Genomic DNA, 42,779 nt, shown 5'->3' with positions numbered 1-42,779 from the left:
GACCATGCGGGCATCCAAGTCTTTGACCACCGCCAGTGCATCGTCGTGCTGGGTTTTCAGTTCGGCAATGCGCTGGTTCAGGGCATCTTCGCTGAGCAGTTTTTTCTCCTGCAGGAGACACAAGGTCTGCGACCAGCGTTTGAGGTTGAATTTTTTCGCCCAACGCTCATAGCCGATGCCCTTGCCTGCAGCAACGTTCGCCTGAATGTCAACCAGTTTCCTGATCTTATCCGGCTTCTGTTCGCTGCTGGGCTGGATGGTGACGGCAAGCTGGATGTTCTGGGAGAGGGCGGTCAGCACCTGCTCCTTTTCCAGCTTCTTGCTCAGTTTCTTGGCTGTGATGAACTTTGTCCGGTCGGGCGGGCAGTAGCTCAACCGGCCTCGGCTCTCCTTCACGGCGATGCCGTGTTCCTGCATGAGCAATGCAGAAAATTCCTCGAAGGTGGTGGTCTTGTTCAGCACAGCGTAGATCTGCTTTCGCAGCTTGTCCAGCTCGGTCTGGTAGACGGTCTGGGTGGGCTGCTGCCCTTCGGCGGCAAGTTTGGCGTTGGCATGGTCGAGGCGGCGTTGTCCGCGCCGCTGCGCCCAATACTCGCGCTCCGAAACATGGTCGCCTTGGGCTTCCAGCAGATTGATCTGGTTCAGGTCGGCTTGCTCGCACATCTCCATGACAGCGACACGGAGGTGCCGGAGCATGGCAGAGGTGCAGCGGTGCTTCTTGCCCGCTTCCCAGTCGCACGGCTTGTCCATGAAAGGCTGCCGTTCCACGGTGCAGACGCGCAAGCTGCCGATGACGATGTGGACGTGGATGTTCCCTGCACTGTTGTGACCGTCCGGGTGGGTGCAGACGATGGCGGGATGACCGGGGAAGTTGTCCTTGCAGAACTGCAAGCCAAGGGCTTGCGCCCGCTCCATGGTCAGGCCGTTCTCTACTGCGTCCTTCGGGTCGAAGCTGATGATATAATGGTGGGTCTTCACGTCCTCCCGCCCGCCGTTCTTGCCGTACTTGCGATTGGCGATCAGGCAGGCCATAGCAAACGAAGATTCGCCGCACTCAAGAGTGTCGAGCAGGTACGAATCCCGCAGCTTGGGTCTGCCCTTCTCGTCCAGAATGGGCAGACCAGTGTACTCGTTGTGCTGAAAGGTGAGATAGCTTTCGGCGGCGGCATAGTTAGAGTTCTTCGAGCTTAAATGCTTGATGGTTGCCATACAGTTCACCAACCGTTTCTTCGGCTTTCAGCCGAAAGTTCGTGAGTGCGGACAGTTCCTCCAGAATTTGCGCCCGGAGCTGCTCGGTGTCTTTGCCGCCGGAGTTGAAGTGCCGTGCAAGCTGGTTGAGGTTGCTTCCCACCTTGCTGCACTGAGCAGACAAGGCGGCAAGCGCCGCCAGTGCATCCTCGCCGCCCTGCGCCACCACAACGGTGTGCTTGACGTTCACACCGTACAGGACGCGGCGGATGAGTTCGGATTGGGTGAGGTGGAGTTCTTTGCAGGCGTATGCGATCCGCAGTTTTTCTTCTGCGGTCACCCTGACTTTGATGATGTGTGTCTTTCGTTTTCGCGGCGTGTCATTGCGGTTCTTCTTTGCGTATACGTTCGGACTTTTCATTTCAGCCATATTCGACCTCCTGTGAAAATGATAAATGCCCGCTCCGGGATGGAGAGGGCTATGTAATGCGACACGCCGCATTCGCACCAACGGTGCGAAGCTAGAGCAGGGTTTGGGGAAGGCACTCCCCAACAAGTGGCAGACCATGTGGACAGCAATTTTTCAAGTATTGAAAATTTGTGGCCACAGGTCGATACTTGCTTTCGCCCTTTCCGTGCAACACTGAAAATTTCAGAAGTCGAACCGCAATGCACGTTGAAAATTTTGCAGAGCAAAACGTGTGAAAAGGCAAAGCCCCTGCTCATGGTCACCGTTCACACCGAACGCAGTTCCTGCCCCTGTTTTGCAGCGGCGTTGTCCGGCTCGCCCACAGAAAGTGTGAGGTCATGGCGCAGTATCTCGTTCAGACGGCTTATGTAAGATTCAAGGTACAGTATGAAGAAAGCCGGGCGCAGTGCGGACACTACAACCTGCTTCTTTCAAGCATCAGAATAACACTTTGCGGTTGTGCGGTCAACAACTAAAAACAAATTTTGGAAGATTGAACAACTACATAAGATTTTATTTGTGAAAAAGAAAAATACCGCCCACGCAGCGCAGCGATGATTTTGTCGGATGAAGTAAGCGGCAAAATAGATCGGGTGTGTTGCGGGGCGGTAAAAATCTTCATGGGGAATAAATCCTCGCCGCTCTGTACTTTTCTACAAAATTGGTGGGATTTGCGATAAAGGGTATCACGGATTGCGGCGAGCGTCAAGATGGTTTTGCAAGTTTTATTGCAGTAAAGCGGTGATAGTAAGACTTATACAAATCAAAACACCGCCCGATTCTGGTGAAGGAGAACCAGAATTGAACGGTGCAAATGGAAGAAGGAGAAAAGCGTAGAAAATCAGACGATGCAATCTGGGAGCAGCGCATGGAGCTGTGTCAGCAGTTCTTCGCAGGAATCGGAATAAATCACAAGGGTAAGCGGATTGCTCAGGTCGAGACTGTAAATGCCAAGCAGGGATTTGGCATCAATGGTATATCGCCCGGAGACTAAGTCCATCTCATAGGGATATTTGGACAGCAAATCTACAAAGTCCTTGACCTGATCGACCTGCCGCATTCTGATCTGTAATTTTGTCATAGGGTATCCTTTCTTTTACATCAGTGGGATAGAGGCAATGCAGTTCTGAATTTCCACCATGGAGGGCATTGCAGGGATTGCGCCGCCCTTTGTCGTGGTCAGACTGCCCGCTGCATTGCCGAAGCGGACGATTTCTTCAAGCTCAAATGCAGGGAGGGTACGCAAATCCTCCGCAGCTTTTCTCCGCAGCTGGTAGTGAATTGCGCCCATGAAAGCATCGCCTGCACCCGTCGTGTCCACGGTAGGCACATCATAGGTGGGAAGATGCCCTGCGCCCACAGCGTTCCGGTAATAAGCACCCTTTGCACCCAGCGATACCAGCACAAGAGATGGCCCCATTTCGAGCAGGGCTTGTGAGCCGCGGGCAAGGTCGCTTTCGTTTGTGATAAGCTGCATTTCTTCCTCGGAAACTTTCAGAAGATCCGCCAGCTTGACACCTTCCTGCATCTGGACAACGGCATCTGCCGGGTGCTCCCACAGAAGCGGACGGTAATTGGGGTCAAAGCTGACCAGCTTGCCCTGCTGCCGTGCATACCGCGCAGCTTCCAACGTGGCGGTGCGGCTCGGGTCGGAGGTCAGAGAGACAGAGCCGAAATGGAAGATGGCAGCATCGTCAATCAGATTCCTGTTGACTTCTGCCGAAGTCAGCATCACATCGGCACCGGGGTTCCGGTAAAAGGTAAAGGAGCGGTCTCCCTTGCTGTCAAGCTGTACGAAGGCAAGGGTCGTGGGAATCTTTTCGTCAATCACCAGACCGGACACATCAATGCTGCTTTCCACAAGGGTCTGGCGGAGAAAATCGCCAAATCCGTCTTTGCCGACTTTTCCGATGAATGCTGTTTTGCCGCCCAGACGGGCATTCATGGCAAGGACATTGGCGGGTGCACCGCCGGGATTCCGGGCAAACAATTCGATGCCCTGTGCATTGGTTCCGTTCGGGGTAAAGTCGATCAGGCTTTCTCCCAAAGCTACAACATCAAACATGGTATCACCTCAACCCGTTTTTTTAGCGTTCAGTTCGGACATAATCTGGTTATACGAACGCTTACTGATTCGGTAGAAGAACAGGACAATCGCTGTTATCAGCCACAGCACACCGGGAAGCAGCGAGAATGCATAGTGCATCGCATTCTGCACGGCAGCATTCTGCACCTGATTGGGGGCAAAACTCAATGCACTCAGCACACCAGCCAGCGCAGAGGTGCCAATCGCCATGCCCAGTTTGTTCCCCAGTGAAACGAATGCGTACTGGAAACCATCGTTGCGGACACCGGTTTTCCACTCGCCATACTCCACGCAGTCGGGAACGATGGCGTAGATGGCGGTATTGAATCCGCAGAAGAAGAACTGGGACAGTGCAGCGAATGTATAGAACGGAATGGGAGAAGAAACTGCACTGAAGAAATAGAGCGCAATCAGGGAAACGCCGGTTCCGGCAGCGAAAAGGGAAGCGGTGTGCCCTTTGTTTCCCAGCTTTTCAAACACGAAGGGGAATGCCGCAGCACCCAGAATGGAGGGAACGATCAGGATCATCGAGTAGATGGTAAACAGATTCTCGTTGCCTTCCACATATTTGAAGTAATAGAGCAGGTCGGCATTGCGGCCATACAGCGTTACACCGAACAGGAACTGACCCGCCAGTGCAATCAGGTAGGGCTTGTTCTGAAGCGCTGCATCCAACTGCTTTTTCAGTGAGACTTTTTTCCGCTCCGGGGGCTGGACGACCTCTTTGGTTTTGGCAAAACAGAACCAGTGACAGAGGGTGAAGATACCGCCGTAAAGGACGGTCACCAGAAGATATCCCCGTGCTGCATTATCACCGCCAAAAGCAGAGATCAAAGGCAGGGTGATGATGTTGATGATATTGATGGCGATCATGGCACAGACGGAGCGAGAGGTGTTGATTTTCGCACGCTCCTCGATGTTCTGGGTCAGGGTGCCGCAGAGCGTACCATAAGGGATGTTCACGCAAGTATAGCCCAGAACCAGTACACAGTAAGTAATGTACATATACAGGCTCTTAGCACTGTCTGACCATGTGGGGTGCGCCCAGAACGTCAGCACGAGCACCACAGCAGTTGCCGGTGCGCCGAACAGCAGCCATGGACGGTAGCGTCCCCAGCGGGAACGGGTACGGTCGCTCAGCGAACCGATCACGGGGTCATTGATGGCATCCCAGAAGCGGGAGACCAGCATCAGGAGGGACACTGCCGCCATGCTGATGCCGCAGACATCGGTGTAAAAAATCATCAAGAAGTTGCCAACGAACATCCAGCTGAAGTTGCAGCCCACATCGCCCATGCCGTAAGCGATTTTACTGATCAGAGGGATTTTGATGTTCGTATCCTGCTGTTTCGGCTCTGCTGTGTAACTCATACGACGCGCTCCTTTCTCCTCTTGACGCGATGCTTATAATTTCTGGCAGAACTCTATTCTCTCTTTATTCGGGCCTTCGACCATGAAAAAGCGAACACCGTTTTCCCAGAACGGCAGTGACTGGATGCTGGAATGCAGCAGGTGCATCCCTGCCTCTTTTGCCGCAGCAAAGGCGGCTTCGATATCGGTCGTTGCCAGAGCTACATGGTCGATTGCTCCGTCCTTTTCCGCCGCACGATGGTTTTCATAGGTTTCGATCATCAGATCGCCAAGCTGAAGAAACGCAACGCGCTCCCCGGCGGCTTTGTTCACCGTTTCCAGCGCAGAAACAAACCCCAGCTTCTTGTAAAATGCAATGGTCTTGTCGAGATCATTTGTTGGGATGCCAATGTGCGCCACACCGGTCAGAACCTGCGGAAAGCTCATACCTTCGTTTCCTCCGCAATCTTCACCACTGCTTTGACGATGTTGGCCTTGTCCGAAATGCTCTTGTCCATGGCATTCTGGATGTCGTCAAAGTCAAAGATGTTGGTCACAATGCCCTTCAGATTGATTTTGCCGGAAGCAACGGCATCGATCGCCATGGGGTAAATGTGGCGATAACGGAACACGGTCTTGAAGGTCAGTTCCTTGTCCAGTGCAAGGCTCATAGGCAGGGTCATCTCGCCGGATTTGGAGTAACCAACCAGAACGATGTTTGCGCCCTTCTGCGCCATCTCAATGGCCTGGCGGGTAGTGATTTCTGTACCAGCAGTCTCGATAACGAGGTCGCAGCCCAGACCATCGGTCAGGTCGAGAATCGTCTGGACAGCATCCTTTTCGCGGCTGTTGATCACACCGTCTGCACCCAGTTCAAGAGCCTTATCCAGACGCTTCTGCATGATATCTACAACGTAAACACGGGAAACACCCTCGGCTTTCAGCGCCATCATGGAGACCAGACCAATGCAGCCTGCACCCATGACCACCGCAGTCTGACCGGCATGAGCACCGCCCTGATTGGCGGCGTGGAAACCAACGGCCAGAGGCTCGATCAGCGCACCTTCCATGGTGCTTACGTTGTCCGGCAGCTTGAAGCAGAGGTTTGCTTCATGTGCCACATACTCCTGAAAAACACCGTCTACCGGCGGGGTAGCGAAGAACACGACATCCGGGCAGAGGTTGTATTTGCCCTCGCGGCAGAACTTGCAGTGACCGCAGGTCTTGCCCGGCTCCAGCGCAACGCGGTCGCCGACTTTCAGATGCTTGACAGCACTGCCAACTTCCACGACTGTGCCGCCCGGCTCGTGGCCCAGCACGAACGGTGGCTTGACCACATAATTGCCGATCGCACCCGTTTCATAGTAGTGCATATCGCTGCCGCAGATGCCAACGTATTCCAGCTTGACAAGAACCTCGTCCTCTTTGGGTGTGGGGATCGGGCGGGTGGTGTAGCCCATCTTGCCGATGCCGTTCATGACTGCAACTTTCATTGTGCCTTTCATAAGATGACCTCCGTTTTTATTTGTTTATTAACTTTTATAAAGTGTTTATGAATGTGACTACAAATTAACACACCGCACAACCAAAGTCAAGCCCTTTTTCGCGGATTCGGAAAACTGCACAAGGAAAAAGCGGCGGAATTGTGCAAAAAATCGAGGACGGCAGGTGCCGTCCTCGATGGGAAGGTTTATAGGTTCTGAATAAAGGCTTCGATATGGAGCAGAGCGGCTCCCAGCGCAGAGGCTTCCAGCCTATAGCGGCTGAACTTCAGGTAGGAACTGTCCGGCTCAAACGTATTACGCTCGACCAGCATTTCCCGGAGCGGTTCGCCAAACTCTGCCAGAAAGCCGCCAACGTAGCCGCCAACAATTACATCACAGTCGAAGGTCATGCGCAGATTATTGACTGCTACAGCAAGGTAAGAAAGGTATTCATTCCATGCCGTTTGCAAAGCTGCATTGCCGGAGCGCAACCCGTCAAAGAATAGTGCAAGATTTCCGTCGGTCAGCTGGGAGAGGACTTTTGCAGAGCAATAGGCATCCAGACAGCCTTTTTTTCCGCAGTAGCAGGGGCGGCCATCGGGAACGAGCGTGTTGTGCCCGAACTCTCCGGCACGAAGATGGTCGCCGCCATAGAGCGCTCCACCGGTCAGAATCGCACCGCCGACACTGTTGCTCAGAGAAAGGTAGACAAGGCTGCGGGGAGATTCGAGGTCGCGCACTTCAGCAAGTCCGGCAGCGTTCGCGTCGTTGATGAACCGGCAGGAGAACGGGATGTAACGGCTGAATTCTTCGGTAGGAACATTCCGCAGACCCAAGGCATGAGAGTAAACCAATGTCTGCCCCTCTTTGTCCAGAATACCGGGCAGCGAAATGCCGACGCCCAAGATTTTTTCGACCGGGCAGCCCTCTTTTTCAATCAGCCCCTGCACGATTCCGGCAAGCATTTCCGCATAGGTGTCCGACCGCTCATAAAGACGCTTTTTACGCTCATAGTGGAGAAGGTTACCGGACAGATCGACCAGAACTGCTCCGACATGATTCTGGGTGATCTCCAGTCCGACCGCAAGTCTGGCATTCCGCACGGGAGCAAATGCTCTCGCCTTGCGCCCACCGGTAGATTCAAAGGTGCCGACCTCCTGCACCAGTCCCATCGCCATCAGTTCTTTGACATTCTGCAATACGGTCGGCCAGCTGTTGTTGACTTTTGCCGCAAGCTCCGGCTGCGAGATTCGGTCGCAGGAAAAAATGCTGCGAATCGTTCGGATGCGGTTGATTTTTTTAACATCACGGTTATTTGCGCCGCTGCCGGTCATGGGCTTACTCACCTCCAAGAGCAGATTCAACATTTGAAAGAAGATTTATAAAGCTCTTTCTTATTATAGAGAATCTGGAAAGATTCTGCAAGGGAAACATTTACAAAAAAGCGTTAGCCGAAAAGAGCGAGTTGCTTATGGATAAGAAGCGATGCTACCAGCTTATGGCAAACCATAGGTCGGTGGGCATCGTGTTCTTTATAGGGACTTAATCTTCCAGCCTGCCGTGGTCGCATCCCAGCGAGAGATAGTGCTCCATCTCTCCTCCCAGCACAAGCTGTGCGTACTCCAGCGGCCTGTTGCACAGCAGCCAGTCCAGCTCTGCCCGCTGTGCGGGGGTGCTGCCGTACTCGTCCTCCACGGCGATGCAGTCGATGGCAAGAGTGGTGCCATCCTCGAACCGAGCTTCCACCCGGTTGGTGTCCATATTGAAGCGGCAGGAAAGTAGTTTGTTCATGGTGAACCTCATTTCTATATCAAACGGTGTCTGTTCGGATGTCCTAAACCCTGCCATAGAACCGATATGTCATGTAAGATTGTTGTTTGGATAAAACTGGAAGATTTTGCACAATAAATACCGTTGAGATCCAGCTTTTGAGACTGTGCGAAACAGCCTGTTTTGCCGGGCTGATTTTGGCTCTGCACACTTTTGCACATTTTCTGCACATCGCAAGGATGGATAACAGGTGCAAAGACGTGCAAGCAATGCAAAGAATGCGATAGAATAACAACGGTAAAATAACGGCAATTCGATCAAAATGACGTTTTGCCGTCAAATGATGAAATGGACAAAATGTGCCATTCGGTTTCTACGAATCAGTAGGCCGGGGGTTCGAGTCCCTTCCATCGCACCAAACCATGAAAATCCGAACCTTTTCTCGATAGGAGAAGGGCTCGGATTTTTTGTTTTCTTCGGAAACGAGAACAATGGCTCTTCCCTTACGGCTGTGTGTCCAAAACCTTATCAGAAGAAAGACCGTATCACGAAGGTCACAACAGTAAGAGTGCCGTAAGGCAGAAGGGACGCAAGATTATGAAGTACGATGCAAGAGCCTGTCAGTTTAACATGGGCACCGGCTGTGTGGAGCTGCTGCTCCGGGATGGGCGCAAAATTTCCATCAACTGCACCGGTGTCGAGGATGCACTGGATGTTACCATGGCGCAGAGGTCTGAACTGGACTACCTCATCTACAATGACCCGCTGGCGTATGCAGAGCTAATTTTGAACGGTGAGCCAGAGGAGTATCTGAGAAATGCGGCTGGAAGTCACGGATTAGAGGACTGAACGCAAAAACAGGGTGCGCCCTGCCGGACGCACCCTGCAAAAATCCACACACGATAAGTAAGGCAGGGAGTTCCCCGACGGGAACTTCCTGTTTTTCTTTGGTTGCGATATGAGCCTGTTCCGCCTGCCATGCAGCAAATTCCCGTTGACCTTCCTCGCTGTTCCAGCAGGCAAGGATCGCCGGATAGAATGCCCGTGCCAGTCGTTCGATGGCTTCATCGGGGTAAGGGGAAATATTTGTGGACTTTTTCTTTTTGTTCAAACGCACACTCCTTTGGATTTCTGTTGACAGCATACAATGTGCCTGTTGTTATGCTGTCTGCTCATCCTCTGCGAGCGCAGATTCCAGCGAAGCAAGGTACTCCTTGTGCTTGTGGATGATTTCGAGAATGACTTCTCGCTGTGCTGTGTCTGGCATAGTTCTCAGAAGATAGTCAAACTCTGTGCGGAAACGTGTTGTAACGTGTTCCAGTGCGACATAATCATGCCGCACTTCTTCCGGGTAAGCATCGCTGTCGTAAACCGATTCGATTTTCTGAAACGGCAATACAGGTGCCTTTCCCGGTTCCCGGATGATGCCATCGGCATCCGGTTTCGGTTCAACTTTCAGTTCCGGGTGCAGGATTTCCTGCAAGGTCTGTGCGCGGGCATCATAGTTGGCTCGTGCAAGGCGGTGCATATCAGCCTTGCTGACTTTTACCTGTTTGTTCAGAATCTTCTCCCGCATACCGGGAATCAGGGATTCAGCAATTTCAACACCTTTCATGTACTTCGATGCGCGAAGTACAGTTGCCTTGCTTACACCATTTTCCTCTGCGATTCGTTCGCAGGTTTTCATGGCTTCACCGGAGTTATCAGTTTGAGAACTCCGGTGAAATCGGCCATTTTCATCATGCGATTCTTTGCGGGCTTCGCCATGAGAGGATTTTTCCGCTTCATATTGCTTCCCGATGAGGAACAGCTTCTGCTCCGGGGTGAGGTTGCGCCGCCCCAACTGATTCTTGCAGATCCATGCGAGGACTTCTTCTCTGCTTTCAAATCGGAGCGGCATGGTGGAAAAGCAAATCTCCGGGTGCTTCTGGAGAATTGCATAACGATTGTGGCCGTCAACGAGGGTGTTGTTCCAGACGATCAAAGGAGAGAGCAGCTTGCCTTCCTTGAGGATGTTTTCTTCAAGCTGCTTGTACTCATCGTCCGTCAGCGGCGGGATCTGATTCTGGAACTCCGGGTCGATTTTCAGATTGATCATACGCACAACTCCTTATCTCTCGTGATGTTGCGTCCGTTCGTCCTCCCGGAAGAACAGGGCAACATTCTGTTTTGCATCTTTCAGCTTGAGCAGTTCGATCTTGGCTTCCTTGTACTGCTCATAGAACTGGGCCTTTTCGGAAGCAAGAGCGCAGTATTCCGCTTCCAGCTTGTTCGGACTTGGCAGTTTAGTGATGTTGTTTGCCTTGAGATAGGCTGCTGCTGTCCGGTATGCTGTCAGCTCTGCACGATGCTGTTCTTCAAAGGTTGCGGGGGATTTGGCAGCGTTCCGTTTCTGCGCGAGCGGTCGGTACTGCTTGTAGGAAGCAGCATAACGGCGCAGTGTTTGGTTGTTTGCCATGCGGGTTTCGAGGTCTTTCACTACGGCCAGCGATTCATGGAACTTGGTGTCAAGCTCTGCAATTCTCTGGTCGAGTGCGTCCTCGTTGAGCAGACCTTTCTCCTGCAAAAGAATCAAGGTCTGCGCCATGGCTTTGAGGTTGTGCTTCTTCGCCCAACGCTCATAGCCGATGCCCTTGCCCTGCTTCAGTTTTGCCTGAATGTCCACCAGCTTCTTGATTCGGTCGGGTTTTTCCTCAAGATTGCTGTGGAGGATAATGGGCTGGCTCTTGGCATTTTCTTTCAAGGTGGCAAGCACGAGTTCTTTCTCAAACTTGTCACCGAGGCTGTGCGCCCGGATAAACTTCTTTCTTCCGGCTGGCAGGTAGCTGAGCCGCCCACGGCTTTTCTTGACCGTGATGCCGTACTGCTGCAAGAGCCTGTCCGAGAAATCTTCAAAGCTCGCTGCATTGTCCAGCACATCCGAGATCTGTTTCCGCAAAGTCTCCTTTGCGGTTTCAAACTCCGTTTGTGTAGGCTGCTGTCCGGCGGCAAGCAGGGCAGCGTTTTCACGGTCGAGTTTCATTTGACTGCGCCGTTTCATCCAGTATTCACGCTCGCTCACACGCTTTTTCGAGCTGAGCAGGTCGATCTGGTACAGCTTGGCATCCTGACACATTTCCATGACTGCGACACGCAGGTGCCGCATGGTCTGGGCTGTGCTGGAATGCTTCATGCCCTCACGCCAGTCACGGGGCTTTTGCATATAGGGCTTGCGCTCCACTTCTCGTGTCCGGACGCTGCCGATCACGATGTGGACATGGATATTTCCCGAATGGTTGTGTCCGTCCGGGTGGGTGCAGACGATAGCAGGATGACCGGGAAAGTTCTCTTTGCAGAAGTTCAGGCCGAGGGCCTGTGCCTTTTCCATCGTCAGCCCATTTTCGGCTGCATCCCGCGGGTCGAAGCTGATGATATACTGGTGACTCTTGATGTCATCCGGGTGGTTGTTCTTGTCGTACTTCCGGTTTGCCAGCAGGCAGGCCATTGCAAACGAGGCTTCGCCGCATTCAAGGGTGTCCAGAATGTACGATTCCCGCAGCTTGGGTCTGCTCTGTTCATCCAGAATTTTCTTGCCGGAAAATTCATCGTGCTGGTAAACCAGATAGGTCTCAGCGGCAGAGTAGTCCGAATTTTTAGAGGCGATATGCTTCAGCGTTGCCATACAGTTTACCCAGAACTTTCTCGGCGTTGAGCCGGAAGGCAGTCAGGTCTGCAAGTTCGTCCAGAAGTTTCGCCCGGAGCTGTTCGGTGTCTGCTCCGCCGGAGTTGAAGTGTCGTGCGAGTTGGTTCAGGTTGCCGCCCACCCTGCTGCACTGGGCAAGCAGAGTGGAAACGGCAGTCAGGGTTTCTTCTCCGCCGCCGGCAACGACAACGGTGCGCTCGATCTTCGCATTGTGCAGCGCACGGCGGATGAGGGTGGACAGGGAGAGATGAAGGAGTTTTGCTGTGCATTGGAGTTCCATCTTTTCAGTTTCCGTCACACGGAACTTGATGATGTGCGTTTTGTTGTTCGGCGTGTCGTGGCGGTGGGTCGTGCTGGGTTTCGTTTTGACATTCGTTTTGTTCATTGAACCTCCTGTCGTTTCGCTAGCTCCTCGGTGGAGCTATGTAAGCACGACACGCCGTTCTTTCGCACCGCAAGGTGCGAATATGAGCAGGGTTTGGGGCAGGTACGCCCCAACAAGATCACATCAAAACTCGCAAGAGTTGCAGATGTGAAGTCCCGGTGGAGCACAACATTTTCAAGAATTGAAAATTTGTGGCCACGGGACGGTTCTTGCTCTCCACCGCTGCGCTCAAAACGCATTTCCGAAAGTTGTTTCCGAATTGTTAAGACGCAAAAATAAGTAGAGAGTTCCGCTGCTCGTGTATGTTGATCGCCGTTTGCTCCGAACGAAGTTCCTGCCCCTGTTTTGCAGCGGCGTTGGCCGAAAAGCCGGTATCACGCTCGGACGGCTCATGAAATTCTCAAGGTACGGCTTCCCCAAAAAGAAAATACCGCCCACGCAGTACAGGCGAAGGATTTTGTCGGGTGAAACAGACGGCAAAATGATCGGGTGTGTTGCGGGGCGGTAAATCTTCGCAGGAAATAAAACCGCACAGAATCGTTTCTTTACAGAAATCGCTGTGGATTTGTTGGGAATGATAACATAAGTATTGATGTGTGTCAACACTTCAGGATAATGAATACATCAGATGAATGAAACACACAAAGTACAAGCAAAAGCAAAGCAATGTTTTAGGAGAATGTTTTAATTTTCGCAGTTCAGGCGGACTTGGACGGTAAACACACCGTCTTTCTTTTTCGTATAGAAGTCACCATGGTTCTCCTGAACGATACGATTTATATTTTTTAGTCCGTAACCGTGATACTCTCCGATGCGGATTCCGCGAGAAGTATCACTGTATGGGTTTTCCAGCCGATAGAAGAGGCTTCGATACTGCTTGCGCAGCTGTAGATGAATGATTCTCTGTTCCGCTGGCAGGTCGCAACAGGCTTCGATGGCATTGTCAAATGTGTTTCCGATAATGATGCTCAAAGACAACGATGAGATCGTCAGGACTTCAGGAATCGTCACATCCAGTTTGACGTTGATGTTATTCCTTTCCGCAATTCGTAAGTAATAATTCAAAAGAGCATCAACAACAGGATTTCCGACAGCAGAAATATTTGTGGAACGCTCGAAAACATTCGTGGCGGCCTGTGCGATCTTGTGAAGTTCTTCGGTATCACCGTGTTCTGCAACTGCCTGCATCGCCAGAATGTATTTCTTCACATCATGCTGTAGAGAACGGACTTCTTCCTGACGTTCTTTGAGCTGCTGGTAGTATTCCATTTGAAGGTTGTACTGCTGCTCATTGAACTTGACTTTGAATTTTTCTAGCTCATTTTCCCGGAGAGCTTCCACATAGAACACGATCAGGATGTTTATAAGGAGAAGCACCGCCATAAGACCGACCATATAATCCGGGAAATACTCATCCGCAGCATGATACTGTGCCACATAACAGACAGCAATACTTGCGATTTGAATCGCAATGATCGGCAGCAGCCATAGGATACGCAGAGCATTTCCTTTTCGGCTGAAAAAATGTGAGATCAGGACTACGAGTGGAATTTGAATCAGGTTTGAAAAAACAACATAGACCAACCGTGCTGCCCCAGCCTGCATTAGAATGTCGGTATCCGGGATACGCAGCCCAATCAGAAGCATTGCAAGCACTTCCACCAAAGCAATCAGTGTGAAGAAAGCTCCGCTTGCAAAAACCGCCTGCCACGGTCGAACCTCATAGAACAGCAATGCAAGGAAAAATCCGCCAACTAAAAGATAGATCGTGCGCTGCGTCACCCAATCCGGGAATAAACTCAAAGCACACTGCCCAGCAATCAAGAGTGCAACATAGGCATAGAACCACCTTGAGACGGGCTCCTTTTTTGGAAACAGCCGACCGATAAAAAGCAGCAACAGGGCAATGTTGGCAAAGCTCCCTGCAAACTCAACGAAATAATAAAGCATCATCTTCCCAAATAAGCGTTGAAGATCTGATTGAACTCCTGACGCTTCCTCCTGCTGATCGGCAGCTGATGTCCGCTGGAAAGAAAAACAGCGGTTCCCGTAGCGTAAACAATGTGTTCCATGTTGACGAGATAACTTTTGTGTGGTGACACAAAGCACCGTTTGGGAAGCTGCTCCAAGGCTTCAGGAATGCTCATTCGCAATGTAAGGTCTTGCTCCTTGCAGTGAATCAGAACTTTATGTCCGTGGCTTTCCAGAAAGTAAATGTCCGATGTTTCCAAGGACATGGTAACACCATCGTATTCGATCGTGAAATGTTTGGAGTTCAGTTCCTGAAGGACGGCATCCATTGCCGCAGCGAACAGCGTCTGATCCAAAGGTTTGACAAGGTAGCGGAATGCAATGCCATATCCCTGCACAGCGTACTCATGCCGCTTCGTGACAAATACCACCAAAGGATGCTTCTCCATCTGAATCAAAGACTGCGCCAGCTGAAAACCGTTGGATGGCATCTCGATATCGAGAAGAAGCAGATCAAAGGATTTCTTCTGCATTTGCAATTCGCTCAGAAGTTCGTTTCCATCCATGTAAGTTTCAATGTCAAAGCAGCCTTGCACATCGTACTGCTGGACGCTTTGAACAATGCCATCAAGGTCTGATTTCTCATCATCGCAGACTGCAACGTGGTACTTCAGCATTTCGACAACCTCCACAAAATAATGTCCTGCTACTATTATAGACTGTGCAAAGGCTCCTTACAAGTAGCCTGACCTACCACTTTTGTCACCAGAACGACCAGTTTTGCCAAACCTCTTGATTTTGCTGAAATTTATGATACAGTGAAGCAAAAATCAGAAGATAAGGTGGCGCAACTGCAATGTGGGAACGCACGCTGTCTCAAAAATCAGTCCGTCTTTTCTGCGAGCAAAAAGTGATAGATGAAGCAAAGGCGGATGCGTATGTCTATGGGTACGAGTTGCTCATATCATCTGTTGTGAGCGTTCTGCTTGTTGTTTTAATCGCTGTTGTGTGTGGTGATGTGCGGTACGCACTTTCATTTTTGATTGGGTTTATCCCACAGCGAATCTACATTGGCGGATACCATGCAACATCGCACACCAGATGCTATTTGGCATTCTCCGGACTGGCACTTATCTGCATTTTGCTAAGTAAGGCAATCGCAGCAAATCACCTTTTCCGTATCCTGACAACAGTAGCTCTTTTGGGCATCTCTATCTTTCTCTCACCTATCGAAGCAAAGAATAAGCCTTTAAGTGAAAAGAAGCGGTCAAGTTACAAGATGGTCGCATCTGTTCTTTCGTCAATAGATTTCCTGCTTGCCATTTTTAATGTGCTTCCGTATACACGTCATGTAGTTTGCTACTATCTCTCCAAATGGGTATTGATTGTATTCTCAACAATTCCTTTGGTTCAACAAAAATTTAATGCCAACTTTTGTAGATAGGGAGGTGATAACATGAAAAAAAACAAATGGGTGCTGCTTCTTATCGCTTTTGTTGCATTTTTGGTATTGGTTTATTTTATTGGTGCTTGCCTTAATGCAACGGCAGAGGCATTGACAATTATTTCGCTCTGCATCGGCATACTGGTCATTTATTTAGTCGTAAAAGCAATCAAATCAAAATAAGGAAAGGAAAATGTGATCATGAGTACAAGAAAATTCATCAAAAAACTTACGGCGAGTCTGCTTTTTATTGCGGTTGTAATGTCGTTTGGCGTTCAGTCTGCCTTCGCTGAATCGAATTCACCGAAAGCTACCGTTAAGAACAATGTTGTTACTTTTAGCAATCTCGATCAACTGAAGGCAAACGAGAAGCTCGCAATTGCGGTAGTTGACAGTAATGGTGATCCAGCAACTATTACTATCGAGTCAGTGGACAATTCAATTTCTCGTGTAGCGAAATCGTCGAATTCTTGGAAGGTTTCGTATAAGGGAGTGGTGATTCATGCATATTTTTATATGACAGTGACGAATAACAAAGTCACAAATGCATGGGACTATTCGATTACAACTTTGGGTTCCACATATAGTGATGCAAGTTTGACGTATAACTCCAGTTCGGCAAAACTCACCTTTACCAGTAACGCTTATAATGGTATTGCTTCTCATACTTGCTGGCTGAAGGGAACTCCTCGCGGAACAAACAATGAAGTCGATGTAACGTATTCTATGTAATGTGGAGGACAATATGAAACAGAATTCACAAAAACTGATTTTTTTCCTGAGTAAAATTACATGTGCTTTTGCAATGGCGATTGCAGTCTTAAGTGTGAATAGCACCTGCTGCTTTACAGCGTATCAGCCGGATGTCCCTGAATCGCTTGATCGCAACTAAACTCATATGATAGACATTATATCAAAAACGATGTGAGGTGATAGAATATGAAAGATGTATCTCGAAGAGAATTCTTGAAAACTTTATGTTTAGGCATAACAGTAGCCGCTTTACAAAATTTGCCAATGACAACGGCTTTTGCAGACAGTGCAATCAGTAAAACAAAAATTATTTCTAAAAGCGACCGTGAAAATTTGGTGGCTACTGTTGCAAGAACTGTGCAAGTGTCCTACAAAATAGATAAAAATACGATCATTGAAGTAACTCGCTTTACTGATATTGATGGACAAAATGTTACCTTGAACCGGAGCGTTAAAGAAGATGGTACAGGTGAACTTGTCTATACGAAAGCCCAAAAAACGAAAAAAAGCAAATTGACCAATCAAAGCTATGATGTCTTTTTGAAATTAGCAACTTCAAAATCTATGCCTCAAACAAGGGGAGCCACTGTTGGAAGTGATGTTACAGGATCACAGTATAAGCATATATTTGTATCAAATCTCAGCTATACAATTGACAATACGGCGATTGCGCAAATTGAGATTGGTGGAGTTGAAACTGCAGCAAGCCTTTTAATTACTGGGTTGCACTTGCCGGGAAGCACTGCTGTTACGGTTGGATCCTTTTTGGTTAGTGTGGTTCTAGCTACTTCTCCATCGAAAGTTGTTATAAATCAATCGCTGTATGAAGTCCATTTCGCATATGATAATAGCTACTATACCCATTGCTATCATGATATTTTGTATTCGTATGATTCCGGTGGACACCTTATGGATACTACAAAATCGTACCATCAAGCTGTGGGAGGCTAAGAATGAAAAAAGGCAAAAGCAACTTTTTTCTTATTGCTCCTTTTGCCCTTTGGGGCTGCATTTCAGTATGGACTAGTAATCTTGTCCGATTGACAGATAAAAGCGCAGTACCTTATGCTTGGGCTTCTTTGTTTTTCTCATATGGAATCGTAGCAGTGCATTATATCCAAGTGGCAGTATCCTCCAAAGGCTGTAACAATGCCGAAAACGAAAAAATTGCATGGGTTCAGCTTGGGCTTTCAACTTTGTTCTTGATAGTAGCTGTTGTTCTAGCTATTCAATGAAGGAAAGCAAAGTAATCACCCAAAGCAGTGTAAGGTCACAATATTTTCTATTCCAGCAGTATTCTAGTAGTTTCAGCATTTGTATGGTTCACATTTATTTGCCGAGGAGTATACACCTGAAGGGGAAAATTTAATGAAGGTGATTCCAATGGAGCTTTAGTGTATTGAGTGAAGAAAAAAAATAAATTAGGAGGCAGTATACCATGACTAACAAAATCAAACGGCTGATTTCCATTCTATTGGTCACGGTTTTATTTCTCCTGACCATTCAGCCAGCATTTGCAACTGGAAATAAGAGAAAGATCGATGATTATTCGATAGAAGAACTTCTCAATCTTTCTGTGCAAGAACAAGAGAATCTCGGATTTTATGTTTTGGCCGAGGTTCCAATGCGCATTCCTGTTTCTAATACAGACGGCTCAAGAGTTGTATCGTATATTGATGGAACATGGAGAGTTCTTTATACAAAGGCCAATGGATTGGGCTTTTATATGAGTGGAACTACCGTCGGTATTGGCCCGGATTTAATAAAAAATGTTTCAGGAACGGATTACTACACGAGCTATTCCGATAACATCGAACGAAGCTGCCCATTTTCAACGACAGCACTAGTTCCAGAACAAAGTATATATAATACAACCTATACATATGACTTCTATGATGTTGGAACTTATCTTGATTGCAGCGTTGGGTGTTATTTTGGAGTGGTTGGCTCAAGCAAACCAATCTATTGGAGTGCAACTACACAAGTTACCATCCCGAAATTATGATTTTGACCAGCTATGGATGAAATTGTTTTTGAACCCAGTGATGTCAATATGTTAGCAGCTTTAGGCATCGTCGAAAGTGTAAAGTTGTTTCCGTTTATGTTATCAATGGGAGAACTTCAATATGCTTGCGATTCAGAATATCGTTGCAAACAATTCGTGAATTGCCTTTCAGAATATTATCCTGACAGCCAAATTGAAGCTAGACAACTGTGGTCGAAATATCATGGTACAGCGAATGCGGTTCAATGTGATATGATAAATCATAAGCCACTGCGTGTTTGGGTCAGGAGTTCTGCCGATTGTTGGTGCGGCATTTATTATATTTGTTACTATGCAGCAAAGTATGGTACAAATAGAATTTTGCTTGCATCCAGAGAAGGTCTGAAAGAATTTATGGAAGGGAAAACCGATAAGATCTCACAAAAGTATTTGACGGAAGAAACTATTACTGAGTATGCCAAAAGATGGGGAAAGCTATTAAACGAAAACACCTCCATGCGTATTTGGCATGCGAACGATGTTAAAAGCGTTAACATAGATTATTTCGACCAGAGAATTATTAGTTTAGTATCGAGAATTCCTATTTCGGTTGGTGAACTTACCGCAGACGTATTAAAAGCGATTTCTGCTCCGGTAAGTGACTGGTATGTCATGAAACGCATAGAAGCACTTTTGAAAAAGGGTGTTCTTCAAGTCGTTATTCCAAACAAAATCTTTTATAATACCATCGTCCAGCTAAACGAAGAATAAAGGAATCCGAGCAAGTCGGCCCAACAGTCACCTCATTTCAACGAGAGGGGTGGCTGTTGGGTCAATTGTTCAAAAAGAAAAACTGAAGATAATAAAAAGTCTTGATTTCTCCATCAAAACATGGTATATACATTATACGAAACAGTGCTTTGAAAGAACGCTCCACCGTTCAATGACGTGTAAAGAGAGGTGCTTGCCATGACCGCTGTGATCTACGCCCGCTATTCCAGTGATAACCAGCGCGAAGAATCCATCGAAGGCCAGATTCGTGAATGCACGGCCTATGCCGAAAAGAATGACATCACTATCGTCAAGCACTACATTGACCGCGCCATCTCTGCCAAGACGGATAATCGCCCTCAATTCCAACAGATGATAAAGGACAGCGACAAGAAGCTGTTTGATATTGTTCTGGTCTGGAAACTTGACCGCTTTGCCCGGAATCGCTACGACAGTGCCCGGTATAAGACCCAGCTGAAGAAGAACGGTGTCAAGCTCATGTCGGCTACGGAGATCATCTCCGAGGGGCCAGAGGGTATCATTCTGGAATCGGTTCTGGAGGGCTATGCAGAATACTACTCTGCCGACCTTGCCGAAAAGGTTGTCCGTGGACAGACAGAGAACATCCTGAAAGGCCGCTGCAACGGTGGTCGTGGAACGTTTGGATATACGCTGGATTCCGAGCGGAAATTTCACATCGACCCGCTTGCCTCCCCTTTCGTGCTGGAATCGTTCACGAAGTATCGGGATGGCCTCACGATGAAAGAGATTCGGGACTGGCTGAATGAAAACGGCATCAAGAACCCGGTCGGAGGCGAATTTACTTACAACAGCGTGGAGCACATGCTCAAAAACCGGCGTTATATCGGAGAACTGAAATTCCGGGATGTGGTCGTGCCGGATGCGATTCCGCCCATCGTGCCGCTGGAACTGTTCGATGATGTGCAGGAAAAGATTGCCAAAAACAAGAAAGCCCCTGCCCGAAGAAAGGCAGAGGACGATTACCTGCTGACAACCAAGCTGCACTGTGGTTGCTGCGGTGCGCTGATGTTTGGCGAAAGCGGCACAAGCCGGACGGGAGAAGTCCACCGCTACTATAAATGTGCCACGGCCAAAAAGAAGAAGGGCTGCAAGAAGAAAACTGTCCGTAAACAGTGGCTGGAAGATCTTGTGGTTAACCAGACCATGCAGCTTGTAAAAGACGATGCCGCTATGGAGTCCATCATCGCCAAGGTGATGGAACTGCAAAACAAGGAAAACACCAACATTCCTCTTTATGAAAAGCAGCTCCGGGATGCGGAATCGGGTATCCAGAATATGCTGAATGCGATTCAGGCTGGAATCCTGACCAGTTCCACCAAGGAGCGGTTGGAGCAACTGGAAGAAACCAAGCGTGAGCTTGAAGCCCGCATTGCAGAAGAAAAGCTGGCAAAGCCCAAGGTCACGGAGGAGTTCATTCGCTTTTGGCTGCTGCGGTTCCGTAAACTCAACATGAATCAGAAAGACCAGCGGCAGGCACTGGTGGACACGTTCATCAATTCGATTTACCTGTACGATGATAAGGTTTTGATAACCTTCAACTATAAAGAAGGGACACAGACCGTGACTTTTGGAGAAGCGACGGAAGTTGCATCCGAGGGAAATGGTTCGGATTTGGATTGCATTCCTGCACCAAGAAAAACCAGTACACATTGTGTACTGGTTTTTCTTTTTTGTTCGCGCGATGGAAGGGGCTCGAACAGGGCGGCGGCGCATAGCGCCGCAAGCAATCAGCCCAGTGGGCTGTTGCTTAGCCCGCGGGTTCCAACGCGTAGGAATGTCTACCGTGGAAGCTGTAGATCGAAAGATTTCATGGCTTTTTTGTTTTGTAAGCCATGGGTGCACGGTTTTTGCACGGTCGGTGTTATCCATGTCCGATGATGTAGGGCGCTGTATTGCATTGCAATCAGTGCCCTTTTTTGCATCAGGTGAGCAGAGCCAGGCGCAGCTTTTCCTTCATTTCCGGGTCGGCATCCTTCAGCAATTCCAAAAGAGCCGTCATGGAGGCTGATCATTTGCCCTGCGCCTTATAGGAGAAACGCTGCTGCGGTGGCGGGTCTCCTGCACGGAGCGGAGCAGCTTAAATGAAAAACAGACCAAACCTATTTGTATCGGTTTGGTCTGTTTTGTCATAAATTCAGAACGGAGAAAGATTCTGAAAAAGTGGGATTTGTCGGTAAAGATGAAAATCAGAAAGGGCGAAATCTGCCGCAGAGACGTCCTGACGGATGGAGCTGCCGGTATAGCCCAGCACGGTACAGCCGGCGGCTTTTCCGGCACGGATGCCTGTGGGAGAGTCTTCGATGACCAGACAATCGCCGGGGGCAAGCCCCAGAAGCTGCGCTGCCCGCAGATAAGGTTCCGGATCGGGCTTGCGCCGAGTGACCATGTCGCCACAGACCACCACATCGAACTGTGAGACCAGATGTAAGCGGTCGAGCGCGGTCAGAATGAGCTGTGACCGGGTAGAGGAGACTACGCCGGTGAGAATACCCTGTGCACGAAGCGCAGAGAGAAACTCCCGCAGACCGGGCTGCGTGTGCAGGTCGGCACCGTTTTCGTAGTAGTTGCCGCGGCGTGTGCGTTCGGCCTGTAGCTGCTCCAGAGTGACCGGCGTTTCTGCCCGCTTCAGCAGTGCCTCAAGCAGAGAAGAATCATTGATGCCCACCAGTGCGCTTCGATCCTCTTCGGTCAGCCGGACCCCGAAATGCGCAAGAGCAGAGGCAAGATAGTCGGCGTTCCGTTCCTCGGTATCGGCGATCACGCCGTCAAAGTCAAAGAGGACGCATCGGATCGGCATAAAAAGCTCCTTTTCACTCTGCGAGGATCTTGCGTGCACGCTCCTGAATGTCGGCGATCTGAGCAGCGGTCAGGTCGGCAAGGTCACTGTTTTCCATAGAGCAGTTGGAATCCTGCACATAGATCACCTTGGTGTCTTTCTGCGTGATGGAGTAGAACCAGCACTCGGCGGGAACATTGTATACCTTGCCCTGCTGCATGGGGGTCAGCTCGATATTCTTGAAGCTGCCGCCCTCGCGCTCGGCGGTGATGAGGATTGCCTTACCAGCGGCAAGGATGAACTGCTCGTCGGTGGAGTGATGGATCTCCAGATGAGCAATGCCGGCAATGTCGTTGTCGGGCTTCCAGTTCTTGATGCAAACCAGCCATTTGGGATTCTTATAAACGCAGAGGATGCCTTCCGCATTGTTTTCATACTGATCAGGTTTCATGATAATGCCTCCTGTTTTATTTTACAGTTCGGTGCGGCCCACGATGGGGGTTCCGTAGCCGAAGGCGCCTTCCTTGGCGCACATTTTTGCAGCAAATGCTGCGCCGATCTGCATGGCTTCCTGCAGATGCGCGACATTTTCTTCTTCGGTGCCTTCCAGCAGAGCGCCGCTCTTGGAAGACTTCAGCAGCGAGCAGAGGAAAGCGGCAAAGTAGGAGTCGCCGGCGCCCATGGTATCAATGACGTCATCTGCGTGCACGGCGGAGGCGTAGTAGGTCTTGCCGTTGTACAGCACATAGGAGCCGTCCTCACCGATGGTGCCCAGCACGATGGAAACGCCGTGGTCGGCGGCCTTCTGCATCTCGCGGGCGCGGTCCTCGGCACTCAGGTGTGCACAGGACAGGATGGCCACGGTGACATAGGGGCAGACCTTTTCCAGATAGGCGTCGGTCCATCGGGTAGAAAAGTCATAGGCGATGGGCACGCCGGCCGTGTGCAGGAAGGGAAGATCCTCTTCGATATAGCTGTTGAGGTTGGTGTAGATCAGGTTGAAGCCCTTGATGTACTCCAGATCTTCCTGCGTGAAGTCGAAGCTGTGCTCCTTGGCGACGCCGCCCTTGTTGGAGCCAAGAAAGACACGGTCGTTGCCCTTGAGCGTGACCATGGCAAAGCCGTTTTCGCCCTCAAAATGGCGGCAGTGACTGGTGTCGATGCCCAGCTCGTGCAGGATCTTCTGGTTGTAGGCGGCGACCTCATCGCTGCCAAACTTGCCCAGATAAGCGGAAGGTACACCGTTTGCTGCGGCATAGGCGCAGGTGTTGACGCACTGGCCGCCGGGGTACATCTTCCCACGGGAAAGGTATTTGTCGCACACATTATCGCCGATGGCGATGATCTTGACTGCGCTCATCGTATCAGATCCTTTCCGTCTATATCAGTATGCGACCTTCCACATATAGCGGCGGGTGGTCAGCGGATGCTGGCGGGTCTCAGCGAGAGCGTGATTGTAGATGGGATAGACATTGTTGAACAGAGAGTGGTTGAAGTAGTCCACGACAGCGGGATCGATGACCGACAGGCCCAGCTCCTTGGCGTCCAGCACCTCGATGCGCTTTGCATAGGTGTGCAGGAACTTGAGGCAGCGCTCGTCCAGCTCACGGGTAGAACCCTCGGACACCTGAATGACGAAGGGGGTGTTGGCGTCGGTGACCTCGAAGGGGCCATGGAAGAACTCACCGGTGTGGATGGTGCCGGAGTGGATCCACTGCATCTCCATGAAGATGCAGATGCTCTCCATGTAAGCGGCACCGTAGCCTGCACCGCTGCCCATGGTGTAGATGACGGAGTCGTTCTTGTACTCCTCGGCAAAGTCCAGAGCGCGCTGGGCCACATGAGCGCGGGCCTTGCGGATCACGGTGGTGATCATGCCGGCACCCTGCTGGAACTTATCGTAGTTGCTGTAGCCCTCGGTCTGATTCAGCAGCTCCACGGCGACCTGCAGGGCGCACATGGTCTTTTCACCGGCGTAGTCGATGTCACCGGCGAGGTGATCCGGGCTGGCGTCGAAGGAGTAATGGATGATGTAATCGCCGAACTCGATGATCTCAGACTCTTCCAGCCAAGTCAGGATGATGACAGCGGCGCCCATCTCCTTGCCCAGCTTTGCAGCGGCAATGGTCTCGGGGGTGTTGCCCTTGTGGCAGGCAAGGCAGATGATGGAGTTCTTGCCGAAATCGCGGGGCGTGCTGTGGACGAACTCGTTGCTGCTCACCCAGCCGGACTTCAGCGTCAGGCTCTCGCGCTCCATAAAGGTCTTTGCAGGGTACAGAGCACCCAGAGAGCCGCCGCAGCCCACGAAATAGATGTTCTTGACGCCGCCGTCGTCCTTCTTGTTCTCCAGAATTTCAGCGACGATGGCCTTGATGTCAGTGTACTTGTAATGCATTGTATTACCCTCCTGCATTTCATATTAAACTGTCTCGATTTCTTCCGGCGGTTTCCGGAAGAACTTTTCTTGCCATGATGATAATACAAAGCAATACAAATGTCAATACCGAAAATAAGACAAAAAAATTGTGCATTTCTTACAAGGAACGAAACGAAATGTGGCGGGCTTCCTATATAAATAGGGGGCGCTGGAAAACGGCCCTGCACAGACGCAAGGGAGAAAAAATTTGTTTTTCCTCTTTACGCACGGATAAAACTTATATATAATAAGTTTGTATTGTAACATAATTGCGGGGCACGCAAAAAAGTAAATTGAAAATAAACCGTATTTCGTGATAAAAATAAGAACGGGAGAATATACCATGAGTTTGGATAATACAATTTCAACGCCGCTGTTTCAACAGCTCGCCGCAACACTGCGTGCGGCTATTGATGCGGGCGAGTATCCCCCGGGCAGCCGCCTGCCAACGGAAAATGAACTCTGCGAGCGCTATTCGGTCAGCCGCGTCACGGTGCGTAAAGCACTGGATGAGCTGTCTCAGGGAGAATTTCTGGTGCGCAAGCCCGGCAAGGGCACGTTTGTTACGGAAAAGAAGATCCAGCGAAAGCTGGATGGCGTGCTGAGCTACACCAATATGTGTTATATGATGGGATACCAGCCCGGCGCAAAGACGATCAGGATCACACTGGAACAGCCCACGGAGGAAGAACGGGGGCAGCTTGGGCTAAAAAAGGACGAACAGACGCTGGTTGTGGAGCGTCTGCGCCTTGCGGACGGCAGACCGATGATGTTGGAGACCAGCAAATTTCCGGAGAGTTTTTTCTTTCTGTTCAATGCAGATCTGACCAATACCTCTCTGTATGAGACGATCCGAAAGGAAACAGGCATCGTATTCACACGCTCAGATAAAGTCCTTGAGATCGTGTTTGCGAACCATCAGGAGGCCAAGTATCTGGGTGTGGTAAAGGGCTACCCGTTGCTGTCCATCAAGAGCGTGGTGCACGATCAGAGCGGGGAACACTGCTATCTGGGCCGTCAGCTCTGCATCGCGGATAAGTTTAAGCTCATGGTCTGAGCTGTCAAAGATGAGTACAACAAAAAGACGTACCTGTGTATAAAAATAAAAAGGGAGCGTCCCTGAAGCAGAATTTCAGGGGCGCTCTCTTTTTGTATTACAGAAGTAAGAGACAAAACGGGAGCAAATGAGGGCAGAAGGATACAATAATTTGGTGGTGATTCACAAAACAATGGTGCGTTGATAGTATGTTTTGACGAAAATGCCGGAATGCTGTTGACAAGGAGATGCTTGCATTATATTATTGCATCATAATACAAAGCATAACATTTCGATGCCTAATACAAAGACAAATCGGGATGGATTGCTTGTAACAGAGAATGTGCGCATCTTTCTGATGAAAACTGACGGAAACGGGCCCGGGGCGGCAGGCAAAGAAAGCGTCATGAACTTGCTGGGTATGCGGTCGCTGGGAAAAATCAAAGAAAAAGGAGAAAAAATCATGTTCTGGATTGAGCTTGTCATCATGCTCCTTCTCATCTTCTGGGGCGTTCGCAAGGGAGGAGTTTTCCTTACGCTTGCCGGTGCGGTCGGCGCGTTTGTCTTTACATTTATCTTTAAGTCACCCATGTCGGATCCCCCGCTCACGGTTTTGCGAATTATTCTGGCCGTGGTTATTGCGGGTGGCGCGATGCAGGCTGCGGGTGGTATTGAGTACCTGGTGGCTCTTGCGGAGAAGATCTTGAGAAAACATCCTAGATCAATCACCATTCTGGCGCCCATGATCAGCTGGCTGTTTGTTTTCTGCTGCGGAACCGGCCACATTCTGTGGAGCCTGCTGCCCATCATCAACGAAATTGCCATCGAGAACGGCGTCCGTCCCGAGCGGCCGATTGCCGCTTCTGTGGTTTCCAGCCAAAATGCGGTCTGCGGCACTCCGCTTGCCGCCGCTACCGCCGCGCTGGTAGGATTTTTGGAGGAGTCGGGCAGCGTAGATATGATTACCGTCCTGATGGTTGTCATTCCTGCTACCCTTCTTGGCTCTCTGGCTTCCGGCCTTGTTATGATGAAGCGAGGCAAGGAACTTGCAGATGACCCCGAGTTCCAGCGGCGTGTTGCCGATGGCACCCTTGTACTGCGTGGGCACAAGGAAGAAAAAGTGGTCGACACCTCTTCTTTCAGCAAGCAGTCCAAGATTTCTGTCATCGCCTTCTTGGTTGCGATGGTAGCCGTCGTTCTTCTGGGTGTGGTCAAATCCCTGCGTCCTGTTTTGGCTGACGGCAGCACTATGGGCATGACCGACATCATCCAAATCTTCATGCTCTGCGCCGCTGCGGTAATTTGTCTTGTGATGGACAAAAAGGCCGATGCTATTCTTGAGATGCCCGTTTTTAAGTCCGGTGTGTTTGCGGCCGTCATCTGTCTTGGCCTGTGCTGGATGGTCAATATCTTCATCGGCGCGCAGTCCACCTTCCTGACCGAGACGGTCTCGCAGTTCACCAATAAGTACCCTTGGGTATTCATTATTGCCTGCTATTTGGTGGGTAATATCACTACTTCGCAGGGTTCCACCACCGCAATCGTGATTCCGCTGGGCTTGGCACTCGGCATCAGCACTCCCGTGTTGCTGGCTGGCTGGGTCACCATCGGATCACACTTCCTGATTCCCGCTGCCTCCGAGAGTCTGGCCGCCATCGCTTTTGATACGGCGGGAACGACCAAAATCGGCAAATTCGTATTCAACACCAGCTATCTGTTACCCTCTCTGGTTATGGCCGTCGTGGATGCCGCAGTAGCGTTCCTGTTGGCAAGTGTAATCCTGTAATTTTTATGCCGCGTCGGGATTTGGGCGGTGGGCTGCCCTTGTGCAGATCCACCGCCCAATCCATACGCAGTGATTTTAGGGAGAAAGTATCCATGAAATTTACCCTGATGAGCTATCACTATCTCCGATATCCTATACGAAAGTATCTTGACAAGATGGAACGGGTCGGCTTGGATGGAATCGATATCTATTGCACCGGCCCCCAGCTTAACCCATTTGATTATTCTTTGGGTGCGCTGATTCAGTTGAACCGCGACATTCGGGATCGGCACCTGACCCCCTATGTTCTGACAGCCGAAAATTGCGTCTATCCGGTTAATCTGGCCACATCGGATCTCCTGACATGGGAATCGACTCAGCGATACTATCAGCGCCTGATTGACACGGCTCAGTTTTTGGAATGTCCTCATATCCAGATTTGCCCGGGAACGGGATATTATGATGCTGACAAGGATGAGGCATGGAAACGTCAGGTTGAGGCGGTGCAGCTTCTGGCGGAGTACGCCAAAAAGAAAGGCGTCACCATCTTTATGGAGACCTGTAAGATAACCACCACCAATCTGGTGGTTACCAGCAAGGAGCTTAAACAGTTTATCGATGATGTGGGCGCGGACAATCTGCTGGGTCTTTCCGACACCGACCAGATGTCTCAGGCCGGGGAGCACATCAACGATTACTTTGACAATCTGGGCGATAAGTATGGCTTTGTCCATTTCAGTGACCTGAACCATACGATCCCCGGAACCGGCGGGCTGCCCATGAAGGAGTATTACGACACCCTTGTCCGCAGGGGCTATCAGGGCTGGTGTTCCTGCGAGATGTGTAGCCGAGACTATTATCTGGATCCGGACAAGGCTACCGATGCGTATATCGACTATATCCGGAATGTTTTGAAAGCCTGAACCTATTCGGGGCAGAAGCCCGTAGAAATCGGGCTGCCTGTATGGAAGAGAAAGGAATGGTCTTTTATGAAACTCGCGCCCATGAGTTATCACTATGTACGCTATCCCATTGAGAAGTTTCTGGATAAGGTCGAGCGGTCTCCCTTTGACAGTATCGATCTCTATTGCAGTGCGCCTCAGTTGAACATGTTCGACTATCCGGTCAGCCGTCTTTTAGAGCTGGATAAGAGTATTCGCCGTCATCACCTTTCAGTTATGGCCATGACCCCGGAAAACTGCGTTTATCCAGTGAATTTCTGCACTCAGGATACCCTGACCCGGGAGTCCAGCATCCGCTACTACCAGCGTGCGATTGATACCGCCCAGTTTTTGGAATGCCCCGCGATTCAAATCAGCACCGGGTTTGGATACTTTGATATGCCGCGCGAGGAAGCCTGGAAATTCTGCCGGGAGAGTGTGGGGACTCTGGCTGCCTACGCCGAGCGCAAGGGGGTTACTCTGTTGCTGGAGGAGTTGAAGGTAACCACTACTAACGTCCTCATTACCAGCAAGGATCTGGCAAAGATGATTGCTGAGATCGATTCGCCCGCTGTTGTTGGTATGGTGGATATGGATCAGATGACCTACGCAGGAGAGACCATCGATGACTACTTTGCCAACTTGGGTGATAAGCTGCAACACATTCATTTCAATGACCGGGGCCATACCGTACCGGGAGATGCGGACTTCCCCATGAAAGAGTATTACGACCAGATCAAGGCGCACGGCTATGAGGGAACCTGCTCCTTCGAAATTTGCGACCGCCGCTATTACATCGACCCGGACAAGGCCATTGACGACACCGTGGCGTGGATGCGCGCCAACACGCACGAACTGGATTAAAACGGAAGGATATAAAGGAGAGCAATACCATGTGGACTCAGGAAATGTTTGGTGTTGAAAAACCAATCATTGCGCTTTTGCATCTGGATGCCCTGCCCGGCGACCCCGGCTACTGCGGCAGCATGGACACCGTGCTGGAACACGCCCGGCAGGATCTCGTGGCGTTGCAGAACGGCGGCGTGGACGGAATTCTGTTTGCCAATGAATTCAGCCTGCCCTACCAGCCGGTGGCGGATGTGGCAGTGATCTCGGCGATGGCCTATATCATCGGCGCTCTGCGCCCGCTGATCCGGGTGCCTTATGGCGTCAATGTGGTCAAGAATCCCATCGCGACCATCGACCTTGCTGCTGCCACCGGCGCAAGATTTGCCCGGAGCTGCTTCTCAGGTGCATACATGGGAGAATATGGCCTTTATACCTCCAACAGCGGTGAGGCAGTCCGCCACCGCAAGGCGCTGGAGATCCCGGATATGAAGCTGCTGTTCAAGGTGAACCCCGAGGCAGACAGCTATCTGGTGCAGCGGGATATTCAGGTGGTGGCAAAGTCTATCATGTTCGGTGGCTTTGCAGACGGCTTGTGCGTGTCCGGCGCTTCTGCCGGCAGCGAGCCGGATGATTCCATCCTGAACAAGGTCTACGAGGTGGCAAAGCCCCGCAATGTGCCGGTGTTCTGCAATACCGGCTGCCGTCACGAGAATGTGAGAGAGAAGCTGAAATACTGCGATGCCGTCTGCATGGGCACTGCGTTTAAGAAGGACGGCGTGTTCAACGGGCGTGTGGACGAAGAGCGAGTGCGCAGCTTTATGGAGATCGTGTACGACATCCGCGCCCGACTGTGAGAAAGGAGAGCAGGATGAAACGCTATTTTCTGGGCATCGACATCGGTACCTTTGAGTCCCGCGGCATCCTGATCGACGAAAGCTTCCGAGTGGCGGCGGATGCCTCGGTGCCTCATGGGATGGACAACCCGCAGCCCGGGTGGTTCGAGCAGGAGGCCGAGGCGGTCTGGTGGGGCGACCTGTGCAAATTGTGCCGGATCCTGATAAAACAGAGCGGAATCCGGCCGGAGCAGATCGCCTGCGTGGGCACCAGTGCATTGGGCACCGACTGCCTGCCGGTGGACGAACAGTGCCGCCCGCTGCGCCCGGCCATCCTCTACGGCATCGACGCCCGCGCATCAGAGGAAGCGGCGTGGCTGACAGAGCATTACGGACAGGCGCGGGTGCAGGAGCTGTTCGGTCATCCCATCTGCTCTGGCGACACGGCCACAAAGATCCTCTGGCTGCGGCGGCATGAGCCGGAGATCTACGCAAAGACGGCCTATTTCCTCACGGGCAGCTCCTTTTTGACGGCGCGCCTGACCGGGAAATATGTCATCGATCAGTCCCTTGCCAAAGGCTCGTTCCGACCGCTGTACCAAGCGGACGGCAGTGTGAACGAGGCAGAGTGCGGGCTGTACTGCCGCCCGGACCAGATCGCGGCGTGTGCATGGTCCACAGACATCGTGGGCACGGTCACACCGGAGGCTGCGGCACAGACCGGCCTTGCCGCGGGAACGCCGGTCATTACCGGTACCGGAGACTCCACGGCAGAGGCCATCAGCGTGGGTCTGGTGGAGCCGGGCACGGCCTTTTTTCAGTATGGCTCCTCGATGTTCTATTACTATTGTACGGACCACTTCGTGGGCAGCTATGTTTCGCCGCAGGGCAACGGCGCCCTCAAGGGTGGGAAGGCGTTTACCGTGCCGGGCACCTATTGTCTGGGCGACGGCACCAATGCGGCGGGCACATTGACCCGCTGGGTGCGTGACCTGCTGTACAGCAAAGAGCTGGACGCCGAAAAGCAGGGCGGCGAAAACGCCTACGCAGTCATGGCGCGGGAGGCGGCTGCTGTGCCGCCGGGCAGCGACGGACTGATCATGCTGCCGTATATCTACGGTGAGCGAAGCCCCCTGCAGGACGCAGAGGCCACCGGAATGCTCTTCGGACTGAAAGGAACGCATGGACGGGCGCAGATCAACCGCGCTGCGCTGGAAGCCGTAGGCTATTCCACCTATCAGCACCTGCTGCTGTTTGAGGAGCTGGGGGTGCCGCCCCGGCGGATTATCACAGCGGGCGGCGGCACGAAAAACGCTGCATGGATGCAGATCATCTGCGACATGGCGGGAATGCCGCTGACCATTCCGGAGCCGTTCCAGTGCTCTAGCTACGGAGACGCCATGCTGGCGGCGTTGGGCGTCGGTGCGCTGGAAAGTTTTGCCGCCCTGCGTGCCGCTTTACCGCAGGGCAGGATCTTGCAGCCAGACCGGAAAAATCATGAATTTTATCAGGAGCATTACCCGATTTTCCGGGATCTCTATCTGGAAAATCGGGACAGGATGCACAGAATGCAAAAATAAGGAGAAGACTGTCCTATGGTCATTGATACTCATATCCATCCGGCACTGTTTGCACCGATCTGTGAGGATCAGGAGCGCTTTCGCCGCCGCTGTGATGCCATGAATTATCATCTGATGAAGCCCTCCGACATGGCGCTGCTGCGCAAGCAGTATGCGCTTGCAGACATCGGACGGGTGGTGCTGCTGCCGGAGGACTGCTCTGTGGAGTCGGGGATGGTGGAGATCTCCAACGATGAGATCGCAAAGCTGGTGGCGCTGGATGCACAGTTCTATATCGGTATGGCAACGGTGGACCCCCGCCGCCCCGATGCTGTGCAGGAGCTGGAACGTGCCTTTGCTGAGCTGGGGCTGGCCGGACTTGCAGTGAACACCGCACGGCTCAAAATGTACCCCATGGACGAGCGCCTTGTGCCGCTGTATGATCTGTGCCGCAAATACCACAAGCCGATCATCTTCCACGCCGGCTTCTGTCTGGAAAATAATGCGCTGGCAAAGTATGCCCGCCCGATGGAATTTGAGGAGGTGGCGCTGCGCTGGCCGGAGGTCAATCTCTGCCTTGCTCATTTCGGCTGGCCGTGGGTGCAGGAGACGGCGGCTCTGCTGCTCAAGTACCCCAATCTCTACGCAAACACTGCACTGATGAACTTTGATGGTCCCTACCAGCTGTTTCCCAAAGTGTTCAAGCAGGACATGGGCGAATACTGGCTGGATCATAATCTGGCCGATAAGGTCATGTTCGGTTCGGACTCGCCCCGCATTCGCCCGGTGCGCAGCAAGCGGGGGCTGGATAGCGTGGAGATGCTGCCCGAGACGAGGGAAAAGATCTACTGGAAAAATGCAATGCGCTTTTTTGGATGGGAGGGCCAGAACAAATGAGATTTGAGCTGAAGGAAGTAAGCATCTGCGCAGAGAAGGAGTTTGAGCTGATCCGCATCACCGACCCGGTGCGTGAATTTGTGGCACAGACCGGAGTAAAGAACGGCGTCGTCTATGTCATCACGGAGCACACGACCACCGGCATCATGGTGAACGAGAGCCTGCCCTGCGTGGAAAAGGATATTATGGAGACGCTGGACCGGATCGCGCCGGAAGACTATCCTTACCATCATAACCACTATCTGCCCACCTATGGCACCATCGGCGGCAATGCACCCGGCCATCTCAAGAGTCTGCTTACGGGGAACCACTGCGTTTTTCCGATCGTAGAGGGCAAGATCAAGCTGGGCAGCGCAGCGGATATTTATTTCTGTGAGTACGATGGCATCAAAAACCGCAAATATATGATCTACGTCATGGGCGAGTAAGGGGGCTGCGGAATGAAAAAAGCAATCGCAATGGCAGACAACTGCATTGATGTCTACTACCGGATGGACCGGTACTATCTGACAGGCAACAGCATCGACTTCGCCATCAACTACAAGGCGCAGGGCGGCGATGTGACCGAAATGACCGTGCTGGGCAACGATGTCTTTGCAGATGCGCTGGTGGAGCGGCTGAAGCAGCGCGATATTCCGCTGCGAGTGCTCAAAAGGATCGACCGCCCCACCGGTATGGCAAAGATGGACCTCGTAGACGGGGACAAAAAGCATCTGGAATTTCACGGCAACGCCATGGAGGAGATCGAGCTTTCCGCGGAGGATATGGAATTTGTCAAGGGCTTTGACATCGTGTATGCAGAGCGCTGGGCAAAGGTAGAGCGTTATATCGCTGCGCTGCGCCAGCCGGGGCAGATCTGGGTCTACGACTTTTCGAAACGACTGGAGCAGCCCTCCAACGACGCGCTTCTCCCCTATCTGGATTACGCCTTTTTCTCCTACGACAAGGATGATGACTATATCCGGGAATTTATGCGCCGCACGAAAGCGAAGGGCGCAGGCTGTGTGATCGCCATGCTGGGCGAGCATGGAAGCCTTGCCTACGATGGACAGAGATTCTATCATCAGGCGGCGGAAAACGTGCCGGTGGTAAATACGGTGGGAGCAGGCGATTCTTATATCGCAGCATTCACCTACGGCGTGAGCCTTGGGGAGAGCATCCCGCAGTGCATGGCGCGGGGCAAGGCCCTTGCGACCCGGATCGTGCAGCAGTTTGATCCTTATTTACAGGAAAAGGAGCAATAACGATGGAACTTTCACAGTTGTGTGCAGCAAATTATCATTACAAGCGCTATACGCTGGATTATTTTCTGGAATCTGCTGAGCGGCTGGGCTATCAGTCTATCGAACTGTGGGCATCCGGCCCCCACCTCCATCTGGAGGATTTCGACGCTGCCCGTCTGGCTGAGCTGAACCGCAAGATCAAGGCACATCATCTTGCTCTGCGCTGCTTTACGCCGGAGCAGTGCGTGTATGCCATCAGCGTTTCTCATCCGGATAAGGTCTATCGGGATCGCACGGTGGACTTTTTCAACCAGCACATCGAAGCGGCCGTGCAGCTGGACTGCGACCACATGGTGGTATCCACCGGCTTTGCTTATCTGGATGTGGATGCAGAGGACGCGTTTGGCTGGTGTGCAGAGGCAATGGGACGCATTGCCCGCAAGGCAGAGCAGGAGGGCGTGACGCTGGCGGTAGAGCCTTTTACCAAGTACACCACCCACATCTGCAATGAGGCAAGCCAGCTGCGCCGTCTGCTACGCACGGTCAACAGCCCGCGCCTTATGGGCTTGGCGGATACGGATGTCATCGCCACCACGGCGGTGGATACCTTCTCCACCTTCCTTGATGTGATCGGCCCGGAGAATCTGGGACACGTCCATTTTGTAGACGGCAACCCCGGCGGGCATCTGGTGCCCGGCGATGGTGTTTTGGATCTGGACGGGGCACTGGAAAAGCTCAAGGCAATCCATTATACCGGTGCGCTGGGTCTGGAAGTGCTGGACCGCCGCTATGTCTTTGCCCCCGAAGCTGCGATGAAGCAGGCGATGGACTGGTATAAGGAAAGAATATAAACGCGCGAAAACCGGAAGAAGCGTATTTTATGAGATGCAAATTGCCTCGTGGAAAAAACAATCCGGGATTTACGCTGAAAATACATAGATATATTCTTAAAATGATACCTTCTTCATCAACCCATTCTCCTTAAAAGGCAACCTCCCTTCCGACGATCACAGTGTCAGAAGGGAGGTTGTTTTTTAGAGGACTTCATTTCCATAAAGCTGATGTTTGGCGAAAGTGCCCCTAAGAAACCTTGTTTTTTGGGGGCGTTTTTTGTACAATGAAGCAAAGCGACTCACAACAACGATAAAGGACATTTGGAATGGAAAAAACAGAACTGCGATATCAGGCTTATCTTCAGATATTGAAGGAAGAACTCATCCCTGCCATGGGCTGCACCGAACCCATTGCAGTGGCCTATGCCGCCGCCGTGGCCCGGAAGACGCTGGGGGCCGTGCCGGAGCGTGTGTGCGTCGGGGCCAGCGGCAGCATGATCAAGAACGTGAAGTCAGTCATCGTGCCCAACACCGACAACCGTAAAGGTCTGGAAGCTGCGGCCGCTGCGGGCATCGTGGCGGGCCGCCCGGAACAGAAGCTGGAGGTCATCGCCGACGTGACGCCGGAGGAAACGAAAGCCATCCTTGCCTATCTGGATCAGACCGAGATCACGGTCGAGCATGTGGACAATGGCGTGACCTTCGACATCATCGTGACGGTCTGGAAGGGCGGGCACTCGGCCCAAGTGCGGATCGCAGTCTTCCACACCAACATCGTCCACATGGAAAAGGACGGCGAAGTGCTGCTGGACCTGCCCGTTCACGGCGACGAGGAGGAAAACCTGACCGACCGCAGTCTGCTGGATATGGAGCACATTTGGGACTTCGCCAGCACGGTGGACATCGAGGACGTGAAGCCCATTCTGGATCCCCAGATCAAATATAACATGGCCATTGCCGAGGAAGGCTTGCGGGGCGATTACGGCGCGAACATCGGCAGCGTCCTGCTGGACATGGAGGGCGACAACGTCCGTGTCCGGGCCAAAGCCTACGCCGCCGCCGGTTCCGACGCCCGGATGAACGGCTGCGAGCAGCCCGTGGTCATCAACTCCGGCAGCGGCAATCAGGGCATCACCACCTCGGTGCCGGTCATCGTCTATGCGCGGGAGCTGAAGGCCGGCGACGAGCAGCTTTACCGGGCCTTGACCCTCTCCAACCTGACCACCATCCACGAAAAGACCCCCATCGGCCGCCTGTCGGCCTACTGCGGGGCCATCAGCGCGGGGGCGGGGGCCGGTGCGGGCATCGCTTATCTCTGCGGCGGCGGGTACGAAGCCGTCATCCACACCGTCGTCAATGCGCTGGCCGTGGTGTCCGGCGTCATCTGCGATGGTGCCAAGGCGTCCTGCGCCGCTAAGATCGCCACAGCGGTGGAAGCCGGACTGCTCGGCTATAATATGTACATCCGGGGCCAGCAGTTCCGCGGCGGCGACGGCATCGTGGCCAAGGGGGTCGAAAACTCCCTGCGGAACGTAGGCCGTCTCGGCAAGCAGGGCATGAAGGAGACCAACCGCGAGATCATCGATATCATGGTCGGCTGCAAATAAGCAGACAGAAAAAACCACCGGAGCACCGGTGGTTTTTGCTTAGAATTCGTTTGCTTTCAGACGCTCCAGCACCTCGGTCAGGCTCTTGCACTCTGCCGTGTACAGGCTGCGCATCTCGTCGTCGGCGGGGAGCAGGTCGGGCACCATCACGGTGACGAAGCCGCCCGCCGCCCCGGCGCGGACGCCGTTGTAGCTGTCCTCCAATACAAGGCAGCGGGCCGGTTCCACGCCCAGCTGCTGTGCCGCCAAGAGGAAGATTTCCGGGTCGGGCTTGGAGTGGGTGACCTGCTGGCCGGACGCCAGCGTCTTGAAGTAATGGGTCAGGCCCCAATTGTCGAGGTTGCGCTGGATGATGTGCATCCGGCTGGAGGAAGCCACTGCCATGGGGATGTGCTGCTCGTCCAGCCACGCCAGCAGCTCATCCAGACCCGGCTTTTTGGGTACCGGCTTCTGGAACACTTTGTCCGCCACCCGGTGCAGACTGTCGATGATGGCGTTGGCGTCGCAGTCCTCTCCGTAGAAACTACGGACGATATTCCGCGAAGTTTCCCCGGCGGTGCCCCGCTCGGCTTCCGCCAGCCCTTCCTTATAAGGAAGCCCCAGCGCCGCAAGCGCCGGTTCCCAGAATGTTGCCCACATCCGCTCCGTGTCGAACATCAGGCCGTCCATATCAAAAATGACACCTTGAATCATGTGTTTTGTCCCTCTGATTGCATACTTGTCCTTCGTACAACCTCTCCGTCATTGCTTCGCAATGCCACCTCCCCTTGTAGGGGAGGCCTTGGCAGTCTTCGCAGAGTTCCCGGTTTCGCCAGAGGCTCCCCTACTAGGAAAGACTCCCTCCGGCCGGAGGGAGATGTCGCGTACGCGACAGAGGGAGGACGACTGGCGAGCCGTAGGCGAGACTGAGAGGTTAATTCCTTTTCAAATAATATCACAATTCCCGGCAACTTACAGCCCCCAAACATGAAAGATTTTGTGTTTCCTTGAAAAATGTGCTCATGCTATTATAATAGAAGACAACATTCGGCATTTTCAGGCGCGGGAGGAGCCGCGCGTGTCAGCTGTGTAAGATCAGAAAAGAGGGAAAATTTATCATGTTGGATATCAAGATCACCCGGACTACCCATCCGAAGGAGAAGCCGCAAGACGAGACGAAGCTCGGCTTCGGCAAGAAGTTCACCGACCATATGTTCGTTATGGACTACACCGAGGGCGAGGGCTGGCACGATGCCCGCATCGTCCCCTATGCTCCGTTCTCGCTGGACCCGGCCACTGTCGTGTTCCACTACGCACAGGAGATCTTTGAGGGCATGAAGGCTTACCGCACCGCGGACGACACCGTGCAGCTGTTCCGCCCGGAGTGCAACGCAAAGCGCTTCCAAGATTCTGCCGACCGTCTGTGCATCCCTAAGATCCCCGTGGAGGATTATATTCAGGCCGTTGAGGCTCTGGTGGATGTGGAACGCGACTGGGTGCCCCACTCCGATGGTGCCTCCCTGTACATCCGCCCCTTCATCTTTGCAAACGATGTGGGTCTGGGCGTCCACGCTTCCAAGCACTACATCTTCTGCATCATCTGCGCACCGTCGGGCGCTTACTATGCCGAGGGCATCAACCCCGTCCGCATCTATGTGGAGGACGAGTACATCCGTGCCGCTCCCGGCCTGACCGGCTTTACCAAGTGCGGCGGCAACTACGCTGCTTCCATCAAGGCTGGCGAGCTGGCCGAGGAGCAGGGCTATGCACAGGTGCTGTGGCTGGACGGCGTTGAGAAGAAGTACGTCGAGGAAGTCGGCAGCATGAACATCATGTTCAAGATCGACGGCAAGGTATACACCGCCGCTACCGTTGGCACGGTTCTGCCCGGCGTCACCCGCCGCAGCTGCATCGAGCTGCTGAAGGATTGGGGCTATGAGGTCATCGAGGGCAAGCTGGCCATCGCTGACATCATGCAGGCTGCCCGCGAGGGCAAGCTGGAGGAAGTCTTCGGCACCGGCACCGCCGCTGTCGTCTCCCCCGTCAAGGAGCTGGTCTGGAAGGGCGAGCACGCTTACATCGGCGACGGCAAGATCGGCGCTGTCACCCAGAAGCTGTACGATACCATGACCGGTATGCAGTGGGGCAAGATCCCCGATACGAAGGGCTGGATCGTGCCCGTGGAGAAGAAGTACTAAGCAGCTCCTCTCCCCCGACCGTTCAGAATTTTTGCAAGCGCCGTCCAGTAGCTCACCGGACGGCGTTTGCTGTATAACCCAAACGGCTTTGCCCTCTCAGTCAAAGCCTGTCGGCTTTGCCAGCTCCCCCAAAGGGGGAGCTTTCCGAGAAGATGAACCTGCCGGTATTGCGAAAAACCTCCCACTTTGGGGGAGCTGGCATCGCGTTAGCGATGACGGAGAGGGCAAGCCCGTTGGCGGAATGGATTGCGTTCCATACAATTGCAATTCTTCCCTATTGGTGCTAGACTAAAAGCACAGTAACAGGATTGAGAGGGAGCTGGAAATGATCAAAAAATGGAGCGTGAGCTACCCGGCAGTGAACGGCACGGAGCAGCGGCGGGTCTATGTCTATCTGCCCACCATGTACGAGGCCGAGCCGGACCGCCGGTATCCGGTGCTGTATATGTTCGACGGCCAGAACGTCTTCTTCGACGAGGACGCTACCTACGGCAAGAGCTGGGGCATGGCGGATTATCTGGACTACACCGACACGCCGCTCATCGTGGCGGCGGTGGAGTGCAACGCGGGGCCGAACAACGAGCGGCTGGTGGAGTATTCGCCCTACCGCTTCGATGACCCCCAGTACGGCCACTTTGACGGCAAGGGCGCGGCCACGATGAGCTGGTTCATCCACCGCTTCAAGCCCTTCATCGACCGCAATTTCCGCACTCTGCCCGACCGGGGGCACACCTTCATCGGCGGCAGCTCCATGGGCGGCCTGATGAGCCTGTACGCCCTGCTCAATCACAATGACGTCTTCAGCCGGGCGGCGGCGCTGTCGCCCTCCATCTGGGTCTCGCCGGAAAAGCTTGACGGCCTTGTGGGCCGTGCCAAGCTCGAACCGGGCACGGTGCTTTACATGGACTACGGTTCCCGCGAGATGGGCAACCACGACGGGATGCGCAAGGGCTTTGCGGAGATGTGCAGCAAGATCATGATCCGCGGCATCCATCTGACGTCCCGTCTGGTGCCCGGCGGCACCCACAGCGAAGCCAGCTGGGAAAAGCAGCTGCCCTTTGTGATCCACACCCTGATGTACGAACTGGATTGACCCTATAAAAGGAGGAATCAACGATGGAAATGCAGTATTTTAAGGATTACAGCCCCGCTCTCGGCCGCGAGATGGAGTGCAAGGTCTACGGCCATGCGGGCCGCCCGATGCTTTACATCCCCTGTCAGGACGGCCGCTTCTTCGACTTTGAGGATTTCCACATGGCCGATACGCTGGCCCCGTGGATCGAGTCCGGTCAGGTGATGGTCATTTCCATCGACACCATCGACAAGGAAACGTGGTCGGACTCCAGCGGCGACCCCTACTGGCGCATCCGCCGCTACGAGCAGTGGATCCGCTACATCGTGGAGGAGGCCGTGCCCAAGATCCAGCAGATCGCCCGCGAGCGGAACGGCTGGGACGGCGCGCCCGGCGTCATCGCCTTCGGGTGCAGTCTCGGCGCGACCCACGCGGTCAACCTGTATCTGCGCTTCCCGAACATCTTCTGCGGCTGCATGGCCCTCAGCGGCATCTACACCGCCCACTACGGCTTCGGCAACTATATGGACGAGCTGGTCTATATGAACTCCCCGGTGGATTACATGGTCAATTTCCCGGAGAATCACCCCTATATGGAGCTGTTCCGGAACCAGAAGGCCGTCATCTGCTGCGGTCAGGGCGATTGGGAGCAGCCGGACACCACGTGGTATCTCAAGCGCATCTTCGAGGCCAAGCACATCCCCATCTGGGTCGATCTGTGGGGCCACGATGTCAACCATGACTGGAACTGGTGGTATCAGCAGGTGGTGTATTATATGCCTTATATTTTAGGCTAAACAAAGAGGAATCAACTAAACCATGAGCAATTTTATCTTTATCTCCCCGAACTTCCCGACGAACTACTGGCAGTTCTGCCGGGAGCTGAAAAATGACGGCATGAACGTCCTTGGCATCGGCGACCAGCCCTACGATGAGCTGAAGCCGGAGTTGAAGGACAGCCTGAACGAGTATTACAAGGTCGGCAGCCTCGAAAATTATGACGAGGTCTACCGCGCCGTGGCCTTCTTCACCTTCAAGTATGGCCGCATCGACTGGCTGGAGTCCAACAACGAATACTGGCTGGAGCGGGATGCCGCTCTGCGCACCGATTTCCACATCACCAGCGGCTTCCAGACCGAGGACATGCCCCGCATCAAGTACAAGAGCAAGATGAAGGAGTATTACCAGAAGGCCGGCATCGCCACCGCCCGCTATCACATGGTGGATGACTTTGAGGGCTGCAAGAAGTTCATCGAAGAGGTCGGCTACCCGGTGGTCGTCAAGCCCGACAACGGCGTGGGCGCTTCCGACACCCACAGGCTGTCCAATGACGAGGAGCTGCGCACCTTCCTGACCTACAAGAGCATCCATCACCCGGATGTCTCCTACATCATGGAGGAGTTCGTCCGCGCCGAGGTCAACAGCTACGACGCCATCATCGACGGCAGCGGCAACCCCATCTTCGAGGCGGGCAATGTCAGCCCCATGTCCATCATGGACATCGTGAACGACAACGACAACTCCATCTACTACATCATTAAGGACCTGCCCGACGACACCCGCGCCGCGGGCCGCGCCGTCGTCAAGAGCTTCGGCGTCAAGAGCCGCTTCGTCCACTTCGAGTTCTTCCGGATGAGCGAGGATCAGGCCGGCATGGGCAAAAAGGGCCAGATCGTTGCGCTGGAAGTCAACATGCGCCCCTGCGGCGGCTTCACGCCCGACATGATCAACTTTGCACGCTCCACCAACGTGTACAAGATCTGGGCCGACATGATCGCCTTCGGCGGCACCGATATGCCCGTCGGCGAGCACTTCTACTGCCCCTTTGCGGGCCGCCGCGACGGCAAGCACTTCGTCTACAGCCACGAGCAGCTGATGCAGAAGTATCAGGGCAATATGCGGATGGTGGACCGCATCCCCGACGCTCTCTCCGGCGCCATGGGCAACCAGATGTACGTGGCCACCTTCCCCACCTTTGAGGAGATGGAGCAGTTCTACGCCGACGTCCTCGCCGTCACCGATGAGAACAACGACGCCATCCAGCAGGAGTTGGTGAACGTGCTGGCTCTCGGCGAGCCCGCCGCCAAGGCCCTCATCCCAAAACCCAACCTCTCCCCCGCCGTCAAGCCCACCACGGCCGTGACTAAGACCACGACCAAGGCCGTCACCAAGACGGACAGCCGGAAGAAAAAGTAAATGATGAAGAGACCAGCCCCGGAAACGGCCTGAACGGCATCGTTTCCGGGGCTGGTCTGCGTTTTAAGAAAGGCTCGTTATATTCCGAAGCTGCTTCAACTGGTCGCGCCGCGCATAGACTACAGCAAGGATCTGCACACGGTAAGCGCTGGTATCGACCCCAAAGTAGATCAGAAAGTTCCTGCACAAAAGCTTTCGGATGCCCTGCGTATGCCACGGTTCTTCTTCGACCAAAGGTGTACGCTGCGGCAGAATATGGAGCGATGCCATTGCCTGTTCAAGGGCAGAGAGAAGGGCGGCTGCGGTGTCAGGCTCCAACAGCTCGTGGGAGATGTGATGCACGATGGCGCGGAGCTGCTGTTCCGCTTGCGGAGTAAGCTGGACAAGATATTCTTCCATGGTTTAAATCTCCGCGCGGAGCCGGGCGAAGGCTTCGTCCAGCGGCGACGACTCGCCGCGCTTGGCTTGGTCGAGGCCGGTCTGCATCATGGCGTCAAATTCGCTGCGTGTCATGGTGTCGCGGGTGGGAAGTTTTGCGGATAGCTCCAGCGAGAACGGAATGCCGTCCCGCAGGATGACCTGCCGGTAGGCCATGTCGATGAAGACGGAAACCGGAATGCCCAGCTGGGAAAGGATCGCTTCGGCCTGTTCTTTGACTTCGGGCTGGATGCGTGCGGTGACATTTGCGGTTTTTGCGGACATTGTGATCGCCTCCTGTTTCTGCTATTGTACCACGTTGTATGGCGATGTGCAATACATTTTAGAAGGGCAAAAAGCGGGGTTTGTCCCCGCCCGAAGAATGTGCTATACTGTCCTCAAAGACACTGTTGAGAATGAGGTACAGATATGAAAATTCCTGCAAATGGTTTTACACATGCGGGCAAGTTCCACGCGGATGATGTCTTTGCGACGGCGCTGTTGCAGATCATCCGCCCGGACATCAAGATCACCCGCGGCTTTGTGGTGCCGGACGATTTCGACGGCATCGTGTACGATATCGGCTTCGGCATGTTCGACCACCATCAGGAGCCGCGGGAAATGCGGGCCAACGGCGTCCCCTACGCAGCCTTCGGTCTGCTGTGGCGGGTGCTGGGGCCCGGCCTTGTGGGCGAGCGTCAGGCGCGGCTCATCGACGAAAACTTCATTCAGCCCCTCGATCTGAACGACAACACCGGCGAGCAGAACAGCCTGTGCGACGCCATCGGCTTCTTCAACCCGGT

General features: G+C 52.8%; 47 protein-coding genes (1 of these 47 cut by a window edge). 26 read left to right on the top strand and 21 right to left on the bottom strand.

Going from position 1 to position 42,779, the window contains the following annotated elements:
* The 9 genes from C4N23_RS03630 to C4N23_RS03590 all read right to left on the bottom strand — a co-directional run.
* On the bottom strand, window positions 1-1,209 hold a 1,209-nt coding region (locus C4N23_RS03630), incomplete at its 3' end, for a relaxase/mobilization nuclease domain-containing protein (RefSeq protein ID WP_112144100.1).
* A complete protein-coding gene (locus C4N23_RS03625; RefSeq protein ID WP_112144098.1) occupies window positions 1,172-1,618 on the bottom strand; it encodes a plasmid mobilization protein in 447 nt (148 codons plus the stop codon). The genes C4N23_RS03630 and C4N23_RS03625, both read right to left, overlap by 38 nt.
* An 880-nt stretch (window positions 1,619-2,498) precedes the next feature.
* Window positions 2,499-2,738, bottom strand: a complete 240-nt coding sequence (locus C4N23_RS03620) for an HPr family phosphocarrier protein (RefSeq protein ID WP_015564590.1) — start codon at window positions 2,736-2,738, stop codon at window positions 2,499-2,501.
* Window positions 2,739-2,753: 15 nt separating this feature from the next.
* Complete coding sequence (locus C4N23_RS03615; RefSeq protein WP_005940986.1) at window positions 2,754-3,722, bottom strand: carbohydrate kinase family protein; 969 nt, start codon at window positions 3,720-3,722, stop codon at window positions 2,754-2,756.
* Window positions 3,723-3,731: 9 nt separating this feature from the next.
* Window positions 3,732-5,114, bottom strand: coding sequence for an MFS transporter (locus C4N23_RS03610; RefSeq protein ID WP_112144096.1), 1,383 nt, complete (start codon window positions 5,112-5,114; stop codon window positions 3,732-3,734).
* Window positions 5,115-5,147: 33 nt separating this feature from the next.
* On the bottom strand, window positions 5,148-5,540 hold the full coding sequence (locus C4N23_RS03605) for a VOC family protein (protein WP_112144094.1): 393 nt from the start codon (window positions 5,538-5,540) through the stop codon (window positions 5,148-5,150).
* On the bottom strand, window positions 5,537-6,598 hold the full coding sequence (locus C4N23_RS03600; RefSeq protein WP_005940978.1) for an NAD(P)-dependent alcohol dehydrogenase: 1,062 nt from the start codon (window positions 6,596-6,598) through the stop codon (window positions 5,537-5,539). Before C4N23_RS03600 ends, C4N23_RS03605 begins: the two co-directional genes overlap by 4 nt.
* 185 nt (window positions 6,599-6,783) lie before the next feature.
* Window positions 6,784-7,911 (bottom strand): ROK family transcriptional regulator, encoded by a 1,128-nt coding sequence (locus C4N23_RS03595; RefSeq protein WP_044953544.1) that lies wholly within the window; start codon window positions 7,909-7,911, stop codon window positions 6,784-6,786.
* A 208-nt stretch (window positions 7,912-8,119) separates the two neighbouring features.
* Window positions 8,120-8,368 carry a DUF6061 family protein gene (locus C4N23_RS03590; RefSeq protein ID WP_112144091.1) on the bottom strand — a complete coding sequence of 83 codons (249 nt, stop codon included), beginning with the start codon at window positions 8,366-8,368 and terminating at the stop codon, window positions 8,120-8,122.
* A 576-nt stretch (window positions 8,369-8,944) separates the two neighbouring features.
* Between C4N23_RS03590 and C4N23_RS03575 the strand changes: the two genes are divergently transcribed.
* Window positions 8,945-9,196: a DUF6061 family protein gene (locus C4N23_RS03575; protein ID WP_005922694.1), complete on the top strand. Its 252-nt coding sequence runs from the start codon at window positions 8,945-8,947 to the stop codon at window positions 9,194-9,196.
* Window positions 9,197-9,506: 310 nt separating this feature from the next.
* Here the strand turns inward: C4N23_RS03575 and C4N23_RS03565 are convergent, their stop codons facing one another.
* From C4N23_RS03565 to C4N23_RS03540, 5 genes are all read right to left on the bottom strand, one after another.
* Window positions 9,507-10,445 (bottom strand): ParB N-terminal domain-containing protein, encoded by a 939-nt coding sequence (locus tag C4N23_RS03565; protein ID WP_005922692.1) that lies wholly within the window; start codon window positions 10,443-10,445, stop codon window positions 9,507-9,509.
* 12 nt (window positions 10,446-10,457) lie between these two features.
* Complete coding sequence (locus C4N23_RS03560; protein WP_112144086.1) at window positions 10,458-12,008, bottom strand: relaxase/mobilization nuclease domain-containing protein; 1,551 nt, start codon at window positions 12,006-12,008, stop codon at window positions 10,458-10,460.
* Window positions 11,980-12,414: a plasmid mobilization protein gene (locus C4N23_RS03555; RefSeq protein WP_005934538.1), complete on the bottom strand. Its 435-nt coding sequence runs from the start codon at window positions 12,412-12,414 to the stop codon at window positions 11,980-11,982. Before C4N23_RS03555 ends, C4N23_RS03560 begins: the two co-directional genes overlap by 29 nt.
* A 684-nt stretch (window positions 12,415-13,098) precedes the next feature.
* A complete protein-coding gene (locus C4N23_RS03545; RefSeq protein WP_112144083.1) occupies window positions 13,099-14,367 on the bottom strand; it encodes a GHKL domain-containing protein in 1,269 nt (422 codons plus the stop codon).
* Window positions 14,364-15,062: a LytR/AlgR family response regulator transcription factor gene (locus C4N23_RS03540; RefSeq protein WP_005924492.1), complete on the bottom strand. Its 699-nt coding sequence runs from the start codon at window positions 15,060-15,062 to the stop codon at window positions 14,364-14,366. The genes C4N23_RS03545 and C4N23_RS03540 overlap by 4 nt, the downstream gene beginning before the upstream one ends.
* Before the next feature lie 179 nt (window positions 15,063-15,241).
* Between C4N23_RS03540 and C4N23_RS03535 the strand changes: the two genes are divergently transcribed.
* The 9 genes from C4N23_RS03535 to C4N23_RS03500 all read left to right on the top strand — a co-directional run bounded on the left by C4N23_RS03535 (window position 15,242) and on the right by C4N23_RS03500 (window position 21,257).
* The gene (locus C4N23_RS03535; protein ID WP_005924490.1) at window positions 15,242-15,829 is read left to right on the top strand and encodes an accessory gene regulator B family protein; all 588 of its coding nucleotides are present in this window, start codon (window positions 15,242-15,244) and stop codon (window positions 15,827-15,829) included.
* A gap of 12 nt (window positions 15,830-15,841) precedes the next feature.
* Window positions 15,842-16,012: a hypothetical protein gene (locus tag C4N23_RS13950; RefSeq protein ID WP_005924488.1), complete on the top strand. Its 171-nt coding sequence runs from the start codon at window positions 15,842-15,844 to the stop codon at window positions 16,010-16,012.
* An 18-nt stretch (window positions 16,013-16,030) separates the two neighbouring features.
* On the top strand, window positions 16,031-16,561 hold the full coding sequence (locus tag C4N23_RS03530; protein ID WP_005934533.1) for a DUF5626 family protein: 531 nt from the start codon (window positions 16,031-16,033) through the stop codon (window positions 16,559-16,561).
* A 13-nt stretch (window positions 16,562-16,574) separates the two neighbouring features.
* Entirely contained in the window at window positions 16,575-16,721 is a 147-nt protein-coding gene (locus tag C4N23_RS03525; RefSeq protein WP_081027705.1) for a cyclic lactone autoinducer peptide, read from the top strand.
* A 47-nt stretch (window positions 16,722-16,768) separates the two neighbouring features.
* Complete coding sequence (locus C4N23_RS03520; protein WP_005934532.1) at window positions 16,769-17,533, top strand: hypothetical protein; 765 nt, start codon at window positions 16,769-16,771, stop codon at window positions 17,531-17,533.
* Between the two features lie 2 nt (window positions 17,534-17,535).
* A complete protein-coding gene (locus C4N23_RS03515) occupies window positions 17,536-17,817 on the top strand; it encodes a hypothetical protein (RefSeq protein WP_005943373.1) in 282 nt (93 codons plus the stop codon).
* Between the two features lie 203 nt (window positions 17,818-18,020).
* On the top strand, window positions 18,021-18,587 hold the full coding sequence (locus C4N23_RS03510) for a hypothetical protein (RefSeq protein ID WP_005934531.1): 567 nt from the start codon (window positions 18,021-18,023) through the stop codon (window positions 18,585-18,587).
* Between the two features lie 12 nt (window positions 18,588-18,599).
* Entirely contained in the window at window positions 18,600-19,337 is a 738-nt protein-coding gene (locus tag C4N23_RS14170) for a DUF3658 domain-containing protein (protein ID WP_223387800.1), read from the top strand.
* 198 nt (window positions 19,338-19,535) lie between these two features.
* A complete protein-coding gene (locus C4N23_RS03500; protein WP_242983712.1) occupies window positions 19,536-21,257 on the top strand; it encodes a recombinase family protein in 1,722 nt (573 codons plus the stop codon).
* A gap of 256 nt (window positions 21,258-21,513) precedes the next feature.
* Here C4N23_RS03500 and C4N23_RS03495 read toward each other — a convergent pair whose 3' ends face one another.
* From C4N23_RS03495 to C4N23_RS03480, 4 genes are read right to left on the bottom strand one after another with little or no spacing between them, the layout of a single operon-like run.
* Window positions 21,514-22,176 carry an HAD family hydrolase gene (locus tag C4N23_RS03495; RefSeq protein ID WP_112144081.1) on the bottom strand — a complete coding sequence of 221 codons (663 nt, stop codon included), beginning with the start codon at window positions 22,174-22,176 and terminating at the stop codon, window positions 21,514-21,516.
* 13 nt (window positions 22,177-22,189) lie between these two features.
* A complete protein-coding gene (locus C4N23_RS03490; protein ID WP_112144079.1) occupies window positions 22,190-22,606 on the bottom strand; it encodes a cupin in 417 nt (138 codons plus the stop codon).
* A 21-nt stretch (window positions 22,607-22,627) separates the two neighbouring features.
* Window positions 22,628-23,515, bottom strand: coding sequence for a fructoselysine 6-kinase (locus tag C4N23_RS03485; RefSeq protein ID WP_112144077.1), 888 nt, complete (start codon window positions 23,513-23,515; stop codon window positions 22,628-22,630).
* 24 nt (window positions 23,516-23,539) lie between these two features.
* Complete coding sequence (locus C4N23_RS03480) at window positions 23,540-24,550, bottom strand: SIS domain-containing protein (protein ID WP_055188981.1); 1,011 nt, start codon at window positions 24,548-24,550, stop codon at window positions 23,540-23,542.
* Window positions 24,551-24,914: 364 nt separating this feature from the next.
* On the opposite strand from C4N23_RS03480, the gene C4N23_RS03475 reads away from it, so the two are divergent.
* The 11 genes from C4N23_RS03475 to C4N23_RS03425 all read left to right on the top strand — a co-directional run bounded on the left by C4N23_RS03475 (window position 24,915) and on the right by C4N23_RS03425 (window position 36,114).
* The gene (locus tag C4N23_RS03475) at window positions 24,915-25,628 is read left to right on the top strand and encodes a GntR family transcriptional regulator (protein ID WP_112144075.1); all 714 of its coding nucleotides are present in this window, start codon (window positions 24,915-24,917) and stop codon (window positions 25,626-25,628) included.
* 274 nt (window positions 25,629-25,902) lie between these two features.
* Window positions 25,903-27,393: an anaerobic C4-dicarboxylate transporter family protein gene (locus C4N23_RS03470; protein WP_242983711.1), complete on the top strand. Its 1,491-nt coding sequence runs from the start codon at window positions 25,903-25,905 to the stop codon at window positions 27,391-27,393.
* A gap of 92 nt (window positions 27,394-27,485) precedes the next feature.
* Entirely contained in the window at window positions 27,486-28,295 is an 810-nt protein-coding gene (locus tag C4N23_RS03465; RefSeq protein WP_097839498.1) for a sugar phosphate isomerase/epimerase family protein, read from the top strand.
* An 81-nt stretch (window positions 28,296-28,376) separates the two neighbouring features.
* Window positions 28,377-29,177, top strand: a complete 801-nt coding sequence (locus C4N23_RS03460; RefSeq protein WP_242968076.1) for a sugar phosphate isomerase/epimerase family protein — start codon at window positions 28,377-28,379, stop codon at window positions 29,175-29,177.
* Between the two features lie 29 nt (window positions 29,178-29,206).
* Window positions 29,207-30,016, top strand: a complete 810-nt coding sequence (locus tag C4N23_RS03455; RefSeq protein ID WP_055188973.1) for a BtpA/SgcQ family protein — start codon at window positions 29,207-29,209, stop codon at window positions 30,014-30,016.
* Window positions 30,017-30,030: 14 nt separating this feature from the next.
* Complete coding sequence (locus C4N23_RS03450; RefSeq protein ID WP_112144072.1) at window positions 30,031-31,575, top strand: FGGY-family carbohydrate kinase; 1,545 nt, start codon at window positions 30,031-30,033, stop codon at window positions 31,573-31,575.
* 15 nt (window positions 31,576-31,590) lie between these two features.
* Window positions 31,591-32,451, top strand: a complete 861-nt coding sequence (locus C4N23_RS03445) for an amidohydrolase family protein (RefSeq protein WP_112144069.1) — start codon at window positions 31,591-31,593, stop codon at window positions 32,449-32,451.
* The gene (locus C4N23_RS03440; protein ID WP_055188967.1) at window positions 32,448-32,879 is read left to right on the top strand and encodes a secondary thiamine-phosphate synthase enzyme YjbQ; all 432 of its coding nucleotides are present in this window, start codon (window positions 32,448-32,450) and stop codon (window positions 32,877-32,879) included. The genes C4N23_RS03445 and C4N23_RS03440 overlap by 4 nt, the downstream gene beginning before the upstream one ends.
* A 12-nt stretch (window positions 32,880-32,891) precedes the next feature.
* Window positions 32,892-33,695, top strand: a complete 804-nt coding sequence (locus tag C4N23_RS03435; protein ID WP_112144067.1) for a PfkB family carbohydrate kinase — start codon at window positions 32,892-32,894, stop codon at window positions 33,693-33,695.
* Window positions 33,696-33,697: 2 nt separating this feature from the next.
* On the top strand, window positions 33,698-34,525 hold the full coding sequence (locus C4N23_RS03430) for a sugar phosphate isomerase/epimerase family protein (protein WP_112144065.1): 828 nt from the start codon (window positions 33,698-33,700) through the stop codon (window positions 34,523-34,525).
* Between the two features lie 308 nt (window positions 34,526-34,833).
* Window positions 34,834-36,114, top strand: a complete 1,281-nt coding sequence (locus tag C4N23_RS03425) for an L-cysteine desulfidase family protein (protein ID WP_112144063.1) — start codon at window positions 34,834-34,836, stop codon at window positions 36,112-36,114.
* A 39-nt stretch (window positions 36,115-36,153) separates the two neighbouring features.
* On the opposite strand, the gene C4N23_RS03420 is transcribed toward C4N23_RS03425, so the two are convergent.
* Window positions 36,154-36,807, bottom strand: coding sequence for an HAD family hydrolase (locus C4N23_RS03420; protein ID WP_112144061.1), 654 nt, complete (start codon window positions 36,805-36,807; stop codon window positions 36,154-36,156).
* Window positions 36,808-37,211: 404 nt separating this feature from the next.
* Here C4N23_RS03420 and C4N23_RS03415 point away from each other — a divergent pair, with 404 nt between their 5' ends.
* The 4 genes from C4N23_RS03415 (at window position 37,212) to C4N23_RS03400 (ending at window position 41,559) form a co-directional block, all read left to right on the top strand.
* Entirely contained in the window at window positions 37,212-38,291 is a 1,080-nt protein-coding gene (locus tag C4N23_RS03415) for a branched-chain amino acid aminotransferase (RefSeq protein WP_055188957.1), read from the top strand.
* 325 nt (window positions 38,292-38,616) lie between these two features.
* Window positions 38,617-39,384 carry an alpha/beta hydrolase gene (locus C4N23_RS03410; protein ID WP_097839490.1) on the top strand — a complete coding sequence of 256 codons (768 nt, stop codon included), beginning with the start codon at window positions 38,617-38,619 and terminating at the stop codon, window positions 39,382-39,384.
* A 23-nt stretch (window positions 39,385-39,407) separates the two neighbouring features.
* Window positions 39,408-40,160: an esterase family protein gene (locus tag C4N23_RS03405; RefSeq protein ID WP_112144059.1), complete on the top strand. Its 753-nt coding sequence runs from the start codon at window positions 39,408-39,410 to the stop codon at window positions 40,158-40,160.
* Window positions 40,161-40,182: 22 nt separating this feature from the next.
* The gene (locus C4N23_RS03400) at window positions 40,183-41,559 is read left to right on the top strand and encodes an ATP-grasp domain-containing protein (RefSeq protein ID WP_112144057.1); all 1,377 of its coding nucleotides are present in this window, start codon (window positions 40,183-40,185) and stop codon (window positions 41,557-41,559) included.
* Between the two features lie 63 nt (window positions 41,560-41,622).
* On the opposite strand, the gene C4N23_RS03395 is transcribed toward C4N23_RS03400, so the two are convergent.
* Both C4N23_RS03395 and C4N23_RS03390 read right to left on the bottom strand, forming a co-directional pair.
* The gene (locus tag C4N23_RS03395) at window positions 41,623-41,958 is read right to left on the bottom strand and encodes a type II toxin-antitoxin system RelE/ParE family toxin (RefSeq protein ID WP_112144055.1); all 336 of its coding nucleotides are present in this window, start codon (window positions 41,956-41,958) and stop codon (window positions 41,623-41,625) included.
* 3 nt (window positions 41,959-41,961) lie between these two features.
* Complete coding sequence (locus C4N23_RS03390; protein WP_112144053.1) at window positions 41,962-42,261, bottom strand: type II toxin-antitoxin system RelB/DinJ family antitoxin; 300 nt, start codon at window positions 42,259-42,261, stop codon at window positions 41,962-41,964.
* Between the two features lie 144 nt (window positions 42,262-42,405).
* On the opposite strand from C4N23_RS03390, the gene C4N23_RS03385 reads away from it, so the two are divergent.
* A protein-coding gene (locus C4N23_RS03385; protein ID WP_055188950.1) for an MYG1 family protein crosses the window boundary here: on the top strand, window positions 42,406-42,779 show its 5' end (the start). The gene runs 454 nt beyond the window's last position; 374 of the gene's 828 nt are visible here — the first part of the coding sequence; the start codon lies at window positions 42,406-42,408; the stop codon falls past the right edge of the window.

This window comes from Faecalibacterium hattorii (assembly GCF_003287455.1).
Classification (GTDB): Bacteria; Bacillota; Clostridia; order Oscillospirales; family Ruminococcaceae; genus Faecalibacterium; species Faecalibacterium hattorii.
The sequence above is the reverse complement of the archived record's forward strand: the minus strand, read 5'-3'. Positions and strand labels throughout refer to the sequence as shown.

Excerpts from the sequence above, each read along its gene's own strand:
- C4N23_RS03475 (WP_112144075.1), top strand. The coding sequence starts at position 24,915 with ATGAGTTTGGATAATACAATTTCAACGCCGCTGTTTCAACAGCTCGCC.
- C4N23_RS03535 (WP_005924490.1), top strand. The coding sequence starts at position 15,242 with ATGTGGGAACGCACGCTGTCTCAAAAATCAGTCCGTCTTTTCTGCGAG.
- C4N23_RS03480 (WP_055188981.1), bottom strand. The coding sequence starts at position 24,550 with ATGCATTACAAGTACACTGACATCAAGGCCATCGTCGCTGAAATTCTG.
- C4N23_RS03530 (WP_005934533.1), top strand. The coding sequence starts at position 16,031 with ATGAGTACAAGAAAATTCATCAAAAAACTTACGGCGAGTCTGCTTTTT.
- C4N23_RS03500 (WP_242983712.1), top strand. The coding sequence starts at position 19,536 with ATGACCGCTGTGATCTACGCCCGCTATTCCAGTGATAACCAGCGCGAA.
- C4N23_RS03540 (WP_005924492.1), bottom strand. The coding sequence starts at position 15,062 with ATGCTGAAGTACCACGTTGCAGTCTGCGATGATGAGAAATCAGACCTT.
- C4N23_RS14170 (WP_223387800.1), top strand. The coding sequence starts at position 18,600 with ATGGATGAAATTGTTTTTGAACCCAGTGATGTCAATATGTTAGCAGCT.
- C4N23_RS03575 (WP_005922694.1), top strand. The coding sequence starts at position 8,945 with ATGAAGTACGATGCAAGAGCCTGTCAGTTTAACATGGGCACCGGCTGT.
- C4N23_RS03610 (WP_112144096.1), bottom strand. The coding sequence starts at position 5,114 with ATGAGTTACACAGCAGAGCCGAAACAGCAGGATACGAACATCAAAATC.
- C4N23_RS03510 (WP_005934531.1), top strand. The coding sequence starts at position 18,021 with ATGACTAACAAAATCAAACGGCTGATTTCCATTCTATTGGTCACGGTT.
- C4N23_RS03410 (WP_097839490.1), top strand. The coding sequence starts at position 38,617 with ATGATCAAAAAATGGAGCGTGAGCTACCCGGCAGTGAACGGCACGGAG.
- C4N23_RS03565 (WP_005922692.1), bottom strand. The coding sequence starts at position 10,445 with ATGATCAATCTGAAAATCGACCCGGAGTTCCAGAATCAGATCCCGCCG.
- C4N23_RS03595 (WP_044953544.1), bottom strand. The coding sequence starts at position 7,911 with ATGACCGGCAGCGGCGCAAATAACCGTGATGTTAAAAAAATCAACCGC.
- C4N23_RS03440 (WP_055188967.1), top strand. The coding sequence starts at position 32,448 with ATGAGATTTGAGCTGAAGGAAGTAAGCATCTGCGCAGAGAAGGAGTTT.
- C4N23_RS03520 (WP_005934532.1), top strand. The coding sequence starts at position 16,769 with ATGAAAGATGTATCTCGAAGAGAATTCTTGAAAACTTTATGTTTAGGC.
- C4N23_RS03470 (WP_242983711.1), top strand. The coding sequence starts at position 25,903 with ATGCCTAATACAAAGACAAATCGGGATGGATTGCTTGTAACAGAGAAT.
- C4N23_RS03390 (WP_112144053.1), bottom strand. The coding sequence starts at position 42,261 with ATGTCCGCAAAAACCGCAAATGTCACCGCACGCATCCAGCCCGAAGTC.
- C4N23_RS03420 (WP_112144061.1), bottom strand. The coding sequence starts at position 36,807 with ATGATTCAAGGTGTCATTTTTGATATGGACGGCCTGATGTTCGACACG.
- C4N23_RS03605 (WP_112144094.1), bottom strand. The coding sequence starts at position 5,540 with ATGAGCTTTCCGCAGGTTCTGACCGGTGTGGCGCACATTGGCATCCCA.
- C4N23_RS03485 (WP_112144077.1), bottom strand. The coding sequence starts at position 23,515 with ATGAGCGCAGTCAAGATCATCGCCATCGGCGATAATGTGTGCGACAAA.
- C4N23_RS03455 (WP_055188973.1), top strand. The coding sequence starts at position 29,207 with ATGTGGACTCAGGAAATGTTTGGTGTTGAAAAACCAATCATTGCGCTT.
- C4N23_RS03515 (WP_005943373.1), top strand. The coding sequence starts at position 17,536 with ATGAAAAAAGGCAAAAGCAACTTTTTTCTTATTGCTCCTTTTGCCCTT.
- C4N23_RS03450 (WP_112144072.1), top strand. The coding sequence starts at position 30,031 with ATGAAACGCTATTTTCTGGGCATCGACATCGGTACCTTTGAGTCCCGC.
- C4N23_RS03560 (WP_112144086.1), bottom strand. The coding sequence starts at position 12,008 with ATGGCAACGCTGAAGCATATCGCCTCTAAAAATTCGGACTACTCTGCC.
- C4N23_RS03590 (WP_112144091.1), bottom strand. The coding sequence starts at position 8,368 with ATGAACAAACTACTTTCCTGCCGCTTCAATATGGACACCAACCGGGTG.
- C4N23_RS03495 (WP_112144081.1), bottom strand. The coding sequence starts at position 22,176 with ATGCCGATCCGATGCGTCCTCTTTGACTTTGACGGCGTGATCGCCGAT.
- C4N23_RS03435 (WP_112144067.1), top strand. The coding sequence starts at position 32,892 with ATGAAAAAAGCAATCGCAATGGCAGACAACTGCATTGATGTCTACTAC.
- C4N23_RS03600 (WP_005940978.1), bottom strand. The coding sequence starts at position 6,598 with ATGAAAGGCACAATGAAAGTTGCAGTCATGAACGGCATCGGCAAGATG.
- C4N23_RS03465 (WP_097839498.1), top strand. The coding sequence starts at position 27,486 with ATGAAATTTACCCTGATGAGCTATCACTATCTCCGATATCCTATACGA.
- C4N23_RS03405 (WP_112144059.1), top strand. The coding sequence starts at position 39,408 with ATGGAAATGCAGTATTTTAAGGATTACAGCCCCGCTCTCGGCCGCGAG.
- C4N23_RS03400 (WP_112144057.1), top strand. The coding sequence starts at position 40,183 with ATGAGCAATTTTATCTTTATCTCCCCGAACTTCCCGACGAACTACTGG.
- C4N23_RS03395 (WP_112144055.1), bottom strand. The coding sequence starts at position 41,958 with ATGGAAGAATATCTTGTCCAGCTTACTCCGCAAGCGGAACAGCAGCTC.
- C4N23_RS03620 (WP_015564590.1), bottom strand. The coding sequence starts at position 2,738 with ATGACAAAATTACAGATCAGAATGCGGCAGGTCGATCAGGTCAAGGAC.
- C4N23_RS03445 (WP_112144069.1), top strand. The coding sequence starts at position 31,591 with ATGGTCATTGATACTCATATCCATCCGGCACTGTTTGCACCGATCTGT.
- C4N23_RS03545 (WP_112144083.1), bottom strand. The coding sequence starts at position 14,367 with ATGATGCTTTATTATTTCGTTGAGTTTGCAGGGAGCTTTGCCAACATT.
- C4N23_RS03425 (WP_112144063.1), top strand. The coding sequence starts at position 34,834 with ATGGAAAAAACAGAACTGCGATATCAGGCTTATCTTCAGATATTGAAG.
- C4N23_RS03490 (WP_112144079.1), bottom strand. The coding sequence starts at position 22,606 with ATGAAACCTGATCAGTATGAAAACAATGCGGAAGGCATCCTCTGCGTT.
- C4N23_RS03415 (WP_055188957.1), top strand. The coding sequence starts at position 37,212 with ATGTTGGATATCAAGATCACCCGGACTACCCATCCGAAGGAGAAGCCG.
- C4N23_RS03460 (WP_242968076.1), top strand. The coding sequence starts at position 28,377 with ATGAGTTATCACTATGTACGCTATCCCATTGAGAAGTTTCTGGATAAG.
- C4N23_RS03615 (WP_005940986.1), bottom strand. The coding sequence starts at position 3,722 with ATGTTTGATGTTGTAGCTTTGGGAGAAAGCCTGATCGACTTTACCCCG.
- C4N23_RS03625 (WP_112144098.1), bottom strand. The coding sequence starts at position 1,618 with ATGGCTGAAATGAAAAGTCCGAACGTATACGCAAAGAAGAACCGCAAT.
- C4N23_RS13950 (WP_005924488.1), top strand. The coding sequence starts at position 15,842 with ATGAAAAAAAACAAATGGGTGCTGCTTCTTATCGCTTTTGTTGCATTT.
- C4N23_RS03555 (WP_005934538.1), bottom strand. The coding sequence starts at position 12,414 with ATGAACAAAACGAATGTCAAAACGAAACCCAGCACGACCCACCGCCAC.
- C4N23_RS03430 (WP_112144065.1), top strand. The coding sequence starts at position 33,698 with ATGGAACTTTCACAGTTGTGTGCAGCAAATTATCATTACAAGCGCTAT.
- C4N23_RS03525 (WP_081027705.1), top strand. The coding sequence starts at position 16,575 with ATGAAACAGAATTCACAAAAACTGATTTTTTTCCTGAGTAAAATTACA.